Source organism: Lipingzhangella rawalii (assembly GCF_031628175.1).
In the GTDB taxonomy this organism is placed as follows: domain Bacteria; phylum Actinomycetota; class Actinomycetes; order Streptosporangiales; family Streptosporangiaceae; genus Lipingzhangella_A; species Lipingzhangella_A rawalii.
On record NZ_JAVLVT010000001.1, the window covers coordinates 1045939 to 1097415 of the forward strand.

A 51477-nucleotide genomic window follows, 5' to 3' on the forward strand; every position below is an offset into this window, starting at 1 on the left:
GCTCGTGGGCGGTACTGGACTCGAACCAGTGACCTCGTCGGTGTGAACGACGCGCTCTAGCCGTCTGAGCTAACCGCCCGTGGGGCTGCTGTGTGTCAGCGCCTGGGAAAACTCTAGCGCATCTGTGTGGGTGTCTGCGCCATCGTGGGCGTGTGTGCACGCAGCTGGGGTGTGATCGACATCTCATTGCGCTGGCTGGCGTGAATCGGCTGGGGTCGACGGTGGACGGGATGGGCTGTCACTGAGCCGATCCGACTTCTCTGGACGCGGATCCGAACTCGACGAAATGTCCGATCCGTGACCCAATGCACATACTGCGGGGAATTTCTTGGTTTCCGCAGGTCATTACAGTGCACGGAGGGTCGGAGACATCAGCGACGATGCGATACCGCGTGCCGACCAAATCCCCTGGAGAAAGTTTCGCGTTTGCGCGTCATAGGTGCGTGCCTGCGCTGTTGGAGCAGGTGAGACGTTCAATCAGCCCGCGCAGCGGAACCGGACAAGAGAAGGTTTGGCGATCATGAACAGTAGTGGTACCACTGCCACCGCCGAGTTTGGCCTGCGGCTCGTGGTTCCTGACCGTGCGTCGGTGCCCCTGGTGGCGCGACTGGACTACACCGCCGAGGATCCGTACGCCATCAAGGTGGCTTTCCACGTGGGTGAGGACGAGCCGGTCGAGTGGATTTTCGCGCGTGAGCTGCTCACCGTTGGCATCGTTCGTCCTGTTGGGGAGGGCGATATCCGGGTGTGGCCGTCCAAGGGCAGCGAGGAGCGCATCGTGAACATCGCCCTGTCGTCGCCGTTCGGCCAGGCCCAGTTCGATGCGCCGATGGCTCCGCTGGCGGAGTTCCTGCACCGGACCTATGAGATTGTGCCTGCCGGTGAGGAGAAGGACTTCGTGGATCTGGATGCGGAGATCGCGGAGCACCTCTGCTCCTGAGTTCGGAGGCGCTCCGCGGTGCGACTGCCTGCGGGTTCAGGGGTCGAGATCGCCGGCGGAACGCTCCGCGAAGACGGTCATGGCTTTGGCCGTAACGGGCCCGGGTGCGGCTGGCAGTGGCACCCCATCGATCGCCCGGATCGGCTGGACATCGCATCCGGTCGAGGTACGGAACGCCTCGGTGGCCCGGGGCAGCTCGCCCATGGGGATGTCGACCTCGTCGCCGCCACACCATTCGAGGACCAGTTCGCGGGTGATTCCGGCCAGTGGGCCGGCGCTGAGGGGTGGGGTGCGTAGCTCGTCGTCCAGGACGACGAAGATGTTGCTGCCGGTGCCCTCGCAAAGGTTGCCGGCCGTGTTGGCGAAGATCGCCTCGGCGCTGCCGCGCTGTTTGGCGTAGTCGAGGGCCAGTACGTTGTCGGCGTAGGACGTTGTCTTGAGGCCGGTGAGCGCACCGCGTTCGTTGCGGGTCCAGGGCACCACCCACATGTCTGCGCTGGGCGCGATCTGGGGAAAGTCGGCAAGCGCCACCAGGTAGGTGAGCGCGCCACCGGACCGGTCGGAGCCGAGTGGGCCGGTTCCGGCTGTCACGGTGATGCGTACCCGCGCCGGGTCCAGGCCCGGATGTTTGTCCAGTGCCCGGGTCACGCCGTCGCGTAGCAGGTCCAGGTTGGGGCTGTCCAAGCCCAGGCCCTGCGCGGAACGGGCGAGACGCCGCAGGTGGCGGGTGAGGGCAAAGGGGACGCCACCGATGGCCTTCACGGTTTCGAACACGCCGTCGCCCACGGTGATGCCGTGATCGAAGACGGACACACGGGCCTGGTGCGCCTCCACGAGGTGCCCTTGTGGATGGTCTGCGTCAGCTATCCATACGTGCATCGCGGTGGGCCCCTTCGTCTGCTGCCGCTCCCCGTCGGGATTGTGGGTCCGATCCTGTCAAATGTGGCCAACACCGGCCGCATCCTCGCCTGTCTCTCCTCGACACGCCCTTGTGACGGTACGGTAACGGCTCGAGGTACGACGATCACGACGCCACCTGTGGGGTTTTCTGGGAATTGGAACCGCCTATCCGATAGGTTACGGATTACTATCAACCGGGCAACTCTTCAGAGGCCACGTCAACGTCTGTGAGACGAGAACCACCATGACGCAACCTAGCGCCACCGCCGGTGAGCTCAGCTGGCTCCTGGACGACCTGCTCGCCCGTGCCGAGGGCACCCGCCACGCGATCGTGCTCTCGACCGACGGCCTGTTGATGGCATCGTCGTCGCAGCTGGAGCGTTCGGATGCCGAACATCTGGCCGCCATCTCCTCGAGTTTGCAGAGCCTCGCACGGGGCGCCTGCCGTCAGTTCGGCGCTCGGGAGGTCCGGCAGAGCGTGATCGAGATGGACGAAGCTCTGCTGTTCGTGGCGACAGCCGGCGAGGGAGCCTGCCTGGCCCTGGTCTCCTCCGCCGAGTGTGATGTGGGGCTGGTCGCCTATGAGATGAGTGGAGTCATCCGCCGGGTCGGACAGTACCTGTCCGCACCTCCGAGGCCGGACCTCAATGCGGTTTCCGCCAGCTTCCGCAAACAGTGAGAGCTGTCGCGCCGGTTTCCGGTTTGAGCTTGCGCTGAAATCCGTTAGAGTCGGGGACGAGGCACCGGACGGCATGGTCGGCACCGAGCCCGGCCTACATTCCGGTGGCGCACGCGGACGTGGCTCAGCTGGTAGAGCATCACCTTGCCAAGGTGAGGGTCGCGGGTTCGAATCCCGTCGTCCGCTCCACTGACCGCACAGGAGATCCGGTTGTTCGGAACTCGGTGCGGTCTGTTTCTGGCGGAGTGGCCGAGTGGCTGAGGCAAGGGCCTGCAAAGCCCTGTACACGGGTTCGATTCCCGTCTCCGCCTCCGTATGTGCGGGCCAGTCCCGGAGGTTAGGGCCGGGTCACGGTGACAGCCTCGCTGGGTCTGTGCCTGGCTGGAACATCCGGGTGCCGCACCCGAAATAGCCGGGTGGCCGGAGGAGTTCGCCCCCTCCGGCCACCGGGCTACTGGGGCGTCGTCTCGGTGTCCATATGCCCCATGCGTGTGGAGATTTCGGCGCCGGCCTTGGCGACGCGCTCCCCGAGTTCGTTCAGAATATCCTCGGTCATCCGATAGGAGGGGCCAGAGGCACTGACAGCGGCGATCACCTCGCCGCTGAGCCCGCGTACGGGTGCGGCCACGGCGTTGAGACCAACCTCGAGCTCCTCCACCGCCACGGAGTATCCGCGTTCGCGAATTTCCTCCATCTGGGCCCGAAGCATGTCGGGATTGGTCACGGTCTGGGGGGTAACTTCCTCCAGCGTGCCGCGCAGGATCCTGCGGGACTCGACCAGCGACATGTGCGCCAGCAGCACCTTGCCGCTGGATGTGGCGTGGAGGGCGCACTGCCGTCCGATCCAGTTCTGACTCACAACGGCCGAGGCTCCACGGACCTGGTCGATGTTGACCACACTGTCGCCGCTGGGAATACCAATGTTCACGGTCTCCCCCAGCTCTGCCGCGAGATCCTCACAGACCCTGCGACTCTGCTGGGTGAGGTCGAGACCGGCAGCCATCGCCCCAGCCAGCCGTATTATCCCGAATCCCAACTGGTACTTACCGCGCAGTCCCGGCTGTTCCACGAGTCCACGCCGTTCCAGCGCTCCCACGAGACGGAACGCTGTCGACTTGTGGACTCCGAGTTCACCCGCGATCTCGGTGACACCGGCCTCCCCGTACTGCGCCAGAATCTCCAGGACGAGGATGGCGCGGTCAACCGACTTCACTGGTGCCTCCTTGGAGGCGCTGCCACCACCCGACCCTCGCTCGACGTCCCCTTGGCGGTCGCCGTTGGTCGCGTACTGTGCGTGGTCGTTGTTGTTGGCCATGACTGCCACGATAGTGGCTCTGCCTGTGCGGTCCCTGGACAAGAACCCCCAAATGGGAACACGATCTCGTTAACCTTGGCTTCGTTGTGCACAAAATGTGACACTTATCACTTTTCTGCACACTGGTCATTCGTGACCTGCACATACTCAGCCATCGCATCCAGGATCCAGCGCGCCAGGTAGTCGGCATACGAGCAGCGCACCAGGATCCGGTATGTGGGCGTGGTATCGGTCTGGAGCAGACCCACGGTCGCCTTGGCCAGATGTGTCTGCGCATAGTGTCCGGGCCGGAACTCCCGTGGATGCAGGTCCAGGGCACAGCCGTGGGACAACACGTCACGTGCCCGTGGGCCGCGTAGCTCCAGGATCGTTCGCTGCGCCGAGACATCGACAACACTGGCGCAGATCTGGCCGTACTCCCCACCGAGCGCGCACCGCAGCCCGGAGACCAGGCCCCAGCCCGTGCTGGCGGGATCCTCGTCCACGACGAGGTACCAGCCGGGGCCGGCCCACAGCACCCAGGGATTACCGGCACCACTGGCGCGCTGTGGCGCCGGCAACGGGCAGCCCAGGAACTGGCTCGCGAGTCGATCGGCCACCTCTGCCTCGGCCGGAGACACCCGAAGTTCGGCTTGCGCACGATAGGGCGTCTCGCGCAGCCGTACAGTCTGTTCCGATCCCGTCGCGGCGATCTGGTCGGCCAGATGCCCCACCGGAGAGTGCCGCACCACGGGTGTACGTTGGGTTGCTGGGGCTGTGAGCAGGCTATCCGTCACGACGCGTCCCCTCTCGGTCGTAGAGCACCGGGTCCGTCACCTGGACGGGCACGGTCTGTCCCAGGTGGTAGGCATACAGCCGCTCACCGTGTCGGCCGCGTCCCCCGCTGAGCAGCGCCAGGGAGAACGGCGTGCCCAGGGCCGGACTGTCGTAGCTCGAGGTCACATGGCCCACCATCGGCACCGGAGGTTCGGGGGCGGGATGGGTGATCAGCTGGGCCCCCTCTGCGACCACCGTCGCACCGTCCGCAGGCACGAGGGCCACCAGCTGCTCACGGTCGTCCCGCGCCAGGTCCGCACGGGCCAGGGAGCGCTTGCCCACGAAGTCCTTACGCGTGGACACCGCCCACCCCAAGCCGGCGTCCTGCACCGAGACCTGGCCGTCGGTCTCGTGCCCCACCACGATGAAACCCTTCTCCGCACGCAGCACGTGCATGGTCTCGGTTCCGTAGGGGGTGATGTCGTAGGGTGCACCCGCCTCCAGCACGGCCTCCCATACCCCCAGGCCGTACCAGGAGGGCACGTTGATCTCGTAGGTCAGCTCCCCGCTGAAACTCACGCGCAGCACCAGTCCCGGAACCCCGGCTATCTCGGTGTTGCGCATCCCCATGAACTCGAAGCCCGTGGCTGTGACGTCGAGCCCCGGCGCCAGCCGTCCCAACACCTCCCGGGAGCGGGGACCCACCACACTGATGGTGGCCCAGTGTTCGGTGACCGGGGTGCACTGCACCCGCAGCTGCGGCCACTCCGTCTGCTGCCACTCCTCCAGCCACGCCAGGGTTGAATCGGCGTTGCCGCTGGTCGTGGTCACCAGGTACCGGTCCTCGGCCAGCCGTACGCACACCCCGTCGTCGCGCACCATGCCGTCTGCGCCACAGATCACCCCGTAGCGGCACTTGCCGATACGCAGTGTGGACATCATGTTGGCGTAGATTCGGTCCAGGAACTCCGGGGCGTCCGCCCCCTCCACCAGGATCTTGCCCAGGGTGGAGGCGTCGAGCATCCCCACCGACTCCCGTGTGGAACGGCACTCCCGCCGCACGGCCGCCGCCATGTCCTCCACCTGACCGTCAGCGGTCCAGCGCGGATAGTAGCGGGCCCGGCGCCACTGTCCGATGTCCTCGAACACCGCCCCCTGCTCCAGGTGCCACTGGTGCATGGGAGTACGGCGGATCGGATCGAAGAAGTCTCCCCGGTCCCGACCGGCGACCGTGGCCAACGGGATCGGGGCCAGAGGTGCACGTCGACGGGGGGTCCCCAGCTGTTCCGGGGTGGTGTCCAGAAGTTGGCCGACCACCGCACTGGCCAGTACCCCCCAGGCTCGGCCCTGTTCCGGGCCGGTTCCGATGGTGGTGTGGCGTTTGACGTGTTCGATGCTGCGCAGGTTGGCGTCGAGAGCCGCGCGAACGTCGGCCAGGGTGGCGTCCCGGTGGGGATCCACGAGAACCTCGGTCTCCACCGTGTGGGGGGTGGTCACCAGCCACAGCTCGCGCGGATGGTGGACCGGCTCCGCAGGTGTCGGGCGGGTGGGGATGGCCCGCTGTTCTGCTGCCGCGTGCCCCACTGCGGCACCCTCGGCCAGGGCGGCGTCCAGATCCCGCGTCCCGCGGGCGGCTCCCGCACAGCGCACCGTGGCCGGGGCCGCGGACTCCTCCGGCAGGAAGGCGGCATGGGCCGGGTCGTAGCGCGTCCCGCCATCGACCTGGGTCCACAGGGCCAGGCAAGGATCGAATCCACCGGAGACGGCGACGAGGTCGCAGGGCACCTCGGTCTCCTCGCCCCGGGCTCGTCCCGACCCGTCGATGGGTGCCACGCGTACCGCGGTCACGGCGCCGCTCGCCTCCGGATCGCGGGTCTCGGTCACCGCGTGTCCCTGGAGAATCTGGGCGCCCCCACGCCAGAGCTCGTCCAGCAGAGCCGCACCGGCGGGTCCGGGATCGGTGCGTGCATCGACCACCGCACTGATGTCCACGCCCGCCTCGGCGAGGTGTCGGGCGGCCACGAGGGCCTCGTTGTGGGCGCCCATGACCACGGCACGCTCGCCGGGGGGAGCCGAGTGGGCCCAGGCGTAGCCCACAGCCGCCCCGGCGAGCATCACGCCGGGACGGTCGTTTCCGGCGAAGGCCAGGGGACGTTCCATGGATCCGGTGGCGAGCACGACCTGGCGGGCGCGGATGTGCCACAGCCGGTGTCGCGCCATGTGCGTGGGTATCGTGGCGGGGGCCCGGTGGTCGGTACGGCGTTCCAGAGCGATGAGTTCGCCGTGGTGGTACTGGCCGGTGACGGTGGTTCGGGTGAGGACCTGCACGTCGCCGTGCTCCCGTAGTTCCTCGGCGGTGTGTCGAACCCAGTCCAGGGCACTGCGGCCGTGGATGCGTCGTGGAGCGTGCCGCAGGTGTCCACCAAGGTCGGGGGCATCGTCGACGATCATGACGCGGGCTCGGGTGTCGGCCGCCGCGCGGGCCGCGGCCAGTCCGGCGGGGCCGCCCCCCACGACCAGGACGTCACAGTGGGCCCAGGTGTGGTCGTGCCGCGGCTCACCGTCGTCACTTTCCGGAAGGCTCACCTCTCCCCGACCGTGTAGGGACCGCACCCGCAGTCCCGGATAGGTTTCGACAGTGGTTGCCGGGACCATGGGCTCACCGGGTCCGGACTCCACCTGCACGTGGGCGCAGGCACCGCCGGAGCCGATACCCCAGATGGCGTGGGGGCGGTTCAGGTAGGGGCTGAAGCCGAGACTGCGCACCCCGTCGGCGATGAGGGCCGAGGCGACGGTGTCGCCCTGGCCTGCGGGAACGGGGCGGCCGTCTACGGTGATCGTGTAGTTGCGGTCCCGGGTCATGGGTGCACCTCCGTGCGGACTGGCGAGGACGCGCCCGGGGTCTCGGGGGTGATCGCGTTGGTGACGGTGTGTCGCCGCACGGTGAACCAGGTTCGGCACCCGTGGGCATGAAACCAGCGTTCGGCGAACTCGCCCTCCGGATTGGCGCGCATGTACAGGTAGTCACCCCATGCCGCGTCGTCCAGCTGCCAGGGGTCGTCCGGATAGCTGAGGTGGGCCTGCCCGCCATAGCGGAACTCGGCCTCCTCCCGGGGGCCACACCACGGGCACGGAATCAGTAGCACCGGGCCTCCTTCCCAACTGTCGTGGCAGCTTGTGCAGCTGGCACCGGACCGGCGCGCCATGGTGGCGGCACCGTCCGGCCCGCTAGTGGGCCACTGCGGCCGCACCGTGTTCGTCAACGAGGGCTCCGGTGGTGAACCGGTCCAGGCCGTAGGCCGCGGCCAGTGGGTGGGGCCGGTCGTTGGCAACGGTGTCGGCCAGCACCCAGCCGGCACCGGGGGTCGCCTTGAAGCCGCCCGTTCCCCAGCCGCAGTTGAGATACAGCCCGGCATAGGGGGTCAGGCCGATGATGGGCGAGGCGTCCGGGCTGACGTCGACGATGCCACCCCAGCTCCGCAGTAGGTGGGCACGAGCGAAGATCGGGAACAACTCCACGGCCGCCGCGATCTGATGTTGCAGCACGTGGAAGGAGCCACGTTGGCCATAGCCGTTGTAGGCGTCGATCCCCGCACCCAGCACCAGCTCCCCCTTGTGAACCTGGCTGACGTAGACGTGCACGGTGTTGGACATGACAACGGTGTCGTGCACCTGTTCCAGGAGTTCGGAGACGAGGGCCTGAAGCGGGTGGCTCTGCAACGGCAGACGGATACCCAGCTGGTCGGTCAGCACCGAGGTATGGCCCGCCGCGGACAGAGCCACCCTCCCGGCCGAGATGGGGCCCCGCGTGGTCTCCACTCCAACCACCCGGTCACCACTGGTGCGAAAACCCGTCACCGCGCAGTCCTCGATCAGGTCCACGCCGAGCCGGTCGGCGGCCCGGGCGAAGCCCCAGGCCACGTAGTCGTGTTTCGCGATGCCCGCCCGGGGCTGATAGGTGGCTCCCAACACCGGATAACGCAGCTCGGGGCTGGTGTTGACCAGTGGAGCGACCTTGCTGATCTCTTCGGGGGTGAGCCACTCGGCATCGATGCCGTTGAGCTGGTTGGCGTTGACCCGGCGGATGCCTTCGCGCACGTTGTGTGTCGTATGGGCGAGATTGAGCACTCCGCGCTGGCTGAACAGCATCGGGTAGTCGAGCTCGTCCTCGAGGCCCTCCCACAGTTTCAGGGCGTGTTCATACAGGCCGGCGCTGGGGCCGCGCAGGTAGTTGGATCGGATGATCGTGGTGTTGCGGGCCATGTTGCCACCGGCCAGCCAGCCCTTGTCCAGCACGGCGACGTTGGTGATTCCGTGGTTGGCGGCGAGATAGTAGGCACAGGCCAGTCCGTGGCCGCCGGCGCCGACCACGATCACATCGTAGGAGTCCCGTGGCTCGGGGCGGCGCCACAGGATGTCTGGGGCCGTTTCTGGTGCGGTCATACCCGCAGCCTCTCCATTCCGGGGTCGAACAGGGGGTCCGGTGTCACGGTGGCTCGCACCCGGCGGTCGAAGTAGCCGATGTCGACGGGGGTTCCGGGCTCGGCCAGTTCGCTGGGCAGCCACGCGTAGGCGATGGAGGTGCCCAGGGTGTAGCCGTAGGCGGCGCTGGTCACGTAACCCACGGCCGTCTCCGGGATGGTGGTGCCGGTGGCCCTGTCGTGCGGTGCATACACCGGTTCCGAGCCCATGACGGTGTCGCCGGGGTGGGGATGGGTGAGGCAGACGAGGCGGTGCTGCGGGGGTTGGTCCGCACGCTGTTCGAGCGCTGACCGCCCCAGGAAGTCTCCCTTGTCCAGCTTCACGGCGAAGCCGACTCCGGCCGCGTAGGGGTCGTGCTCATCGGTCATGTCGGCGCCGAAGGCACGGTATCCCTTCTCCAGGCGCAGGCTGTTGAAGGCTCCACGTCCGGCGGCGATGATGCCGTAGTCCTGCCCGGCCTGCCAGAGCGTGTCCCACAGCCGCAGCCCGTGCTCGGCGGTGGTGTAGAGCTCCCAGCCCAGTTCCCCGACATAGGACACGCGCATGGCGAGCACGGGCACGTTGCCGACATGGAAGCGGGCGCAGCGGAAGTAGCGCAGCCCCGTGTTGGTGAGGTCGTAGTCGGCCAGGGGGGCCAGTACCTCGCGTGCGTGTGGCCCCCACAGGCCCACACAGGTGGTGCCGGGTGTGAGGTCGCGGATCTGGACCGTGCCGTCGTCCGGGGCGTGCCGGCGGAGCCAGTGCAGATCCATCGGGCTGTTGACGCCCAGCTGGAAGATGTCCTCGGTGACCCGCGCCACCGTGATGTCTCCGCGTAGGCGTCCGAAGGTGTCCAGCAGCAGGGTGTAGGTCACCGCGCCCGGGGCCCGGTCCACCTTGCCGGTGGTCATGTACTGGAGGAACTCGGCGGCACGGGGGCCGGCGACCTCCAGACGCATCAGTGAGGACATGTCGTACATGGCCACGCGTTCGCGGGTGATTTGCGCCTCGGCGGCAATGGTCGGTGACCAGAACTGGCTCGCCCAGTCCCCGAGTTCGGGGGCGGGGTACTGCTCGGTGAGTTCGGAGTTGGTCTCGTACCAGTGCGGCCGTTCCCAGCCGTTGGCCTCCAGGAAGAACGCGCCGAGTTCGCGTTCGCGCTGGTAGAAGGGGCTGGTGCGCAGCGGACGGGGGGAGTCCATGGGCCGCAGCGGATGCAGAGCGTCGTAGACCTCGACGAAGTTCTGGCAGCCGCGTTCGTGGATGAAATCGGGGGCGAGCTGGTGTGGCTGGAAGCGGGTGATGTCGCAGCCGTGCAGGTCGAAGGTGGATTCGCCGTCGGTGATGCGTTCGGCCACGGCGCGAGCAACCCCGGCGGAGTGGGTGATCCAGACTGCCTCGGCCACCCAGAAGCCGTCGACCTCGGCGGACGCTCCGATCAGCGGCATGTTGTCGGGTGTGAACGAGAACAGGCCATTGATGCCGTCCTCCACCTTGGTTTCGGCGAGGGCGGGCAGCAGGGCCCGGCTGTCGTCCCAGGCGGGAGCGAAGTCGTCGACGGTGAAGTCGTGCACCGAGGGCATGGTGGCCAGCCGCTCGGGGGCGTTGCCGGCTGCCTCGGTGGTGGGGCCGCCGATGTCGGCGGGGGCCACAGGCATCGGCCGGTGACCGTAGTAGCCCACCACGACCTGATCGAAGTGTTCCCGGTAGTAGAGGTCGCGTTCCTGGTAGCGCAGGATCGGGTTCCGGGCCAGGTTCTGGTGGGCAGCGGGATCTGCGCTCAGTGCGGGAACGGTGCCGGTCCAGGCGAGCTGGTGGGCCAGCGGCAGCAGCGGCAGTTGCATGCCCACCATGCGTGTGATCAGTGGCCCCCACATGCCCGCGCAGGAGACCACGAGGTCGGCTGGGAACCGGCCGGTGGAGGTGACGACGGCTTCGACGCGGCCGCCACGCACCTCGATGTCGACCACTTCCTGGTGTGGTAGGAATCGAGCGCCCCGCTCGATCGCGGCGCCGGCCTGGACCGCGGCGGCACCGACGGCGTTCGCGACCCCGTCGGTGGGAGTGTGTAGACCCCCGAGGATCTGGTCGGCCTCCACCAGCGGGTGCAGTTGGGCGCACTCGGCGGGGGAAAGTACACGGGCCGGCAGGCCCCAGGAGCGGGCCCAGCCGCACCGACGGTGCAGCTCATCAAGCCGTTCGGGGGTTGCGGCCAGTTCCAGCCCGCCGACCTGCGCGAAGCAGTCCCGCCCCTGATCGTCAGCGAGCTGAGTGTACTTGTCCACGGTGTAGCGGGCGAAGTCCGTCATCACCTTGGCGCCGCTGGTCTGGAACACCAGTCCGGGTGCGTGGGAGGTGGATCCCCCGGTGTGGTACAGGGGGCCTTGGTCGAGGACGGTCACGTCGGTGTGCCCACGCATGGTGAGCTCGTCGGCCAGGGCGCAGCCGACGATGCCCGCACCGATCACCACGATCCGCGGGGGCTGCGCGGGCGGCTCAGGCGTCGCCCTGGGGGTGGGGTGGGTGTGCGTGGTCATGCGCTGCGCTCCCAGTCTAACTCGCACCTGTTTCTATTAGCGCAACATGTGGCAATGTACGCAACAGCCTCTGATGTATTCCGCGTGGCGTCAAGGGGGAAACACCAGCGGAAACCCCCGAGTTCGACGGGCACGCCGGGAGAACGGACAGAACTCTCCTGTTTCGCAAAGCGCATCATGTTGCACATTTTGCGATTACGGGAGGCGGTCCTCTCGCGGGGTCCGTGGCACGAGCGGACCGCCTCCCGCGACACTCAGCTACCGGCCACGAGCTGGCGCAGGTCCTGCTTGGGTGTGTTCTTCTTCGGGTCGATGAACGGCTTCTCCACCACGGTCGCGTTCTGCGGACCGTGCTGAGTCTCCACCACGAACTCGGTGCCGAGCGCCGCGTCTTCGATAGAGACCAGGGCGAAGCCGATGTTCTGCTCCAGCCGTGGCGAGAAGCAGGCCGAGGTGACCTTGCCGATGACCTCCCCGTCCGGATCGTTTTTGCGACGCACCGGGTAGGCGTCGATCATCGATCCGTCGTTGAACGAGCCCAGGCTCGGACCATCGATGCGCACCCCGGCGAGCTTGCGACTCACCCCGTTGTCCCGAATCTGACGCAGGGCCTCCTTGCCGATGAAGTCGGCCTCCTGGTCGAGGTCGACCATCCAGCTCACCTCGTAGCCGTAGCCCACCTCGAAGGGGTTGGTGCTGTAGTCGATGTCGCAACCCCAGGACAGGATTCCGCCCTCGATCCGCCGGATGTGGCACGGACCGATGACCTGGATTCCATGCGGAGTTCCGGCCTCGATGACCTTGTCCCAGAGCTTCATCGCGTCACGACTGGCGTTACGCAGGTAGATCTCGAAACCGAGCTCGGAGGTGTAGCCGGTGCGGGAGACGACTACGTCCAGGCCATCCAGATCGTAGGACGCCAGGAAGTAGTAGGGGATGTCCAGAACGTCTTCGCCGAACAGGTCGACCATGACGTCCTTGGACTTCGGGCCCTGGACCTGCACCGGACCGACGTCGGCCTCACGGATGGTGACGTCCATTCCGCTGAAGTAGGCCAGCCCCCGAGCCCAAAGCAGCACGTCGGAGTCGGCCAGGGACAGCCAGAAGTGGTTCTCCCCCAACCGCAGCAGGACCGGGTCGTTGATGATCCCGCCCTCCTCGTTGGTGATGAACACGTACTTGCACTGGCCGACCTGGCACTTGGTGAGGTCCCGCGGCACGAGCATGTTGGTGAAGTCGAAGGCGTCCGGCCCGGTGATCTCCACCTGACGCTCCACCCCGACGTCCCACAGCGTGACCCCGTTCAGCAGGTGCCAGTACTCCGCCCACGGGTCCCCGTAGTGGCGCGGGTGGTACGTGTGGTTGTAGACGCTGTACTTCGCCACGCCGTGCCGGCGGGACGCGTAGAAGAAGGGCGACTTCCGGACCCGGCTGTACAGCAGGATCTCCGGGTTCTCGACAACTGCCATCCGGACCTCCACCTATCTCATTACGCAACGGGATTCGCTATGCGCAACAGAGCGTCCCGCGTTGCCGTCGCCGTGTCAAGGGGACACGAACCCCAGCCTAGTTTCGTACAACGCAACGAGTATCTATTGACGCAACAGATCGCCGGATCTAGGCTGACTGTCAGAACCAAATGTTTCTTTATATGCATCAAGTTGCTTAATAAACAACACCTGATACTGGACAGCCTAGACGCAGAGTGGCCCGACGTCCACTCCGTGACACGGGTTTCTCCGCCTGCGGAGCTGCCAGTGCCAGGACCCTCGGGGACACTCGGACGACCCGATCCAACAACCCACCCGGACAGCGCCAACCAGCCACGACATCCCCACGACCAGGAACGGGGCGCAGCCATGAGCACACTGCTGCCACTTGTGGAACACGCGGTCAAGAAGCCGATCTGGGACTGCCGGATGTGTGGTCAGTGCGTGCTGCACTCCACGGGGATGACCTGCCCGATGACCTGCCCGAAACAGCTGCGCAACGGCCCGTGCGGCGGGGTGCGTGAGGACGGGGGCTGCGAGGTCAACCCGGAGATGCGCTGTGTCTGGCTCAAGGCACAGGGACGGGCCGAATGGCTTCCCCGTGCGTGGCGCGAGGAGTTCGACGAGCTGCGTCCCCCGGTGGACAACCAGCTTTGGGGCACCTCGTCGTGGACCAACCTCGTCACGGGCCGGGACAAAGTCACGCCGGTGAGCTGGCAGGAGACCACTCCCGAGATTGGGGACGAGGCCGGGAAACCGGCGGACACGCAGCAGGTTCCCGGCGAGGACGTGCCGGTGGCCACCTGCCAGCACTCCCACCACCAGTCCGGGTCCTCGTCCGCGCTGCCGGCTGCGGCCCGTCCCGCAGATGAGGAGTCGCCGCGGGAGGTGCAGACCACCGTGGTCGGCGCGGAAGCGGAGGTTGTGGCGTGAGTCAGCTCGCGGAACTGCTGCGGAGTGGGCACCGGCCGGTGGTCACGGCCGAGCTTCCGGTGATCGACGGCGGTGGCATGGCCACGGTGCGAAGCCAGGTCGCACACTTCGCGCCCTATGTCGACGGGATCAACGCCACCGACAACACCGCCGCGCACGCGCACGCCTCCAATGTGGCCGTAGCCATCGCCATTCGGCAACTCGGCGTGGAACCCATCCTGCAAGTGGTGTGTCGGGACAAGAACCGACTGGCGCTCCAGGCCGACATCATGGGTGCGGCCATGCACGATGTCACAACAGTGTGTTGTCTGACCGGGGACGACGTCACGGCCGGGGATGAGCCGGAAAGCCGTCGGGTGTTCGACCTGGATGCCCCTCAGCTGGTGCGGACCGCGGCGGGGATGGCCGCGGGCCAGTACATGTCCGGGCGGGTGATCGACCCCGCACCGGACCTGTTCATCGGGGCCGTGGAAAACCCGGCCGTTCCCCCGTTCGAACAGCGGGTACGCCGCGCACAGACCAAGGCCGCCGCCGGGGCGCGCTTCCTCCAGCTCCAGATCTGCTATCACCCCGAACGGTTGGAGGCGTTCACCCAACTGGCCCAGCGGGTGGGCCTGACCCGCAAGACCGCACTGTTGCAGTCCGTGTGCCTGACCCGCGGCGCTCGCGGACTGCGGTTCATGAACCGGGAGGTTCCCGGAATCCACATTCCCGAAGAGACCCTGGAATGGGTGGACAACGCCGCCGATCCTGCCGAGGCGGCCTACCAGGTGACTCTGGGGCAGGCGCGACACGCCCTGAGCCTGCCCGGAATCAGTGGCCTGCACATCGCCGACTTCCGGATGGACGACTCTCTGGGCCGACTGTTCACCGACCTCGGCCTGGGTGGGCAAGAGATGCAGGATGTCGAGGAGCTCCCGGCCAACCCCATGTCCTCGCCGACAGCTGGATCCTGAGCTGCCACCGCCGCGGGGCTACGCCAGGGACCGAACCAGCCTCCACAGATAATGGCGGGCTCCCAGCCCGAGATCGTGGGCACCCTCGGTTTCTCGGCCAGCCCTCAGTTCAGGCTTGGTCGGGGCCGGGTTTTGGGTTGGCTTCCTGTGCCTGCTCCGCCTGGTGGACGAGGCGGTCCATAAGCTGGCGCACCACCGTCTCGTCGGGCATCGGCAACCCGGAAATGGCCGTGAGATAGAGGCCATCGCCGACGAGGCGGATGTTCTCGGCCAGAACCGGGTCGGGGATCGCTGCGTGCAGCATGCGGGCCCAGCGACTGAACACCTCGTGGACGTGGTGCATGAGGTCCGGGGAGGCCAGCTCCTGGCTGCGCAGTGACGCGATCAGCGACCAGTACAGGGCAACTTCGCGCGGCGAACTGGGAAGAGACCCCTCCAGGTAGGCGCGCACCAGGCCTTCCTCGGCCTGTTCCGCAGCGGCGAACTCGCGCTCGGCCTCTTCGGACAGCCGCTGCACCAACCCGGCGATCATCGCTTGCTTGGACGGGAAGTGGTACAGGAGTCCGCCCTTGGAGACATCGGCCGCGGCAGCCACCGACTCCAGGGTCACTGCCGAGCTGCCCTGGCTGATCAGGATGTCGGAGAGGGCGTCCAGAATGCGGTCGCGCGTTGTCGTAGAGCTCACGCTGCGAACTATACCGCGCAGACGGTACTATACCGTCCGGACGGTTTAAATTCCTTTCCTTCTAAACCGTCTGGACGGTAAATTCGCGCTGACTTGGCAGCGCCCAACCCAGGAGACGACATGAGTTCCGCGATGGCCACGCCCCCGAGCGCGTCCGAGGCCCCGCCGGCCCGGGCCGGCGGGCGGGCCTGGCTGAGTCTGGCCGTGCTGGTCCTGCCGGTGGTGCTGATCTCGGTCGACATGACCGTGCTCGGCTTCGCCGTGCCCCACCTGAGCGCGGACCTGTCCCCCACCGGCACCCAGCTGCTGTGGATCGTCGACATCTACTCCTTCATGCTGGCCGGGCTCCTGGTGACCATGGGCACCCTCGGGGACCGCATCGGCCGGCGCAGGCTCCTGCTCCTGGGGTCCTTCGGGTTCGGTCTCGCCTCACTGATGGCGGCATACGCCACCACTCCAGAGATGCTGATCGCTGCACGGGCACTGTTGGGCATGGCCGGCGCAACCCTGATGCCGGCCACCCTGTCGCTGCTCCGCAACATCTTCACCGATCGGCGGCAACGCGTCATCGCCATTGCCGCCTGGAGCTCGGGCTTCTCCGCCGGCGCGGCCCTGGGTCCGATCCTGGGTGGCTGGCTGTTGGAGCATTTCTGGTGGGGCTCGGTCTTTCTGATCAACCTCCCGGTGATGGCCGCGACCCTGGTCCTGGGGCGGCTGCTGCTCCCCGAGTCCCGCGACCCGAATCCGGGACGCTACGACCTGCCGAGTGTGGCCCTGTCCATGGCCACACTGCTCCCGGTGGTCTACGGGGTGAAGAAGCTGGCCGAGGGCGGTCCGGTACTGCTGGCGCTGGCCGCAATATTCCTGGGACTGACCGTCGGACTGCTCTTCGTGCGCCGACAGCTGCGCCTGGACAACCCAATGATCGACGTCCGGCTGTTCGCCCTGCGGCGCTTCAGTACGGCCGTGGTTACGAACCTGATCCTGACCTTCGCCCTGGTCGCCGCCCTGTTCGCGCTGACGCAGTACCTCCAGCTGGTACTCGGCCTCAATCCCATGCGAGCCGGGCTCGTGCTGCTTCCCGGGATGGTCCTCACCGTGGCGGCAAGCTTCGTGGCCGCACCACTGGCCCGCCGGGTGCCGATGGGAACGCTGCTGGCCTCCGGTCTGGGAATGGCTACGCTCGGGTTCGCGGTCATGACCCAGCTCTCCCCCGACGGGGGCGCCCCCCTGGTGATGGCGGGCTTCGCCGTCCTGGGGATCGGTGTCGGCTTCACCGACACCGTGACCAACGACGCGATCCTGAGCGAGGCGCCGCCGCACCGGGCGGGGGCGGCGTCTGCCATCTCCGAGACCGCCTACGAACTCGGCGCAGCCCTGGGCATCGCGGTCCTGGGCAGTGTTCTCACGGCGGTCTACCGGATCCAGCTCGACACGGTCCCGGACGTGCCCGACACGGCGATGGCCGAGGCCCGCGAGACTCTCGGTGGGGCGAGTCTGGCCGCGGAGAACCTGCCCGACGAGCTGGCCCACCAACTGCTGTCGGCATCCCACGCCGCATTCACCAGCGGGCTGCACGTGACCAGTTTGCTCGGCGTCGTCATCGTCGCCGGCGCGGCAGTCCAGGCCGGGGTCCTGCTTCGGCGCAGGCGGGACCGTGCCAATCGTGCCAGTGGCCGTGGCACCGCCGACCGGGCGGTGCCACACACGCCCCTCACGTAGGTGGCCGGCAACTCCCCCCGGCCATGTGCCCGGGGGGAGTCCCCGTCCGCACCGGGGTGACCGAACCGGGGCAGAGCAGGGCATGCCCTCGTATCCCGATCGGTGCCGACAGCGGGCCTGCCTCAGCGGGGCTGTGCACCCGTGCCACCCTCACCGGTTCCGTGCTGAGCACGGTAGGTGTGCCGGGTACGTTCCGTGTGCTCGTGCATGAGCCGCGCCGCCTCGACGGCGTCCCGCTCGGCGATCGCCTCGATGATGGCCGCGTGTTCGTCCCAGGCCCGCCGGCCCCGCTGGGCGGCCACCGATGTGTGATACCAGCGCACCCGGCGCGCCACCCGCTCGGCGAGCTCGGCGAGCACCGCGTTCCCGGACAGTTCGGTGATCCGCCGGTGCAGGTCGGCGTTGGCGGTCACGACGGCCTCGATGTCGCCCTGTTCCACCGCACGGTAGCCGCACCCGAGCAGCTCCCGTAGGTGCGTCAAGCCCTCCTGGGTGTGGTGCTCGGCGGCCAGCCGCGCAGACTCGGTCTCCAGCAGCCCCCGCACGTGGAACAGCTGCTCGGCCTCATCGGCGGTGGGCTGGTGCACGAACGCACCGAACCCGGGGCGCAGATCGACCCAGCCTTCGGTGTTCAGGCGCTGGAGTGCTTCCCGGACCGGCTGGCGGGACACGCCCAGCAGCTGCGCCAGCTCACTCTCGACCAGGTGGCGTCCGGGCTCCAGCTCCCGGCGCACGATCAGCTCCAGCAGGGCCTCGTAGGCGCTTTCCCGCAGCGGCGTCGGACGGGGGATGCGCACAGGCCCCGGGCCCGTCGATGGTGGTACTGAGGACATGGCGGCGGGCTCCGGCTGGGACGGCGAACGGCGTCGCTGGCAGTGTACTGAGCCGTGTAGGGCGTCCGGCACACGCACGGCGGACCGCGGCGGCTCCGGGGAGGGCGGGAAGACGTCCGGGTGCGGCTAGCGCGGCAGCCACAGTAGATCGACCGTGCTGTGCGACGACCGCGGCGGCACCACGGCGAGCGCGTCCGCGCTGGCCGTGCCCCACAGGCTGGCCGGCCGGTCGTGGCCCACCGGTGCGGCAACGGGGGCCTGCCCGGCCTCGTCGGCGCGCAACCGCACGGCGACCAGACGCGTGTCCCGGTCATGCGCACGAATCTCGGTGGATCGGACACAACTCAGCGCCGGGCTGCGGGTGGGGTCGACACGGTTGGCGCAGGCGGCGACGGCCGGGACGAGCAGGGTCAGTGCCGCTCCCAGCGCGGCGTAGGGATTCCCGGGCAGGCCGACCACCACGCTGGGTGGGCTGAGTGGCGAGGTCAGCCAGGCGAGCAGCTGGGGGTGCCCGGGCCGGCAGGCGACCCCGTCCACGACAATGTCGGCGCCCAGTTTCTGTAGTGCGGACCGTAGATGGTCCGCGGGGCCCGCGGAGGAGGCCCCGCCCACCACGATCACCGGGGCCGCGGTCTCGGCCTGGGCCCGGGCCAGGGCACGGCCCAGCTCGGCGTCATCGTCACCGAGATGCTGCTGCCAAGTCACCGTGCCGCCGGCCCAACCCACCAGCCCCGGCACCACCGGACCGATCGCGTCGCGGACCTCGCCCGGCCCCGGCTGCCCGGAGGTGCGGACCTCGTCCCCGGTGACCAGCAGGCACACCGGCGGACGCCGGACCTCAAGCCCGTCGTAGCCGAGACTGGCGGCGAGCCCGCTGACACTCGGCGTGACCTGGGTTCCTGCCGGTAGCACGATCTGGCCAACGGTGATGTCCTCCCCACGGCGCCGGACGTGGCGCCCCGGAGCGATGTTCCCGGACAGGTCGTCACCGGCATGTTCGGCCTGTTCGTAGGGCAGCACACTCTCGGTTCCGTGCGGGACGGGCGCCCCGGTCGCGATCTCCAGGGCCTGCCCGGGAGCGAGCGCAGTCACCGTGGGGGCGGCCCCGGCGAGGGTACGCCCCAGCACGGTCCACGGCCCCGCTCCGCATACGGCATAGCCATCCATGGCCGCGGTGTCGACTGTGGGAACGTCGCTGGTGGCGACGAGATCGGTGGCCAGGGCGGCCCCGTGCGCCTGTGCGAGGGCAACCGTGTGCGCCAGCTTCTGGTCTCCGTGCTCCTGTGCCACGGTCGCGCCAAGCTCACGTGCCGTACTTCGTGCGGCTGCCCAGGCCAGACTGTGGCTGTCCGACGCCGACATCATCATCGCCTGTGCCCCTCCCCGAGGCTGCCGTGGTGTCCCCTACCAGGTACGCACCTACTTTCTATCGCGTCGGCTGCGCTGGGGCCGATGGGCGCGGCCGCCTAGAGTGAAAACCCGACCTCGATGGGAAAGGATGGGCACTGGATGGGACGAGTCACGGCGCGGGAACGTGTGCTGCGGATTCGGGAGGGTCACGTGGACACCCGCGCGGACACGCTCATCGTGGAGGAACCGCTGGAGATCCGGCTGTCGGGCTCCCCGTTGAGCGTGACGATGCGCACCCCCGGCGACGACTTCGATCTGACCATGGGGTTCCTGCTGACCGAAGGAGTGGTGAGCTCGGCGACGGACGTGGACACGATGCGCTACTGCGCAGGCGCCACCGAGGACGGCTACAACACCTACAACGTGGTTGATGTGGCCCTGGCCGAGGGGGTTACGGTGCCGCAGACCTCCCTGACGCGTAACTTCTACACCACAAGCTCGTGCGGCGTGTGCGGCAAGGCCAGCCTGGACGCGGTTCGCACCGTGTCCCACTGGTCGGTGCACACGGATGCGGCCCGATTCACTCCCGCGATGCTCGGCGACCTTCCGAGCCGGCTGCGCGCCGCCCAGCGCCTGTTCCAACGCACCGGGGCGCTGCACGCGGCGGGCCTGTTCACCACGGACGGGAACCTGCTCGCGGCGCGCGAGGACGTGGGCCGGCACAACGCCGTGGACAAGCTCCTGGGCTGGGCATTGCGGGAGGAACGGGTACCCCTCCGGCAGACGGTGCTGCTGGTGTCGGGGCGGGCCTCCTTCGAACTCACCCAGAAAGCCCTCATGGCCGGGATTCCCGCCCTGGCCGCGGTCTCGGCGCCATCCTCTCTGGCCGTGGACCTGGCCAGCGATGCCGGGATGACCCTGGTGGGATTCCTGCGTGGGGCCTCCATGAACGTCTACAGCGGGGCACAGCGTATCGAGGTGCCCCAGGATGTGGCGTCCTCCGCCCCCCGTGGCGATGCCGGCCCGCACCCAGACGAAGCCACCGAGGTGGAACCCACACCACCAGGGTGCTGCGCATCAACCGAGCATGATGCCCAGGCCTCGGACGCATCGACGACAGTGCAGACGCACGAGGCACGTACGCCGCAGACCGGACCTCGAACCCAGGTACCGCACAGTGGGACATAGCTGGTCGTACCAACGCCCGCGTTGCTCCCAGTTTTGCGGTGCGCCGAGATTCCGCTAAAGTTCTAACTGCACGCGGTCACCGGCCGAAAGCCGGAGACCACGAGGCGCGGACGTGGCTCAGCTGGTAGAGCATCACCTTGCCAAGGTGAGGGTCGCGGGTTCGAATCCCGTCGTCCGCTCGGAGACTGGGGGTCGCCTCCCGAGGGCGGCATCAGCATTCCGAATCCGGTGGAGTGGCCGAGAGGCGAGGCAACGGCCTGCAAAGCCGTCTACACGGGTTCAAATCCCGTCTCCACCTCGAACACCGAGGGCGGTTAGCTCAGCTGGTTAGAGCGCTACCTTGACACGGTAGAGGTCACTGGTTCGAATCCAGTATCGCCCACCACGGAAGACCTGGTGAGAAGCCTGGCGGCGGAGATCCGTAGCCAGGCTTCGACTCGTGTGACCGTGATTTGACCGCGGATTGGACGTCATAAGGCGGCCGTGACCGTTCGATCGTGGCCATCGGCGCCCCCTCACGGTCGCAAGTGATGCGGTCGGTTGAACTCGCCGCCACACCCAACATGTACGCATCGAGGGACAAGAGCGTCATCCCCACATAGACCAGCGAGACGGATTCCACCATGGTGTACCGGTCCGCACGAGATGGCGCAGTCACGTAGCCGGGGACTCACCGTAGAGTTCCAGCCATGACGCAACAGGTGACCGTGTCAGTGGAGCGGCGCGCGGCGCGGGCGATCCTGATCGATGATGAGGGGCGCTTGGTGCTGATCAAACGGACCAAGCCGCAGCAGTCGCCTTATTGGACGACCCCCGGCGGCGGCGTCGACGAGGGCGACGTGTCGATTGAGGCGGCCCTGCACCGCGAACTCGCCGAAGAACTGGGGGCGACAGCGGTTGGGACCTCGCAGGTGTTTCTGTTCAGCTCACCCTCGAACTCCGGGGTGAAGGTGCAGCACTTCTTCATTGCCCGGTTGGCGACCTTGGACGAATCCGCCCGCACCGGAGCCGAGTTCAGCGATCCCTCCCGGGGTGGCTACGAACTGGATCGGGTTGAGCTGCGAGGCGAGGAGCTGGCTTCGATCGACCTGAAGCCGACCGCGTTGAAGGAGTTCATTCTGGCCAACCGGGAAGCGCTGCTGGCCGAAGCGACTGCCTCCTGATTGGCTACTCGCCCCACCTGAGGCAGACAGGCGTTCTCCGCCCAGGTAGCACATGCAGGCGGCCGTGATCGGTGCCGAGCGTATCGCGCAGTGCGGCAGTCTCCCCGAGCCACTCGAGCATGCCCGCCGACGGGCTGAACCCGAGCAGGAGCGCCACCCCGAGGAGCGCCGCGACGGCGACGACGTTGGTCAGCAGGCTGGCGATGACGTGTCCGGTGAGTACCGCGCTGCGAGACACGTCCATGACCTTGAACCGGTTGATGATGCCGTTGGTCATGTCGGAGTTCACCGTGGTCGCCGTGGAGCCCAAGCCGTAGCAGATCGCCAGCATGAGCAGGCCCGGGGTGGCGTAGTCGATGTAGTCGACCCCGACGCTGAAGGCGTCACCGAGCATGTACACGAACATCAACATCAGCACGATCGGCATCAGGACCGCGTTGAACACCGAGGTCGGGTTGCGGGCGACGTGTTTGAAATTGCGGCGCAGCATCACCAGTGAATGGGATGTGGTGCTCATTGTGCGGCCTCCGTGGGGTGTCCCGTCAGGGCGAGGAAAACGTCATCGAGGTCGGGGGTGTGGACGGTGACTTCGTCGGCGCTGAGTGCGTGCTCGTCGAGCCGGTCCAGCAGCCGCCGCAGCGACTGCGTCCCGCCGTCCCCCACCACCCGCAGGGTCAACGGCTCGTCGTCACGGGTGGAGTCGGCAAACAGACGCGCGGCCGCGTCCAGTTCGGCCTCGGTTGCGAACCGAAGCCGAACGTGCGTCCCGGGGATCCGGCGTTTGAGCTCCTCGGGCGTGCCCTGGGCGACGAGGCGGCCCTGGTCGAGCACCGCGACCCGGTCGGCGAGCTGATCGGCCTCCTCGAGGTATTGGGTGGTGAGGAAGACGGTCACACCGTCGGCCACCAGCCCCCGGATGATCGACCACATCGTGCGGCGGCTGCGCGGGTCCAGTCCCGTCGTCGGCTCGTCCAGGAAAATGATCCCCGGATTGTCGACGAGCGTCATCGCCAGATCCAGTTTCCGGCGCATCCCCCGGAGTAGGTCGATACCGGCCGCCGCGCCGACTCCACCAGGTCGAACCGTTCCAGCAGCTCCGCCACAACCCTTGCGCCGTCCCTGGCGGGCACCCGGCTCAGGTCCACCATCAGCTGCACGTTCTCCTGCCCGGTCAGTAGCTCGTCGACCGCAGCGAACTGTCCGGTGACCCCGACCGCCGCGCGCACCGCCTTGGCGTCGGTCGCCACGTCATGGCCGGCGACCCGTGCTGTCCCGCCGTCGGCCTTCAACAACGTGGTCAGCACGTTCACCGTCGTTGTCTTGCCCGCCCCGTTCGGACCGAGCAGGGAAAACACCGTTCCCGCAGCAACATCCAGATCGATGCCGTCGAGGACAGTCCGGTCCCCAAACGTCTTACGCAGTCCGGAAAGCGTTATCGCTGAGCTTGTCATGCGACCACCGTGGGCACCGGGCCTGACAACCGCCTGCGATGGCGCTGACACACCGCCCTGACCGCACCGGCTCCCGCGTCAGCACGGTGGCGGTGCGGCGTCAGCACCGCCACCGACCGTGGTGACCATCACCAGTCCATCGACGGAGCAGGGAGCAGTGTTGAGTTCGCAAACGGTTGAGGCGTCGAACGACCCCGCACCAGTGGTGCAACTGGCGGCGGCCCGCAGGGTGTATGGCACGGGCGGCAACGAGGTCGCGGCGTTGGACGAGGTGAACACCGGTTTCGGCCGGAACCATCACTAACTGGCCGGAAACTTCCCCTTTTTGGAATCGGGAAATTCGTGGGACACCCCGTGAGGAGATCTTGGCGTCAGGAGTACTCCGCAGTTGCACGACGGGTTCCCGCCAACCCCCAAAACCCCTAGCATGTAAGCCATGATGGCCAATGGTGAGCGAGTTCTCAGTCGGCGTGAACTCAACCGGGCACTGTTGGACAGACAGCTCCTGAACCGGCGCGCGGAGTTCTCGGTCGAGGAGGCTCTGGAACACCTGGTCGGTCTCCAGTCCCAGCAGCCGAATCCCCCCTACTTCGGCCTGTGGTCCCGTCTGGAATCCTTCGATCCGGATGATCTCGTCCAGCCATTGCTCCAGCGAAACGTCGTGCGGGCAACCCTCATGCGATGCACCGTGCACGTGGTAACGGCCGGGGACTGTCTGTTCCTACGACGGTCGATCGCACGCGTGATCGACCGTCAGTTGCGCGGCAACCCCACGCGCGCCGCGGAGCTGAAGAAACTCCCCGACCTCGACGATCTGACTCAAACAGCCCATGAGTTTCTCCGCGAACCCCGCGACTCCAAAGAACTCGGTGCGCATCTCGCCGCACGATGGCCCCAATGCAAACCCAGGGCTGATTCAAAGTCGGTTATCGTCGCAGTTGTTGCTGGTCAGGCGATCCCGATGAGGTCGAGTGGGCGGGTGAAGCACTCGTAGGAGACCCACCGGATCGCGTCGGGAACGGTCGGACGCTTGAGCGCGGTGAGTAGGAGCGCGGCCAGGCGACGCAGCGGAGCGAGATTGGCCGGCCCGTGGCCGCTGCGGACTGTGCAGGCGTCCTCGGCGAAGGTGGTATCGCGGACATGGTGCAGTGCCTCGATCGCCCAATGGCCGCGCATGAGCGCGCCCAAACGGGCGGGTCCGGCCTGCTCGCCCCCAAGGCTGGTGACTGCATAAGCCAAGGTCCATGACACCTTTCCGGTGCGCAGGTCGGTGACATGGCGGCGGATGCGCACCGCTTGAGTCGCGTATGGGAAGCCGAGGCCTTCCACGGTCAGGGCCTTGACGGTGCGGGTCTCGGCCCGGCCGTGTGCGCGGTGGCGATCGGTGTCACCGGTGGGGGCCTGCGCCCACGGCAACCGCTTGACCCGGTCCAACAGCGAGGGACGGTTGGCCTTGACGGTCAGGATGTTGTCGGCGCCGCGCTGCTCGGTGAGATAGCGGGCGGTGGCCCTCTGGGTGTGCAGTGCGTCGGCGGTGATCACGGTCCCGGCGATGTCGAGCGGACCCAGCAGTTCCTCCACGGCCGCGATCTCGCTGGTCGTGCCGGCCACGGGGACCTGGGCGGCGATGCGGCCGCCGGGGTCCAAAGCGGCCAGGACGTGGGCGGCGGCCTCATGGGCGGTGGCCGATCCGCGCAGGGTCTTGCCGTCGATGGCCAGGGAACCGGTCGATTCGGGGCGGGCCAGGGCGGCCAGGCTCCCCGGTGCCACGGCCACAAGGACGCGGCGGATGGTGGAGGTGCTGGGCGCAGTGCGCGCGCCCAGTTCGGTATCGGTGATGCGGCAGTGCAGGCGGGCCAGGGTGTGCTGGGGCGCGTTGGCGGCCCACTGGCCGATCGCGCGCAGCGAGCGGGATCCGCACAGCAGCGCGCACAGGGCGGTGGCTAGTACGCAGCCGATCTCGTGGCGGGTGCCGCGCGCGTCTCGGGGATCGTGCACGGCGGCGAGGCGTACGGCGAGGTCGCCGATGGCGGGCTGGGGCGTGGCAGAGTGGTGGGGCAACGGAGTTCCTGGGGAGCCGGAGAGTTGTGTCCCCGCGCTTCTACAGGAGCTCCGTTGTTGTATGTCGGCCGATCACCGCGATCGTCATGCTTGTGTGACCTGCGCGAAGCCGTCACACCACCGACTTTGAATCAGCCCTGCGCCTCGGCCGGCACAGTTCTGGCGACGGCTGGAGCGGGCCAAGCCATCGCCTGGGCACGAAATTCACCTCCGCCACAGAACCGGACGACCAGAACCCCGGATCCGACTCGTAACACGCGACCCGAAAATCACTTCCGCCTTGCTGACCTGAGAACATACATGACCAAATCCGAATGCTATCCGATATCTGGCCACTACTTACCTAACCTTGGATTCATCCGCAGAAACGGTTGACACCTGCCCACAATGGAATAGAGTGGCCCTTGACGCGAACCCATCAGCATCTCCCGAATTCTAAATGCGAGTAACATTTGAGACTCAGACAAATGAGGGCCACCCAAATGGATAGGAATCGCGGCCAATCTTCCTGAAGCGCCAGCATGAACGAACGACAATCATTAATGCATACACCCGAATCACGACCGTGCTCCACATCCTGAGCTACTGAGCGAAAGACCCACGGCTGTGCTCCATGCAAAATCGCCGGATATATCAAGCACCAGTCATTTTCTCGAACTTCCAGATTTCCTAGAAACAAGCAAGGTCGTCCTGAAAATCGAAGGGATGAACCTTGCTGGTTCTATAAAGAATAAAGCAGCGCTGGCCATGGTCGAGAACGCCGAGCTGCGGGGCACGCTCAAGCCCGGCGGTCACATAATCGAATCATCGTCCGGGAGCCTCGGTGTGGCCCTGGCCATGATAGCGGCCGCGAAGAACTACAGATTCACCTGCGTGGTAGACCCAAACATATCTCGGGTTTCCTTGGCAGCCATACGGGCTTTTGGAGCCGAGGTGGTCCATGTCGAGCAGCCTGATGCGAACGGAGGGTACCTCCAGGGCCGACTCACGGCGGTTCGGCGCCGAACGGAGGCTAATCCGAGCATCGTGTGGCTGAACCAGTACGAAAACCCTGCCAACCCCGAGGCGCACCGAGACGGGACCGCCGTCGAGATTCTCGAGCAGTTTCCCCAGGTCGATTACCTGTTTATCGGGGTGGGGACGTCCGGCACCCTCATGGGCTGCGTCGACCATTTTCGCAAACACTCTCCACATACCCGGATCATCGCGGTGGACTCTGTCGGGTCGGTGACGTTCGGGGGATCGTCGCAACCGCGTCAGATTCCCGGACTCGGTTCCAGTCAGAAACCCCCACTGTTTCGGCGCGGCTGCGCTGAGCGAGAGATCGAGATCTCGGAGCATGATGCGATCCGCTCTTGTCGAACGCTTGCCCGCAGCTACGGATACCTCGCCGGGGGTTCCACTGGGTCGATTGTCGCGGGAATTCTGGAGATGAGATCCGAGATCGATGCCGGATCACTGGTTATGGCGCTATCCCCGGACACCGGGTATCGCTACCTCGACACCGTCTACGACGACGATTGGGTTCGAACATACTTTGACGAGGAGGCGCTTGCCCCTCTAGCCCCGACCACATCGATGGCCTCCGCATCCTGACCGCGCCCTACCCCAGCTCAGGCGAGGAAAACGATGGTTTTCTCCGTAGTCGGCGGTGCAACCGCCCGTAGGATCATCGAGGACGCCCGGCCCGACATCGTCAGTATCGTCCGGGACACCTATCTGGAACACCACTGTGGACGTTCGGCGAACCCCGGAAGCAGCTTCCTGCGATTTCCGGAAAAGCCAGATGCACGAATTATATCCCTCCCTTCCTTCCTCGCGGAACGCGGCGTAGCGGGAATAAAATGGGTTAGCAGTTTTCCCGAGAACATCTCAGAAAACCTTCCCCGGGCTTCCGCAGTTCTCGTGCTGAACGACGGCACCACCGGCTATCCGTTCGCTTGCCTGGAGGCAGCGCACATCAGCGCCGCCCGAACCGCGGCGTCCGCCGCCCTCGCGGCCGAGCAGATCCTGGGCCGCCGATCGGCCGAACGGGTGCTGTTCGTGGGGGCTGGGGTGCTCGCCAGGACGTTCGCCGACTTCCTGGCCGACCTGAAATGGACGCTCGGTGCTGCGGAGGTGTACGACCTCGAGCCGCGCTATTCCCAGGCCCTGTCCCATCACCTCGGCCAACTGGAGATCCCCGCGTGTCCGGTGACTGAGGTGGCGCCGGCCCTTGCCCGCGCCGACCTCGTATTCCTCGCCACCACTGCCTCCTGCCCCTGGCTGACGGATCCCTCCCTACTGCGGCCCGGACAGTGCGTCCTGAACGTGTCCCTGCGTGATCTGGCACCGGACCTACTCCTGTCTGCCGGCAACGTTGTTGACGATGTCGAGCACTGTCTGACCGCCAACACCTCACCGCACCTGGCAGAACAGGACGTCGGTCATCGGGACTTCATCGACGGGACCATCGCAGGGCTCCTCCTCGGCACACTCGCCCCGAGGCTGGATCGCCCGTGGATCGTCTCCCCGTTCGGTCTCGGCGTCCTCGATCTCGCAGTGGGGCATCACGTCTACCAGATCGCCGTCCGGGACAACCAGGTCACTCCGGTGCCGGACTTTCTCGGCCAGACCGAACGGTGGGAGGGCTGATGTCGGTGTACGCCTCCATCGAGAACGCACCGCGCACGCTCGAACGTGTCGTGACGGGACACATGCGGCGCTTTCCCTGGTATGCGGATCTGCTGCGCCGCAGCGGGGGCCAGCCCGGAGAACTAGGCACCCTGCCACTCATCGATCAGCCGATCCTGGAACGCCACTATTACACGGGTCCGGAGCTGCCCGGAGCCTCCATCTTTCACACCTCCGGAACCGCGCGTGGGGTCCGCAAACGTATCCAGTACAGCGACTGGGACGATGACGCCTACACCGCGCAGCGGCGCCGACTGTTCGCGGACTTCCTGCACACCCGGAGGACGCCTGGAACGCGCGTCGTCTGTGACCTGGGCACCGGACACGCCGCGGCCCTGTCCTACAGGGTTTTTGCGGACCTGGGCATGGACACCCGTGACGTTGACTTCACCGCACCGCTATCCGAGCATGTGGCCGCCATCAACAGCTGGCAGCCGGACGTGCTCTTCACCATGCCGATGATCCTCGACCAGATGCTGCACGCCGGCCCGGCCCTCACCGCACGTCCCCGCACGATCATCGTTGTCGGCGACCTCGCTCCTCCGGCCTGGCGCGCCAATGTTGCGGCACGGTTCGGTATCGCCACCGAAGATGTTCTCGACATCGTTGGCAGCATCGAGGTCGGCGCGATCGCCTACCTCGATACCCGCATACATCGTTACGTCTTCCACGACCACATCGTCGCCGAGGTCGCGGAACCTGATTCGGATGGAAACGTCAATATGCGGAACTGTCACCCCCATGGAGATGGGGTTCTCGTCCTGACCTCAATGGCCCGTGAGTACTTTCCCGCTATTCGCTACGTCACCGGTGATCTCGTCGCCGACCTACGAAAAGCCGAGGTGGAGGGGCGTTCCGTAACCAGCTGCGCGCGGTTCCTGGGCCGAACGACGGGAGACGTCAAGCACGGGGAGCGGATCAGTAGCCACGATTTGAGTCAGGCCGTGGCCAGCGTATTCCCCGGCCACCCCTTCGAGGTGAGCGAAGGCGGCACGCTGTGTGTGCACGTCGTCGCCGACCACGTTGCCGAGGAGCAACGGCGCGCGCTGAACCAGGCCGTGCGGGAGGCGGCTCCCGACGTCGCCGCCATGATGGAGGCGGGGATCGTGGGTGAGATCGACGTGGTTGCAACCACGCTGGACGCCCTGCGCTCCGGTCCTGCCAAACGCCGGTTCAACCTGCCGGGAGCCTGAGGTGTGTGGGATCGCGGGACAGTGGCTCGGCGGCCGCACAGCCGAGGGGGAGGGCTTCGTGCGTGCGGCGTGCGCAGCGATGCAGCACCGCGGACCGGACGAGACTGCGGTACACACCACGGACCGGGTGACACTCGGGGTGACGCGCCTGCGCGTCATCGGGCTGGTCGGCGGGCAGCAACCCGCCTGGGACACGGGCGGCACGGTGACGTGCGTGGTCAACGGGGAGATCTACAACCATCACGAACTCCGCGCTCTGCTGGCCACACGTGGCCGGGTGGTCAGGGGAACCAGTGACGTTCATGTAATCCCCGACCTCTACGCCGAATTCGGAGACGCTTTTGTCCACTACCTCCGCGGCATGTTCGCGATCGCGTTGTACGACACCAGGCGCGCGCGGCTACTGCTCGTGACCGACCGACTCGGGAAGAAACCGCTGTACTACGCGGAAACCCCCGGAGGCGGAACGGCCTTCGCCTCCGAGCTATCCGCGCTTATGACGTGCCGCGAGGTGTCACGGGACATCGACCCGGTGGCGATCGACCAGTACCTCAGCTATCGGATCGTACCGGCCCCCCACACAGTCTTTCGTGGCGCCCGCAGGCTTCCACCAGCGAGCCTGATGACTCTCGACCGCGACGGCACCAAAGTCCAGACCTACTGGTGCCAGCCGTTTGACGGATCGCTACGCGCAACGCCACCCGCGGACATCGTCGAACGGCTGGATACCCTGTTGGCACGGGCGGTCGCCGAGCGACTGGAATCCGAGGTGCCACTCGGGGCGATGCTCAGTGGGGGGCTGGACTCCGCGCTGGTCGTGAGCCTGGCCAGTGGTCACCTGGGCCACGGACTCCACACCTTTTCCATCGGATTCTCGTCCTCGGCATTTGACGAGCGGTCCCAGGCCGAACGAGTCGCCGCACACTTCGGGACCCAGCACCACTCGCGCCTCGTGGATCCCGCGGAGGCGAGCGACGTGGCGGACCAGATCCTGATACGGATGGGCCAGCCCTACGCCTTCCCCTCAGCCATCGCTGCCTGGACGATGTACGAGCTGGCAAGTCGGTACGTGACCGTGGTCCTGACCGGGGACGGCTCCGACGAGATGTTCTGCGGTTACGCGCGGTACCAGCGCCTCCTGGCCTCCGCGCACCAGGACGACCTTGCGCAGCGCTACGCGGCGGTCCTCGCGGACGGTGTGCCGGGTGCCACCAAGGATGCCCTGTACCATCCGCGGTTCCGCACACGCCTACCGGACGAGCCGGGGCACCATCTCACCGAACGGTTCGCCCGCACCCTGGACTCTGCCTCCGAGCTGGAACGGGCTATGCAGGTCGACGCCACGTTCTGGTTGTCGGACGCCCAGCTGGTGAAGATCGACCGGATGGCCATGGCGCACTCGGTGGAACCGCGCAGCCCGATGCTGGATCACCGTCTGGTGGAGTACGCCCGGCGCGTCCCCGCCGAGCTGAACCTGCACGACGGCGTGGAGAAACGACTCCTCAAGCGCCTCGCCTCCCGCTATCTGCCCGTCGACGTGGTCCAACGCCGCAAGCAGGAGCTCGCCGTTCCGTTGGAGGAATGGCTGACCGCGTCGCTACGTCCCGTCGTGATCAGGACCCTGCTGTCCGAGGCGTCCCTGGAGCGAGGCTATTTCGCACCAGATGCACTGCGCAGGCTCGTCACCGAATACCGCCCCGAGCATAGCTACGCCCTGTGGACCCTCTACATGCTCGAGCGCTGGCACCAGCTCAACCTCGACCAGCATCCGGAAAACCTCCCCGGGGAGTGCATCGCGTCCGCTCCCCTGACTCAGGCAGCCGAAAGGGGCCAGTGGAGTTGACCAACAGATACGACGTCGGACCGGTTTCCGGTCTTGACCAGCAACCACACCTGAGTATGGTCCGACCGCGAGAGTCGTCGGCAACGATTGTCGGATTCTTTGGTGGCGACATCGAAGGCACGTTAGCGAAGTTCGGTGCGCTGCTGTTTCGGGATTTCCCGATCCGCACCGACGAGGATTTCGCCGGGCTGGTGACATCACTCGCCCGACGACCGCTTGACTACCGAGAACGATCGACCAAACGTACCCGCACGGCCAGCAACGTCTACACCAGCACCGAGTATCCAGCAACCAAGGGCATCGCCGCGCACAGCGAGAACTCGTTCCAGCTTACGGTTCCGGGAAAGATCCTGTTCTTCGCCAAACGCCCCTCGGACTCCGGAGGTGAGACGCCGTTGGCGGCGAACACGAGGATCGTCCACCGGCTGGATGCCGACGTCCTACGTGAGCTCCGCCAACGGGAGATCCGCTACGTGCGCAACTTCGACGGGGGATTCGACCTCTCGTGGCAGGAGGCATTCCAGACCGAAACACGTGCGGAGGTTGAATCCTATTGCCGGATCAACGCCATCGACTACGAGTGGACCGATCCGGATCACCTACGCACCTGGCAGACCCGCCCGGCGACGCGACACTATCCCCGAACCGGGCAGGAGGTCTGGTTCAACCAGCTCCACTTGTTCCACTCCTCCAACCTCGACCCCGCCATGCGGACCGCGATGGTGGACAGCCTGGGCGTGGACGGACTGCCACGCAACGCCGTGTTCGGCGACGGTACAGCGATCAGCGACGAGCTGGTCGACCATGTTCGCAAGGCCATCGCCGCCTCCGAAGTCGCGTTCCCGTGGAGTGCAGGCGACGTCCTAGTCGCCGACAACCTACTGATCAGCCATGGGCGACGCCCCTACTCGGGCACCCGAGAGGTCAGGGTTGCCCTGATCGACCCCGTCGACCTTCGAGAGGACGCCTGACATGTCCAGCGAGGAACAGCGGCTCCCTCGCCGCGCCCCGCTCGACGCACGGCTGCGCGCACTCGCCGCCCAAGCGCCGGACCACCCCGCAGTTGTCGCTGAGAAAACCCAGATCAACCGCGGCCAGCTGGACGAACACGTCGACGAGCTGGCGGAGCGGATTCGTACGGTGACCGATCCCGGAACCCGGGTAGCGGTACTCCTGCCCCGCGGGGTGCACACGGTGGTAGCACCGTATGCGGTGTGGCGAGCGGGATGCGTGTACGTCCCGCTCGATCGGGCCTGGCCGGACGAGCGGATCACCCGCGTCCTGGACACATCCGGAGTCTCCGCAGTCATCCTGGACGATGGAGCCGGCCCGGTCGTGACCCCCCGGGACGCTCCCCCTGCCTCGGCGGAAGGATCGGCCCCCGACATCGCCTACATCATCCACACATCCGGGAGCACAGGCGCCCCCAAGGGGGTCCAGATCAGCCACGACGCGTTGACGAACCTGGTCGACAATCACCAGCGGCTCATCTACGCCCCTGACGGTGTGACTGACGGGCCGGCCGCGATGGTGGCCTCCACCGCCTTCGACAGCTCTATCGAACGGCTCGCGCTGGCCGCCCACGGCCACACCGTGCACGTGCTCAGCGACGCGGTGCGGCTCTCTCCACAGCGTCTGGTCGACTATCTGGAACGGCATGCGGTTCGAAGTGCCGACTTCGTGCCCTCCCAGCTGCGCGTCCTAGTCGAGGAGGCGGCACTGTTCCGCAACGCGAAAGCTCTGCGTGTCCTGATCGTGGGCGGCGAACGGTTCGAGCCCGACCTGTGGGAAACGGTGGCAAGCGCAAACGTGAGCGCGTTCAACGTGTATGGACCGTCGGAGAACACGGTCAATACCAGCATCGCCCGGGTTCGCCCCGGGCAGCGTCCCAACATCGGACATCCCCTGCCAGGGGTACGCACCATCGTTGTGGACGAGGACTCACGCCAATGCCGTGCCGGCGAGGTGGGCGAGCTACTCATCGGCGGTGTGCAGCTCTCCCCTGGCTACCTCGGGGATCCCGACCGCACTGGGCAGTCCTTCGGCGAGTTCGAGGGCCAGCGCTGCTACTGGAGCGGAGACTTGGTACGCCTTGACCCGGACACCGGCGCATTGGAATTCGTTGGCCGCCGCGACGACCAGGTCAAGATCAACGGCTACCGGATCGAACCCGCGGAGGTCGCCCATCACCTGCGCCACATCGCCGAGGTGCGCGAGGCCGCGGTCACTCCGGTTGACACCGCGCACGGAACCAAGCTGCTTGCCTCGATCGCCCCGGCGGATCCCGCAATCCTCCCCGAACCCGAGGCACTGCGTGGGCAGTTGTCGGAAGCCCTCCCTGCCCCCATGGTTCCGGCATACTGGATGGTGCTCTCCGAGCTTCCGCTGACCACGAATCTCAAACGGGATCACGATGCCCTGCGCGCACGGTGGTGGGCACAGACGAGCATCTCCGATCCCACGGCGAAGCCCGATGGGGACACCCTGGTCGATGACGGTGCGGCGGCCACGGTACAGCGGATATTCGCCGAGGTGCTCGGACTGGACGAGGTCGAGCCCACGGCGCACTTCTTCGCCGTGGGCGGTGACTCGGTGGCAGTGATGCGGCTGATCACCCGGCTGCGCGCCGAGACCGGGGTCGAACTGGATCTGGCCGACGTCGTCAAGGCTCCGACCGTGGAACGCCTCACGGAGCTGGTCCGCACACGCATCACTGCCGGGGCGTCCTGACCATGGGCGCATCTGTGGTTTTCTGCCTGCCGCACGCCGGCGGTGGGCAGCACCAGTACCTGTCCTGGTCCCGTGCGATGGCGGATGTCCTCACGTGGGTGCCCATCGAGTATCCCGGACGCTTCACCCGCGACGACGAGCCCCCCTGGGAGACGTTCCCCGAGGCCGTAACCGACGTGGTCAGCTACGTCGAAGACCGGGGTCGGGGGCACCGCGTCGGGCTCTTCGGGCACAGTCTCGGTGGCGCCCTCGCGTTCGAGGCGGCCCGGCGACTCTCCGAACGCGGGCAAGTGCCCCTCGACAGTGTCATGGTGTCCGGCTGTGAACCACCCAGTGCCGCCGGTACCATCCATCAGCGTTACTTCGAGCTGGACGACGAGCAACTCCTCGCACACCTTCAGCACTTGGGCGGGCCGGCAGCCCGCGAACCGCTGGCCTCCCGGATGCTCACGGAGACCCTTCCGCTCATCCGGTCGGACTACCGGCTCCACCACTCCTATACGCCCGACCCCGACTGCCGGATCGGCGTTCCCCTTACCGTCTGTATCGGCCGGGACGACCCTCTGCACACAGACCGCATCCAGGCGTGGCACAGCCACTCCTCGGTATCCGTGCGGTTCCATCGATTCGACGGCGGCCACTTTTACTGGCAGGCCGACGCGGGCCCGTTGACGAAGCTGATCCGCGAGGTCTTCGCTCCGGACTCCAAAACAGCCACCCGTGACGAGACGAAAGGATCGGCATGCCGAGACTAGAGCGCAAGGACCAGGTCGCCATCGTGGATGCGTATTCGGGAGGCCGGTACCTGATCCCTGCCATGCAGGCGCTCGGCTATCCGGTCGTCCACATCCAGTCGGATACGACTCCACCCCGGTACTTTCTCCAGGACAACGACAGCGCCGCGCGCAACGCGAATCGGCACATCGTCCACTACGAGCAGGACAGCGCGGGCCTCGCCCAGCAGCTGCGCTGTGAATCGGTTCGGCTGGTGCTGGCCGGTAGTGAGGGCGGGGTCCTCCTTGCCGACCAGCTGGCAGAGCGGCTCGACCTTCCGTTCCGGAATGACATCCACACGTCGGTCGCACGCCGCGACAAGTTCGAGATGCAGGAACGCCTGCGGGCGGCAGGGCTCGCCAACATCGCCCAGGCCCGTGTGCACACCCCCGAGGAGTTGGACGCATGGCTGGACCGGCACGAGAGCTACCCGGTGGTACTCAAGCCGCTCGCGAGTGCCGGAACGGACGGGGTCCACATCTGCTCCTCGCGCGCGGAGGCCCACGAGGCGCTGGAACGCATCCTGGGACAGGCCAACATTTTCGGCGCGCCCAACGACGCGGCACTGTGCCAGGAATACCTGACCGGGACAGAGTATGTCCTCAACGGAATCGCCTGCCAGGGCAAACACGTGTTCACCGAAGGCTGGCGCTCCGACAAGATCAACAACAACGGGTTTCGTGTATACGATACGCAGTACCTGTTCTACGTCGGCGACCCCGGATTCACCGAGCTGAGTGACTATGTCGCCGCGGCCTGCACGGCCCTTGGTATCGTCAACGGACCGTTCCACGCCGAAGTCATGCACACCGACCGGGGGCCGGTCCTCATCGAGGTCGGCGCTCGGATCGCCGGCGGCGCAGATCCTTACGTGGTGGAGTCCTGCCTGGGCCACTCCCAGGTGAGCTACCTGGTGCACTCGTCACTGCATCCCGAATTGTTTAGGGAACGGCGCGGTGCCCACAACGTGGAGATGCGCCGCCGGCATGCCGCATACGTTTTTCTCATCGCCCGGGAACCAGGTCGGGTGCGACGGCTGGAGCTGGAGGAGTTCCTGAAGGTAGACGGTGTCGTCCACGTCGACTACCACTACGAGGTAGGTGATCTTCAGGAGATGACCCGCGACCTGGTCACCTCGGCGGGCGTGGTCATGGTGACCGCCCACGACCGTAGCCAACTCGACGCCGCGGTCCGGAGGATCCGGGAGATCGAAGCGGCGATGTACGAGCGAAGCGTTGACACGGTGACCACCGCGTGAGTAAGGCGACGCTGTACTTTCTCGGGGTGGCGTGTGTGGGAGGCTACATCCTGCTCGCCTCCTCCCAGAGCGTGGCCCTGAACACCTGGCTGGCCACCACCAACGTGTTCCTGGTCGTCGGGCTCAGCTTCTCCATCGTCACGGTCTGTTTCGTTGTGATCAGCCTCGCGCTGACCGGGTTCGGCCCCTACCGGGCCGTGTTCCGACGCCCTGGCCTGGTGGTCGGGCTGAACGTGACCAGCGTGTTCAACTGGCTGTTCTACTTCCTGGCGGTGAAGTACCTGGAACCTGCGGTCGCGGTGACCCTAACCCAGGGAATCGGGCCGCTGAGCATGACCGCCTACTGTTTGGTACGGGGGTTCCCGGTCAGTCGGGTGACCCGCTCCTGCCACGGCGTGATCCTTGTCGTGGCCTCCGTGATGTGCGTGTACGTCGTCAGCGAGCAGGTCACCCACGGGCCCTACGGGCGCCCCGAACTGGCCATGGCCGTGGCCATCGGCATCGTGTGCAGCATCAGCATCACGGCCACGGTGCTGCTGTCCAAAGCCTTCGCCGAGGAGAACGTTCCGTCCAGCTTCGTCCTCTCGGTCCGGTTCCCGCTCCTGGTCGCTACGTGTATGGCGGTACTGCCCACCCAGAGCGACGTCACCCTCGACACCCGAAGCATCCTGATCGTGCTCGCCGTGGCCCTCCTGGGGATCGCGACCGCCACCTACCTCCTGCAACGTGGTATCGAGATGGCTCCCAGTCTCGCCGTGTCAACCTGTCTGGCACTGTCCCCGATCGTCGTCTTCGTCATCGACGTTCTGCGCCCGGGGTTCACCCCCGACCCCGCGGTGTTCGGAATCATCGCACTGATCGTCGTAGTGTCGCTCGTGTCAATCATCTACGACGGGCTGCGCCTCAGGGCTGACCGCACGGGACCCGTCGATCCGACGGAGGAAGACCGCACCGACATCTCCCGCACACCCACCCCAGGACGTGACTGAGCCTCGACGCCACACATATACATGGACGGTGGCCAAAGAGCGTCCTGGCTCTGGAAGCGGTGCGGTGTATGCACCCAACGCCACGGTTCCCAATGGGGCAGGTGGCGCCCAGCGGGCTTACGCTGCTGCTTCCCGCTGGCTGACGTGACGCTAACCACAGCGACGTTGCGTCGACGTTGCACCAGGAGCATTCCGAACCGCTCAGCAACGTTGTCGCGCGACGAGAGCCGCGCGTTGCGGAGCGTCGGGCGGCAGCAGCCGCAGCGCCGTGATCACCGCTTCCTCATCTCCGCGCGCCTCCTCCAGCTGGAGGTAGCGCCAGAGTTCCGCGGCGCTGCCGTCCTGCACAATCGTTTCGCGCAGCAGGACGGACAGTTCATGCCGGATCGCCATGATTCCGGGAGCCTCGGAGGAGGGTAGGAGCATTCCCCCGTAGAGATCCAGGGCCGTGGACCGGTCGCCGCGGGTCAGCGCGTCGGCCACCAGCACGGCATCCAAGTCGAGCTGCCCGGAGAGCCGGTAGGGGCGGGACCGGAGGTCCACCTCGCCCGCGGCGGGGCGCGACCGCAGCAGTTTGCGCAGCCGAACCAGCTCGGCACGCAGCGCGACCTCGTGTCCCGGCTCCCCGTAGAGGTCGTTGGCCAGCTGGGCCGCCGACAGGCCGGCACCTCGGGCGCCACGGTGCCGGGCTGCGTCCCACGCCAGCAGTGCAAGCAGTTCGGCGTGGCGCAGGGCGAGCGGCTCGTCGGCGGCGCCCGCGCTCAGCTGCGGTGCCAGGGAGCCCAGGGTGGTCAACCGGGGGCGGTTGCGGGCCGCGGGCCACATTCGCAGCTCCGCCTCCGCCGCCGAGACGGCCGCGTTCACCAGGGGCAGGGCGTGGGTGGCGACGGCTTCTGCTCCGCCGGTGAGATCGACGACTCCCAGTTGGGCGCCGGTGTGGGGGCAGCGGATGGGGGTCGCCGAACACGAGAACTGGTGCGCCGCAGCGGCGAAATGTTCCTCTTGGCGGACCTGGACGCTGCGTCCGGTCGCCAGAGCCGTGCCCGGGGCTGAGGTCCCGATGGCCTGCTCGGACCAGTTGGCACCAGCCTGGAAGACGCTGTTCTCCGCGGTGCGCAGCATGGCGGGTGCACCATCCACCCACAACAGTCGGCCGTGGGCGTCGCCGATGGCGACGATGAGGCCAGCATCAGCGGCTGGACGCAGCAACAGCTGGTCCAGGACCGGGCGTACGACGGCCAGGGGGTGCGTTCGACGGTAGTCGGCGAGGTCGTCTTCCGGAAACTCGATCGGGGCCAGTGCCCGGGCAGGATCCGCCACATAGGACGAGGAGCGTTGCCAGGAGTCCCTGAGTAAGGGAGGCAGGGCACTCCAGGTTTGGGGCTCGTCGGGCCGAGCGGGCGGCGCCATGCACCCTCCCTTCATCGGCAGGCCGGGTGTGGTGGAACGCATCGTAGGTGTTCCACTCGCCGCAGTCACTAGGGCCGGACCGTGCAACCTCGGTGCAACCCCCGCTCCCCTACGCTCCTCGTGACAGTGACCTGCGTCACCAGGAAAGTGGATTCGAGGAGCTATTCATGGCCGTCTACGCGCAGCCCGGCACCCCGGGCAGCCCCGTCTCGTTCAAGTCCCGCTACGACAACTGGATCGGAGGGACGTGGGCCGCTCCAGCCCAGGGGCGCTACTTCGAGAATCCCTCGCCCGTGAATGGCACGACCTTCACCGAAGTGGCCCAGTCGACCGCCGAGGACATCGACCGCGCCCTCGACGCCGCACATCAGGCCGCCCCGGCCTGGGCAGCCACCTCCGTGGCGGAGCGTGCGGTCCTGCTGAACAAGATCGCGGACCGTATCGAGGACAACCTCGACATGCTGGCCGTGGCCGAGACCTGGGAAAACGGCAAGCCGATTCGGGAGGCGCTGGCTGCGGACCTGCCCCTGGCCGTCGACCATTTCCGCTACTTCGCCGGCGTCATCCGCGCCCAGGAAGGCGGGGTCAGCGAGATCGACGGGGACACGGTCGCCTACCACTTTCATGAGCCGCTGGGCGTGGTCGGTCAGATCATCCCGTGGAATTTCCCGCTTCTGATGGCCACCTGGAAACTGGCCCCGGCCCTGGCTGCCGGTAACGCCGTGGTGCTCAAGCCCGCCGAGCAAACCCCAACGTCGGTGCTGGTCCTGATGGAGCTGCTGGCCGACCTCATCCCGGACGGGGTGGTCAATGTGGTCAATGGCTTCGGGGCCGAGGCCGGGGCACCATTGGCGTCCAGCCGCCGGATCAAGAAGATCGCGTTCACCGGGGAAACCACCACGGGGCGCCTGATCATGCAGCACGCCTCGCAGAACCTCATCCCCGTCACTCTGGAGCTGGGCGGCAAGAGCCCCAACATCTTCTTCTCCGATGTCGCCGCCGCGAAGGACTCCTTCTTCGACAAGGCGCTGGAAGGCTTCACCATGTTCGCCCTGAACCAGGGTGAGGTCTGCACCTGTCCTTCCCGGGCTCTCATCGAACGTCCGATCCTCGGTGACTTCCTGGACGCCGCCGTCGAACGGGCCAAAAAGGTCAAGCAGGGCAACCCGCTGGACACCGACACCATGCTCGGCGCGCAGGCCAGCAACGACCAACTGGAGAAGATCCTCAGCTATATCGACATCGGCAAGCAGGAGGGTGCGGAGGTGCTGCTGGGCGGCAATCGCGTCGACCTGGGCGGCGACCTCTCCGGCGGCTACTACGTCGAACCCACCATCTTCCGCGGCAGCAACTCGATGCGGATCTTCCAGGAGGAGATCTTCGGCCCAGTCGTTTCCGTCACCGACTTCGACGGCTACGACAACGCCATGGATATCGCCAACGACACCCTCTACGGACTGGGCGCGGGCGTCTGGTCCCGCAACGTCAACACCGCCTATCGGGCGGGCCACGATATCCAGGCGGGCCGCGTTTGGACGAACTGCTATCACCAGTATCCGGCCCATGCCGCGTTCGGCGGGTATAAGCAGTCCGGTATCGGCCGCGAGAACCACGCCATGATGCTGGGCCACTACCAGCAGACCAAGAACCTTCTGGTCAGCTACTCGGAGAGTGGCTTGGGACTGTTCTGAGGTGAACATGGCAACGCAGCGAGTCAGCGTCACCGCGGATGCAGCCGCGCTGCTGCGGCAGCTGCGGAGGGACCACGGTCAGCCCCTGATGTTCCACCAGTCCGGTGGCTGCTGTGACGGATCCGCTCCTATGTGCTTCACGCAGGGGACCTTCCGGACGGGGCCAGCCGATGTGCTGCTCGGCGAGATCGACGCCGGGACGGGTGAGTCCATCCCGGTGTGGATCTCCAGGGCCCAGTTCGAGTACTGGTCACACACCCACATCACGATCGACGTGACCGTGGGTCGAGGCGCCGGGTTCTCGATCGAGGGGCCAACCGGATACCGCTTCGTGATCCGTTCGCGGCTGTTCACCGACGAGGAGACGGCAGGGCTCGTCCCCGTCACCACCGGCTGAATGCGCGGCGCGACGGGGGAATCGGGGCCGGCCCCATGTCGGGCTACCGGTGGCGCGATCGCCGCGTCGCGGCAGCCTGCGGTACCCACCTACCCGAAGCCCTGCCCCGGGGGCGCGGGGGCCGGGGCAGGGCGCCGGGTGGCAGGACTCCACGGGCGTGGATGCGGGCGGTGGTGACGTCGAGCACCGCCTCGGGTTCGCCCTGGGATAGGTACAGTGAACTGGCTGGCAGGTCTGTGCCTGGCCGGTCGGAGGCTCGCTGGCAGGGCTGGCGGCGGCCGGTGGGAGAAGCGGAGTAGGTCTGTTCGTGCTCGACTGGTGGCAGGTCGTGGTCAACGACGGGCAGGGGAATCCCGGCGCGCTGTCGCGGACTCACCCGTCCCGCAGCGCCTCGGCGGCGGCCTCGGTGCGGTTACGGACCCCGAGCTTGGCCAGGATGCTGGCCACGTGCTGCTCAACGGTGCGGCGGCTGAGGTAGAGCCGGTCGGCGATCTCCGGGTTCGACCGGCCCTCGCCCACGAGCTCCAGGACCTCGGTCTCCCGCCTGGTCAACAGTGTGCGCCCCTTCGGGCCGGGCCGACTGACCGGCACCCCGGCCTCACGCAGCAGCGCCGCCGCACCGTCGGCGTCGTGTGCGGCACCGAGAGCGTCGAAGGCGGCCAGCGCGGTGCGCGCCTCGTCGGCGAAAACCTCCGGCGAGATCTCCCGGAGAGTCTCGGCCAGCAGTAGGCGGGTGCGTGCCGCGTGCAGCGGCATTTCCAGCCGGGTGAACGTGGTCAGGGCCATCTCCAGATGTGCGCGTGCCTCGTCGTGCTCGCCGATTGCCTGTAGCGCCTGTCCCCGCAGGCGCGCCCCGCGGGCCTGCGCGACGTCGCACGTGTAGGCGGCGGCGAGCTTACCCAGCCGGCGCCCGAGGTCCGCGGCGCCGTCCGGGTGCCCCTGGGCCAGCTCGGCGCGGCCCAACAGCTCCAGCAACGCGGCGGCTTCCAGCCGATCCGCGCCCAGCCCGGCCAAGGCACGGCGCAGCCCCGCCTCGGCGGTGGCTGCCCGTCCCCGCTGAAGATGAAGTTCGGCAATCACCCCGGTGGCCGGTGGCTGGTCTTCGAGGCCGGTGACCAGGCGCTCGGCCTCCTCCAGCCGTCCCTGGGCCAGCCGCAGCCGTGCCAGTGCCGCCGCGGACTGGTTGTGCAGCGCGGGGATCGCGGCTCGGGCGGCCGCCTGGGCGGCATACAGCTCCTCCTCGGCCTGCACCCAGTCCCCTAGCTCCACCAAGAGTTCGCCGTACAGCGTGCGGCACGACGCGTAGAGGTACGGTGGACCGACGCGCGCGGCGTAGCGGTCGGCGGCACGGACCCAGTCCACCGCTCGTGGGAACTGCCCGCAGGCACTGCACGAGATAATCGTCGTGCAGCTGTTCCACACCACTGTGTCGCGGTGCGTGCCCTCTCCACCCAGTGACCCGGCCATCGCCTCGTCCAGGCAGCTCACCCCGTCTTCCACCCGGCCTTGGGCGACCAGGCTGGCCCCGAGCTCGGCCAGGGCACACAATCGCAGGTCGTCGTCGCCGACTTGCCGGCCATGCTGGAACACCTCGCGTGCCACCGCCTCACTGGCGACGGGATCCGCGGTGGTGAAGGCTGCTTCGTGGAGCACGACCCACGGGCGCCAGGCCGCCAAGTCGTACTCGTCGACCAGTCGGCGCGCCCGCGCGAGCCAGCCCGTGGCCGCCGTCGGGTTGCCGTGGTTGGCCGCATGCAGCCGGCACAGCCACAGTGCCACCGGCACGCACCGGGCGATCTGACCGGCGTGGTGGTAGGCAGCGTACGCCCGTTCGCGCAGCTCGATCCCGTCGTAGGCCTCGCCCAGCCACAGCAGCGCCTCCCCCAGCCCGTCCAGCGCCTCTGGACTTTCCTCGGCCTCCAGAGCGGCGGTGAACGCGTCCCGGGCCTCCGCCCAGTCGGCCATGGCCAGCGCACGCTCGCCTGCCGTGAGCAACGAGACCGTGTCGCCCTCCATGGACCCAGCGTAGAGGCTACGTAGGCAGATGAGTGAGCTCACGGATGCTCTGCGGCCGAATGTGGATCACGGTGGGGGCAGTGGGTGGCCCGACCGGGCGCCGACCGTCGCGTGAACCAACTTGTGACCAGGAGTGATACGCCATGACACAGGCTGAGACCTTCGACCCGCGGGCGTATAAGCAGGCCCTTCAGCAGGAGTGGCAGGACGCCGCACCGGGCTGGCGACGGTGGGTCGCCACGATGGAGACCGACGAAGGCGGGCAGGGCATGAGCCGGAAACTGGTCGAGCTCGCCGACGTGGGCCCCGGCCACGCGGTGTTGGATGTCGGCGCGGGCTACGCCGAGCCGGGGGTAACCGTGGTGAACACGATCGCCCCGGGCGGCCGGCTCACCCTCCAGGACCTCTCCGCGCCGATGCTCGCCTTCGCGCGCGAGCGGGTTGCCGAGGCCGCCGCCGGTGGGGTCGAGGTGGACATTCTGGAAGGCGACATCGAAACGCTGGCGCTGCCCGAGGCGTACTACAACGCCGTGGTGAGCCGGTCGGCTCTCATGTACGCCGTCGATGTTGTCGGCGTGCTGGGGCGCCTGCGGGCGACACTGCGACCGGCGGGGCGGCTGGCGGCCAGTGTGTGGGGCCCGCCGGAGCAGGTCGGTTTCGCTGCCTCGCTTTCGGTGATGCTGGACGAGTTGCAGCTGCCGCCGCCACCGAAGGACCGCCCCGGACCGTTCGCGCTGGGTGACCCGGAGCGGCTGGCCGCGCTGGTGGCGCACGCCGGGTTCACCGAAGTGAACATCGGAAGCCGCACGCTCGTGTGGGAGTTCGCCTCACGCCAGGCGTGCACGCAGTTCCTGCGCGACGTGGCACCACCGGTGACCGCACTGGTTGCCGACCGGCCCGAGGACGTGCGGCAACGCGTTTGGCAGCGGGTGACCAGTGAGGCGTGGGAACCGTTCGCGGAGCCCGACGGGCGCGTCCGCCTGCCGAACCGGGCGCTGTGGGTAGCAGCCACGAACCCGGCGTGACTCACCGTCCCGCGAGTAGCAGAAGGAGCCGACAATGCGTATTGACGAGTTGGATCTGGCCAGCGTTGACCACGTGCTGACCACCACCCGGGCGGCGCGGCGTCGACTGGACCTGGACCGCCCGGTCCCGCTCACGGTGATCCGAGAGTGCCTGGAGATTGCGCTGCAAGCCCCCAACGGGTTCAACTTCCAGCTCTGGCGGTGGCTGGTGGTCACCGAGCCCGACACCCGTGCCGCAATCGCCGAGATCTACCGGCGCATGGCGCTGCCGGCCGTGGGCGCGCTGGCGAGCCAGGTTCCGGCCGACGACGTCGGCACCAGGAAAGTCGCGGACTCCAGCCGCTACCTGGGAGAGCACCTGGATCAGGTGCCGGTGTTGGTGATTCCGTGCCACGTCGGCGGCCTGGCCGAGAACCGTGCGCTGTTCGCCGAGCTGGGCTACGACTCCGACCTGGACAATATGGCCGCGTCGGCGACCTACGGGGAGATCTGGCCGGCGGCCTGGAGCCTCATGCTGGCGCTGCGCGCCCGCGGGCTCGGCTCGTCGCTGACGATGATCCATCTCGGTGCCGAACCGGAGGTCGCCCGGCTGCTCGCCATCCCTGACGGCGTGTCGCAGGCCGGGCTGATCCCGGTCGCCTACTTCCGTGGTGAGGATTTCGCACCCGGGCCGCGCAGACCACTGGCCGAGGTCGCCTTCCAGGACCGTTGGAACACGCCACTGTAGGGGCCTTCCGGCGAGAGCGGCCCCACTACTGTTCTGCGGTGCTCTTCGGGTGACGATATGGGGGGGATGGTGGTGGGGATCTGGTCGGTGGTCGTGGCCCGTACCAACGGTGTGGGGTTGTCGTTGTCTGTCCCTGCCGGCACTGCCGGTTCCAGCTGTGTGACCGGGGTGTCGGTGCCCCGACGGGTCGTGCGGGGCTGACCTCGTCGCTCTTTAGCGGAAGGCACCGCAAGCCCGCCACCGATGGAGCGATCACTCCCCATGTCCACCGTCTGAGGCCACACCCCGAGCTTCTCGGCAGCCTGCCCCTCCGAGTCCCTGAGCACACCGCAGACCGATCCGCGCCCGCTGGGCCACGACCTACGCCGAGACGTGCCCCGCGCGGGACTTCAGCCTGCGCCGATCCCCATCACGAACGACCGAGGACCGCGTCCACCGCCCCCGTTCCGCCATTCAGACAGAACTTCAACTCGTCAACGAACGGACAACGCAGAACACTCGATCACCCGCCACGAAATCCAGTCACGCGGTGGCAGTGTTGTCCATTGTCCGCTGTCCGGAACACCCACACTGGTGCCCGCGGGGGTCGAGAATCACCTGGAACCGTCATGGTCGGGAGGCGGCATGTGCGGGGCGTGCCGAGACACGTGGGCCCGCTCGGCCGGGAAACGCTCCCGCGCCTGAGCCGTCAGTCCGGCTTGCGGGCCACCCCGGCCACGGTCAACCGCCTGTCGGTGGGCACACGGTCCGGGTCGACCGGCTGGTCCGGACGCCACAGCACGGGGAATACAAGCCCCGGATCGACCAGCTCGAAGTCACCCAGCAGGTGGGTGATCTCCTCCGGCGTGCGGGCCCAGCCCACCCCCATGTTCTCCCGGTTAATGCGCGCCAGCTCCTGCTGGTCGGGAATACCGGTGTCGACCATCGAGGTGAAGAACAGGTAGCTCCCCGGCGCCACAGCCTCCCGATACTCGGCCATCACCTCCTCGGCGATATCCGGGGACAGATAGTGCATCATGCCCACGAGCATCACCGCTATCGGGCGGCGAAAGTCCAGCAGCGCGTCCACTTCGGGATCGGCGAGGACCTGTTTCGGGTAGCGCACGTCTGCGGTGACCACCGTGGTGTTGCCGTTCTCCGCCAGCAGCGCGCGGCCATGGGTCAGCACCACCGGATCGCTGTCCACGTAGGCCACCCGCGCGTCGGCGTTGTACTCCTGGGCGACCTGATGCGTGTTCTGCGCGGCGGGCAATCCGCTGCCCAGATCCAGGAACTGGTCCACCCCGGCGTCGCGGGCCAGGAAACGCACCCCGCGGATCAAGGTGCGGCGCTGCTCCTGTGCAGCCTCCTTCAGACCCGGAATCTGTGCAGCGGCGTGCTCGGCGAGCTCCCGGTCGACGGCCACGTTGTCCTTGCCGCCCAGCAACGCGTCATAGGCACGGGGCATGCTGGGCTTGGAGAAGTCCACCCCGGGCGGGGGCCAGTGCGCCCCATCATCAATGTCACTCATGATCTCATGCATCCCCGTATGCCTGATTTGACCGAATATGACACACACTACCCATATCGCCCTCCTGGCCACACTCGTAAAGCCCAGAGTCACGTCCCGAACATTTGCGCACGCACGAAGCCAGGGAACAACGGCCCTTCCTCAGCGCTCGGACTTTCACAGCAGCAGGTCAGGCGACAGATAATGCTGGTTACGACGAGCGAATGCGCTGCCGTGTATTCCTCGCAGCGATCCGGTGCACCCGCAACCGCGCCTGGAGCCAGGGCATAGCCCATGGGGCATTCCCAGTGCGGGGGAACAGCCAGTGCACAGCCCATCTCGTGCCCTGCTACCGTCACCACCCCACTCCATGACCGGGCTGCGCTCGCGGCGAAGCCCCACACCTCGCCCTGGCCAGGCAGCGACTTTCCGAACACCACCAGCACCGGCCTACCGTCTCTGGGCCTGCCAACACGACTGGCGGGGATACGCATACCCGCTCGCCCATGGCCGTTCCTGAACGGATACGCAGTGGGGCTCCCAGCATTCGTCCTCGCCGAGCTGTTCTCCTATCCCCCACCCGGGGGGTAGCGTTCTCGTCGTCGAACGCCGGGAATCCACAACACCCGGCCGGACCAGAGGGAGGCAGGTGCAGCACCATCACGGTTGTTCCCCACTCCGAGAATCTCCTGGCGATCAGTGACCTGCATATTTCCCACCCCGCGAACCGGGAGGTGCTGGCGCAGCTGCGCCCCTGGACTCCGCAGGACTGGCTGATCGTGGCCGGTGACGTGGCAGAGCACGCTGCGGACGTCACTCGGGCCCTCGAAACGCTTCGTGAGCGCTTCGCCACCGTCATCTGGGTCCCCGGAAACCACGAACTGTGGACCCATCGCGCGGACCCGCTGCAACTCCGCGGTGAGGAGCGGTATCTGTACCTGGTGGAAGCCTGCCGCGCCCTCGGCGTCATCACGCCGGAAGACCCCTACCCGGTCTGGACGGGGCCAGACGGCCCGGTCTGTGTCGCTCCCCTGTTTCTCCTGTACGACTACACCTTTCTCGCGCCGGGAACCTCAACGCCCGAGGAGTCGTTGGCACAGGCGTACGCGACGGGAATCGTGTGCACCGACGAGGCGATGCTGCACCCCGACCCCTATCCCACACGTGCGGCGTGGTGTGCCGCGCGGCTGGACGGCACCGAAGCGCGACTCGAACAGGCGGCGGCACAGCTGCCCACGGTGCTGGTGAACCACTGGCCGCTGGTTCGCGCCCCGACCCAGGTACTCCGCTACCCGGAGTTCGCCCAGTGGTGCGGTACCGAACACACCGCCGACTGGCATGTACGTTTTCGGGCCCGGGCCGCCGTCTATGGCCACCTGCACATCCCCCGCACCACCGTGCACGACGAGGTCCCGTTTCACGAAGTCTCGGTCGGCTACCCACGTGAGTGGCAGCCACGGGGTGGCCCCAGCGGACTGCGCCGGATCCTTCCAGAGGCGTCCGGCGGTGACTAGCCGCACAGTGCCGCCCCACCGGGGCTGCGATTCCGGCTACGGAGCTCGCGGGTGGCAGCGCCGCCCGGCTGCGACAGCTATGCCCGCCGGTGGGAGCGCATCACCGGATGATCGCCGCAATTCCCTACCTTCTGGCCGAGAACACCGGAATGGCTCGCAACCAGGACCACAGCCTCGGCGATCGTCAAGGCCACAGCTTCAACCGCGCAGCGCTTATGGGAAACGCCCCTGGCTCTGGTACCGGTGCCGAGCGATATGGCCCGTCGCAGGGCGTGCCGCCACAGATCCCGGCGATCGAACTGCACGAACCCCGCTCACCCTTCCCGCATCGCTGGAATCGGGCCATGTGGCAGGCGTTGCCGGACAACCCGCGACCGCACGCGCCCCGATCTCGGCCACCTCGCCGTGGCGACAGTAGTCTTGGCAGGTGTTTTCACCACACGGTCCGTCGCTTTGGGAACTGGCCACCCAGGCGCTGTCCTCGGTCGAACGTGGCTATGACCTGCTCGCGCCAAAGTTCGACCACACCCCGTTTCGCACCCCGGATCCCGTTATCGACGCCACCACCGCGGCGCTGCGCCCGCTGGGCCCGTTCGAGCGGGGCCTGGACATGTGCTGTGGCACCGGAGCGGGAATGCGCTCCCTCCACTCGCTGTGCATGGGACCGGTTGTGGGCGTTGACGTCAGTGCCGGCATGCTCGCCCAGGCACGTGAAGCCGCCGCGGACTCCAGGTGGGTGCGGGCCGACGTTCGGGTCCTACCCTTCCGCCCGGGCTTCGACCTGATCGTGACTTTCGGCTCCCTCGGGCATTTCCTGCCGGAGGAACGACCCACACTGATGGCCGAGGTGTGTCGGGCTCTGCGCCCCGGCGGCCTGTTCGCGTTCCCACTCGGTGCGCCCCCGCCTGCCACCTCACTCGCGAATTGGGCCCTGACCGGGTTCGACCTGGCGATGCGGGTGCGCAACGCGGTGTGGCACCCACCGTTCGTCATGTACTACCGCACCTGGCCACTGCACGCTGTGCGGACCGACCTGCACCACGCCGGATTCACCAGCACGACCATCCCCATGGAAACTCTGGGACGCCGCACGGACGGAACTCCCCGGGCCCGGCTGGTCCTGGCCCATAAGCCCCACCCGTCCGAGTGACTGCACACCGGGGGCGGACAAGCATCCACACGAAGTGTGCCCCGGTGGCCCCGGGCCGACTGGGGTATCGCGTTGCCACGGCGTTGAGCGCGAGGATGCGCTGGCGGGTGCGGCTGAGGTGCCCGCCGGCGGGTGGTTTCGGCGGTGGGTCCCGCGTGCTCCGGGCTGGCGGTGGTGGTCGCAGCCCCCGTTTTCGTTCGGAGGCCGGGTGCGGGTTCGGACATGGGAACTATCCGTTGCGGGGATGGTGGTGCCGGTGGTCCTGCGACGGAGCGCCCCCAAGGCGCAACACCGCCGGCGGCCAACACGGCCCGCACGGGTGACCGCACACCAATCTCCCCCGGAAGCCGCCACGAGGCCCCTCCGGAGGGAGCCCCCGATCCGTGTGGCGACCGGTCCTGGTGGACGAGCAGGAGAACGAGGGAGGGCGGATCATCACCCCGAGTCGGGACGGGCCGGCCTGGATCCACGCGTTGGGGACCCGTACCTGGTCCGATATGCTCCGACCGCCTGCGCCAGCCTGCGGCACGCCCCTCGGGGCATTCGGGGACACAGCTTCCCTCACGACGAAAACGCCACCGCAGCACACAGGGACTCCATAGCCGCCGTGAAGGCGTGGTCAGACGGGGTGCCGTAACCGATGACGAGGCCATCTCGGCGCGGCATCGCGCTGTCGGGATGGCGGTAGCCGCTGAGACCGTCCAGTGCCAGGCCCTGGCGCTTGGCGGCACGGAGGGCTACCTTCTCCGTGTCCGGGGGAAGCTCGACAACGGCGTGCAGGCCCGCGGCGATTCCGCTGACGTGCACGTGTGGAGCGTGCTTGGCGAGTACCGTCACCAGCTGCTCTCGCCGCCGCCGGTACTTCGTGCGCATCCGGCGTAGGTGGCGGTCGTATGCGCCGCGGGAAACAAAGTCAGCCAGGATGAGCTGCTCCAGATGTTCCGGCTGATCGACGAGGAGAGAACACGCCACAGTGTCTCCCGTATGGCCCGGCTGCTGGGCGTGTCGCGGCAGGGCTACGACAAGCACGCCAACCGGACCGGAGGTGGCCTCTCAGCCCGCGAGCGGGCCGATGCCGCGTTGGCCGAGCGGATCAGCCACCACCACACCCGCTCGCGCGGCACCTACGGCGCCCCGCGCATCCAGGTCGACCTGCGCCAGATGGACGGCATCCGTGCCGGGCGCAACCGCATCACCCGCCTGATGCGCGCCGCGGGACTGGTCGGGGCGCACCGGCGCCACTCGGCCAACGCCCAGCTCAGCCCCGCCGACTATGAACGTCGTCACACCGCAGCACTGGCCTCAGCGCCGCATTCACCCTCGCTGACCAGCGAAGCCGCCTGAGAACCCAAGCTCACCACCTGTCAACTGAACCGAAGCAACTTCAGTGCGCCGGTTGAGCACGATGTTGTGGGCGGCCAGCTCTGCGGTGATCCGGGCCGCGGGCCACGTGTACTCGCGCCGCCAGGTCTCGATCATGGCCACGACCTCGCCCGAGGCGGCCCGGGGGCTGCGGTGCGGGACCGAGGAACGCTCGTACAGGCCGGTTGCGCCATAGCGGCGATACCGGTTCACCCATGTGGAGGCACACGCCCGCGAGATGCCCATCTCGGCGGCCACGTGGGCGATCGGGCGGCTCATGCAACGCTCGATCAGGCGGCGACGGCCCTCGACAGACAGCGGCGCATTACGGTGAGACACGAGAGCAGGTCCTTTCAGACGGCTCGATGAGTCGCTCGCACTTCTCATCATCGCCACCAAGGGCCTGCTCTCCTCATCTCACCCAGCCCCCAGCGTCAACAACCCCCCACCCCGCAACACCTGGCGGTGATGTGCTGATCCGCGGAATGCGGTGTAGTTGCAGGGCTTTGTCCGGGTCGGTGTGGGCGCGGCGTGCGGAGGCGAGGTTGGCCCACCCCGCGGCCTGAAGGGCCTGGCGGGCGATGTCGGCCAGACACCCCAGCACCACCGGCAGCGCCCCGGTGCGGGCTCGACGCGCATCTTCATTCCAGGTCACGTCTCGGATGTGGTGGACGGCCTCGATGGACCAATGCCGGCGCAGGCAGTCTGCGAGCTCAGCGGGCCGCGCCGTGTGAGCGGGCAGGTCGGTCAGGGCCAGAACCGTCTTTGTCGCGGTGCGGGCCGTGCCGATGCGGCGGATGCGGCGTTCGATGAGCAGTACCTGGGCGGCGTGGGGAAAAGCGATGCCCAGACCGTCGGCGGCCAGGACCTTGATGCGGCGGCGCTCGAAGCGGTCGCGGTTGCGCTGCCACCCTTCGTCGTGAGCCCAGCCCACCTGCGTCCAGGGCAGGTCGGCCAGGCGCGCGTGTAGTGCCGCCCGGTTGGCCTTGACGTAGAAGAGGTAGTGGGCCCCGCGCCGGTGCAGGTAGGAGGCGTGGGCCTGCACGGTGTGCAGCGCGTCGGCGGTGATCAGGCACCCGGTGAGGTCGTCGTCGGCCAGGCGGTCCAGGGCCCGGTGAAGGCGGCGGTCTCGGTGTGCTTGGCGCCGATCGCCTGGGCGGTGGTGACCACCGCGTTGCTGTGGCGTGCCAGGTGGAACACCCCGGCACGGGTGCCGTCGCCGCGGCGCGAGCCGCGCATGGCCTTGCCGTCGGCGGCCAGGCATGCTTGGCGCGTCCGGGTCACGCCAGTGCTGCACCGGCGGCGGTGCTCGCGTTCGGGCACGTCATCGGGGGTGTGCCCCTTGTTGGCGTCGGGAGCGGGTCCGGTTTGGGCGGCGATGGCCTCGGCGTGGGCGGCCCCGGCCGCCGCGATGGTGTGGGCATCGAGTCGGTTGAGAACCTCGGCGACCGTGCGCTCGGTGGGCACCGGCACCCGGCCGGTAACGGGATCGAAGCCCAGGCCCAGCCGCATCAGCAGGGCGTCATCGGCGCGGTGGGCCCATTCCACCGCGGCGGTCGCGGTGTCGTGGCCGGAGCCGCTCATCGCGCAGACCACCATGGCCAGGATCGCGGGCAGCGGGTAACGGATGCCCTGCGGACGGCGGGGGTCGGGGACCGTGGAGAGGTGGTCCAGCAGGCCGGTGAGGGGTTCTTCTGCGGTCTCGGTCGCAGCGTGGGCCCGTGTGCGCGAAGATGTGGAGGCGGGCATGGCGCTTTCATGGATCGTGTTGTCGTAGCAACTCCATGATCCAACGGCGCCGTGCCCGTTTCCTCAT

Annotated in this window: 43 protein-coding genes, 6 tRNA genes and 3 pseudogenes; 30 read left to right on the forward strand and 22 right to left on the reverse strand. The window is 67.5% G+C overall.

All coding sequences use genetic code 11. The features are described from left to right. Window positions 1-5 precede the first annotated feature (5 nt). Window positions 6-79 (reverse strand) — tRNA-Val (locus tag RIF23_RS04635). 441 nt (window positions 80-520) lie between these two features. Between RIF23_RS04635 and RIF23_RS04640 the strand changes: the two genes are divergently transcribed. Then, a complete protein-coding gene (locus tag RIF23_RS04640; protein WP_310911048.1) occupies window positions 521-940 on the forward strand; it encodes an SsgA family sporulation/cell division regulator in 420 nt (139 codons plus the stop codon). Between the two features lie 36 nt (window positions 941-976). On the opposite strand, the gene RIF23_RS04645 is transcribed toward RIF23_RS04640, so the two are convergent. Next, complete coding sequence (locus RIF23_RS04645; protein ID WP_310911049.1) at window positions 977-1819, reverse strand: aminotransferase class IV; 843 nt, start codon at window positions 1817-1819, stop codon at window positions 977-979. A 265-nt stretch (window positions 1820-2084) separates the two neighbouring features. Here RIF23_RS04645 and RIF23_RS04650 point away from each other — a divergent pair, with 265 nt between their 5' ends. From RIF23_RS04650 to RIF23_RS04660, 3 genes are all read left to right on the forward strand, one after another. Next, complete coding sequence (locus RIF23_RS04650) at window positions 2085-2519, forward strand: roadblock/LC7 domain-containing protein (RefSeq protein ID WP_310911050.1); 435 nt, start codon at window positions 2085-2087, stop codon at window positions 2517-2519. Between the two features lie 113 nt (window positions 2520-2632). Beyond that, window positions 2633-2708 (forward strand) — tRNA-Gly (locus tag RIF23_RS04655). 50 nt (window positions 2709-2758) lie between these two features. Next, a tRNA-Cys gene (locus tag RIF23_RS04660) sits at window positions 2759-2830 on the forward strand. A gap of 140 nt (window positions 2831-2970) precedes the next feature. Here the strand turns inward: RIF23_RS04660 and RIF23_RS04665 are convergent. The 7 genes from RIF23_RS04665 to RIF23_RS04695 all read right to left on the reverse strand — a co-directional run bounded on the left by RIF23_RS04665 (window position 2971) and on the right by RIF23_RS04695 (window position 13057). Beyond that, window positions 2971-3732: an IclR family transcriptional regulator gene (locus RIF23_RS04665; protein ID WP_310911263.1), complete on the reverse strand. Its 762-nt coding sequence runs from the start codon at window positions 3730-3732 to the stop codon at window positions 2971-2973. A 209-nt stretch (window positions 3733-3941) separates the two neighbouring features. Further along, window positions 3942-4610 carry a sarcosine oxidase subunit gamma gene (locus RIF23_RS04670; RefSeq protein ID WP_310911051.1) on the reverse strand — a complete coding sequence of 223 codons (669 nt, stop codon included), beginning with the start codon at window positions 4608-4610 and terminating at the stop codon, window positions 3942-3944. Continuing rightward, a complete protein-coding gene (locus RIF23_RS04675) occupies window positions 4600-7452 on the reverse strand; it encodes an FAD-dependent oxidoreductase (RefSeq protein ID WP_310911052.1) in 2853 nt (950 codons plus the stop codon). Before RIF23_RS04675 ends, RIF23_RS04670 begins: the two co-directional genes overlap by 11 nt. Continuing rightward, a complete protein-coding gene (locus RIF23_RS04680) occupies window positions 7449-7736 on the reverse strand; it encodes a sarcosine oxidase subunit delta (RefSeq protein ID WP_310911053.1) in 288 nt (95 codons plus the stop codon). Before RIF23_RS04680 ends, RIF23_RS04675 begins: the two co-directional genes overlap by 4 nt. 82 nt (window positions 7737-7818) lie before the next feature. Then, window positions 7819-9033, reverse strand: coding sequence for a sarcosine oxidase subunit beta family protein (locus RIF23_RS04685; RefSeq protein ID WP_310911054.1), 1215 nt, complete (start codon window positions 9031-9033; stop codon window positions 7819-7821). Beyond that, a complete protein-coding gene (locus RIF23_RS04690) occupies window positions 9030-11588 on the reverse strand; it encodes a GcvT family protein (RefSeq protein ID WP_310911055.1) in 2559 nt (852 codons plus the stop codon). Before RIF23_RS04690 ends, RIF23_RS04685 begins: the two co-directional genes overlap by 4 nt. Window positions 11589-11842: 254 nt before the next feature. After that, on the reverse strand, window positions 11843-13057 hold the full coding sequence (locus tag RIF23_RS04695) for a glycine cleavage T C-terminal barrel domain-containing protein (RefSeq protein ID WP_310911056.1): 1215 nt from the start codon (window positions 13055-13057) through the stop codon (window positions 11843-11845). 390 nt (window positions 13058-13447) lie between these two features. On the opposite strand from RIF23_RS04695, the gene RIF23_RS04700 reads away from it, so the two are divergent. Then, window positions 13448-14011, forward strand: coding sequence for a methylenetetrahydrofolate reductase C-terminal domain-containing protein (locus RIF23_RS04700; protein WP_310911057.1), 564 nt, complete (start codon window positions 13448-13450; stop codon window positions 14009-14011). Next, complete coding sequence (locus tag RIF23_RS04705; protein WP_310911058.1) at window positions 14008-14967, forward strand: methylenetetrahydrofolate reductase; 960 nt, start codon at window positions 14008-14010, stop codon at window positions 14965-14967. The genes RIF23_RS04700 and RIF23_RS04705 overlap by 4 nt, the downstream gene beginning before the upstream one ends. A 109-nt stretch (window positions 14968-15076) precedes the next feature. On the opposite strand, the gene RIF23_RS04710 is transcribed toward RIF23_RS04705, so the two are convergent. Next, window positions 15077-15652: a TetR/AcrR family transcriptional regulator gene (locus tag RIF23_RS04710; protein WP_310911059.1), complete on the reverse strand. Its 576-nt coding sequence runs from the start codon at window positions 15650-15652 to the stop codon at window positions 15077-15079. A 120-nt stretch (window positions 15653-15772) separates the two neighbouring features. Between RIF23_RS04710 and RIF23_RS04715 the strand changes: the two genes are divergently transcribed. Beyond that, window positions 15773-17374, forward strand: coding sequence for an MFS transporter (locus tag RIF23_RS04715; protein ID WP_310911060.1), 1602 nt, complete (start codon window positions 15773-15775; stop codon window positions 17372-17374). A gap of 122 nt (window positions 17375-17496) precedes the next feature. Here RIF23_RS04715 and RIF23_RS04720 read toward each other — a convergent pair whose 3' ends face one another. Together RIF23_RS04720 and RIF23_RS04725 are read right to left on the reverse strand one after the other, a co-directional pair. Continuing rightward, window positions 17497-18207: a GntR family transcriptional regulator gene (locus RIF23_RS04720; protein WP_310911061.1), complete on the reverse strand. Its 711-nt coding sequence runs from the start codon at window positions 18205-18207 to the stop codon at window positions 17497-17499. A 126-nt stretch (window positions 18208-18333) separates the two neighbouring features. Further along, complete coding sequence (locus RIF23_RS04725) at window positions 18334-19575, reverse strand: molybdopterin molybdotransferase MoeA (protein WP_310911062.1); 1242 nt, start codon at window positions 19573-19575, stop codon at window positions 18334-18336. A 141-nt stretch (window positions 19576-19716) separates the two neighbouring features. Between RIF23_RS04725 and fdhD the strand changes: the two are divergent. The 5 genes and pseudogenes from fdhD to RIF23_RS04750 form a co-directional block, all read left to right on the forward strand. Further along, window positions 19717-20568, forward strand: a pseudogene (gene fdhD, locus RIF23_RS04730) (formate dehydrogenase accessory sulfurtransferase FdhD); the annotation flags it as partial. A gap of 283 nt (window positions 20569-20851) precedes the next feature. Further along, window positions 20852-20924: transfer RNA gene (locus RIF23_RS04735), tRNA-Gly, on the forward strand. 48 nt (window positions 20925-20972) lie between these two features. Beyond that, window positions 20973-21043, forward strand: a tRNA-Cys gene (locus tag RIF23_RS04740). Between the two features lie 10 nt (window positions 21044-21053). After that, a tRNA-Val gene (locus tag RIF23_RS04745) sits at window positions 21054-21130 on the forward strand. Window positions 21131-21434: 304 nt separating this feature from the next. Continuing rightward, on the forward strand, window positions 21435-21908 hold the full coding sequence (locus RIF23_RS04750; RefSeq protein ID WP_310911063.1) for an NUDIX hydrolase: 474 nt from the start codon (window positions 21435-21437) through the stop codon (window positions 21906-21908). A gap of 4 nt (window positions 21909-21912) precedes the next feature. Here RIF23_RS04750 and RIF23_RS04755 read toward each other — a convergent pair whose 3' ends face one another. Beyond that, window positions 21913-22425 carry an ABC transporter permease gene (locus RIF23_RS04755; RefSeq protein ID WP_310911064.1) on the reverse strand — a complete coding sequence of 171 codons (513 nt, stop codon included), beginning with the start codon at window positions 22423-22425 and terminating at the stop codon, window positions 21913-21915. Continuing rightward, window positions 22422-23359, reverse strand: a pseudogene (locus RIF23_RS04760) (ATP-binding cassette domain-containing protein). Before RIF23_RS04760 ends, RIF23_RS04755 begins: the two are co-directional and overlap by 4 nt. Window positions 23360-23519: 160 nt before the next feature. Between RIF23_RS04760 and RIF23_RS04765 the strand changes: the two are divergent. After that, complete coding sequence (locus RIF23_RS04765) at window positions 23520-23663, forward strand: hypothetical protein (RefSeq protein ID WP_310911065.1); 144 nt, start codon at window positions 23520-23522, stop codon at window positions 23661-23663. 132 nt (window positions 23664-23795) lie between these two features. After that, window positions 23796-24353, forward strand: coding sequence for a DNA glycosylase AlkZ-like family protein (locus RIF23_RS04770; RefSeq protein WP_310911066.1), 558 nt, complete (start codon window positions 23796-23798; stop codon window positions 24351-24353). Here the strand turns inward: RIF23_RS04770 and RIF23_RS04775 are convergent. Continuing rightward, a complete protein-coding gene (locus tag RIF23_RS04775) occupies window positions 24308-25420 on the reverse strand; it encodes an ISAs1 family transposase (RefSeq protein ID WP_310911067.1) in 1113 nt (370 codons plus the stop codon). The two genes, RIF23_RS04770 and RIF23_RS04775, sit on opposite strands and share 46 nt — an antisense overlap. 606 nt (window positions 25421-26026) lie before the next feature. On the opposite strand from RIF23_RS04775, the gene sbnA reads away from it, so the two are divergent. From sbnA to RIF23_RS04820, 9 genes are read left to right on the forward strand one after another with little or no spacing between them, the layout of a single operon-like run. Continuing rightward, a complete protein-coding gene (sbnA, locus tag RIF23_RS04780) occupies window positions 26027-27016 on the forward strand; it encodes a 2,3-diaminopropionate biosynthesis protein SbnA (RefSeq protein WP_310911068.1) in 990 nt (329 codons plus the stop codon). A gap of 33 nt (window positions 27017-27049) precedes the next feature. Further along, on the forward strand, window positions 27050-28054 hold the full coding sequence (gene sbnB / locus RIF23_RS04785) for a 2,3-diaminopropionate biosynthesis protein SbnB (RefSeq protein WP_310911069.1): 1005 nt from the start codon (window positions 27050-27052) through the stop codon (window positions 28052-28054). After that, window positions 28054-29286 carry a phenylacetate--CoA ligase family protein gene (locus RIF23_RS04790; protein WP_310911070.1) on the forward strand — a complete coding sequence of 411 codons (1233 nt, stop codon included), beginning with the start codon at window positions 28054-28056 and terminating at the stop codon, window positions 29284-29286. Before sbnB ends, RIF23_RS04790 begins: the two co-directional genes overlap by 1 nt. Before the next feature lies 1 nt (window position 29287). Beyond that, window positions 29288-31129 (forward strand): asparagine synthase (glutamine-hydrolyzing), encoded by a 1842-nt coding sequence (asnB, locus tag RIF23_RS04795; protein WP_310911071.1) that lies wholly within the window; start codon window positions 29288-29290, stop codon window positions 31127-31129. Then, window positions 31126-32100, forward strand: a complete 975-nt coding sequence (locus tag RIF23_RS04800) for a TauD/TfdA family dioxygenase (RefSeq protein WP_310911072.1) — start codon at window positions 31126-31128, stop codon at window positions 32098-32100. The genes asnB and RIF23_RS04800 overlap by 4 nt, the downstream gene beginning before the upstream one ends. A gap of 1 nt (window position 32101) precedes the next feature. Continuing rightward, window positions 32102-33859 (forward strand): non-ribosomal peptide synthetase, encoded by a 1758-nt coding sequence (locus RIF23_RS04805; RefSeq protein WP_310911073.1) that lies wholly within the window; start codon window positions 32102-32104, stop codon window positions 33857-33859. A gap of 2 nt (window positions 33860-33861) precedes the next feature. Further along, window positions 33862-34614, forward strand: coding sequence for a thioesterase II family protein (locus RIF23_RS04810; protein WP_310911074.1), 753 nt, complete (start codon window positions 33862-33864; stop codon window positions 34612-34614). Beyond that, window positions 34602-35891 (forward strand): ATP-grasp domain-containing protein, encoded by a 1290-nt coding sequence (locus tag RIF23_RS04815; RefSeq protein ID WP_310911075.1) that lies wholly within the window; start codon window positions 34602-34604, stop codon window positions 35889-35891. Before RIF23_RS04810 ends, RIF23_RS04815 begins: the two co-directional genes overlap by 13 nt. Continuing rightward, window positions 35888-36880, forward strand: a complete 993-nt coding sequence (locus RIF23_RS04820; protein ID WP_310911076.1) for a DMT family transporter — start codon at window positions 35888-35890, stop codon at window positions 36878-36880. Before RIF23_RS04815 ends, RIF23_RS04820 begins: the two co-directional genes overlap by 4 nt. 201 nt (window positions 36881-37081) lie before the next feature. On the opposite strand, the gene RIF23_RS04825 is transcribed toward RIF23_RS04820, so the two are convergent. Further along, window positions 37082-38290 (reverse strand): sigma-54-dependent transcriptional regulator family protein, encoded by a 1209-nt coding sequence (locus RIF23_RS04825; protein ID WP_310911077.1) that lies wholly within the window; start codon window positions 38288-38290, stop codon window positions 37082-37084. Between the two features lie 167 nt (window positions 38291-38457). Between RIF23_RS04825 and exaC the strand changes: the two genes are divergently transcribed. Both exaC and RIF23_RS04835 read left to right on the forward strand, forming a co-directional pair. Beyond that, window positions 38458-39981, forward strand: a complete 1524-nt coding sequence (gene exaC, locus RIF23_RS04830) for an acetaldehyde dehydrogenase ExaC (RefSeq protein WP_310911078.1) — start codon at window positions 38458-38460, stop codon at window positions 39979-39981. 7 nt (window positions 39982-39988) lie between these two features. Next, on the forward strand, window positions 39989-40378 hold the full coding sequence (locus tag RIF23_RS04835; RefSeq protein WP_310911079.1) for a DUF779 domain-containing protein: 390 nt from the start codon (window positions 39989-39991) through the stop codon (window positions 40376-40378). Between the two features lie 372 nt (window positions 40379-40750). On the opposite strand, the gene RIF23_RS04840 is transcribed toward RIF23_RS04835, so the two are convergent. Next, on the reverse strand, window positions 40751-42436 hold the full coding sequence (locus RIF23_RS04840; protein ID WP_310911080.1) for a response regulator transcription factor: 1686 nt from the start codon (window positions 42434-42436) through the stop codon (window positions 40751-40753). 101 nt (window positions 42437-42537) lie between these two features. Here RIF23_RS04840 and RIF23_RS04845 point away from each other — a divergent pair, with 101 nt between their 5' ends. Together RIF23_RS04845 and RIF23_RS04850 are read left to right on the forward strand one after the other, a co-directional pair. Next, on the forward strand, window positions 42538-43419 hold the full coding sequence (locus RIF23_RS04845; protein ID WP_310911081.1) for a class I SAM-dependent methyltransferase: 882 nt from the start codon (window positions 42538-42540) through the stop codon (window positions 43417-43419). Window positions 43420-43453: 34 nt separating this feature from the next. Further along, the gene (locus RIF23_RS04850) at window positions 43454-44146 is read left to right on the forward strand and encodes a nitroreductase family protein (protein WP_310911082.1); all 693 of its coding nucleotides are present in this window, start codon (window positions 43454-43456) and stop codon (window positions 44144-44146) included. 688 nt (window positions 44147-44834) lie between these two features. Here RIF23_RS04850 and RIF23_RS04855 read toward each other — a convergent pair. After that, on the reverse strand, window positions 44835-45656 hold the full coding sequence (locus tag RIF23_RS04855) for an SAM-dependent methyltransferase (RefSeq protein WP_310911083.1): 822 nt from the start codon (window positions 45654-45656) through the stop codon (window positions 44835-44837). 638 nt (window positions 45657-46294) lie between these two features. Here RIF23_RS04855 and RIF23_RS04860 point away from each other — a divergent pair. Then, complete coding sequence (locus tag RIF23_RS04860) at window positions 46295-47149, forward strand: metallophosphoesterase family protein (protein ID WP_310911264.1); 855 nt, start codon at window positions 46295-46297, stop codon at window positions 47147-47149. 427 nt (window positions 47150-47576) lie between these two features. Continuing rightward, window positions 47577-48299, forward strand: coding sequence for a class I SAM-dependent methyltransferase (locus tag RIF23_RS04865; RefSeq protein ID WP_310911084.1), 723 nt, complete (start codon window positions 47577-47579; stop codon window positions 48297-48299). A 561-nt stretch (window positions 48300-48860) separates the two neighbouring features. On the opposite strand, the gene RIF23_RS04870 is transcribed toward RIF23_RS04865, so the two are convergent. Then, window positions 48861-49271 carry an aminotransferase-like domain-containing protein gene (locus RIF23_RS04870; protein WP_310911085.1) on the reverse strand — a complete coding sequence of 137 codons (411 nt, stop codon included), beginning with the start codon at window positions 49269-49271 and terminating at the stop codon, window positions 48861-48863. Between RIF23_RS04870 and RIF23_RS04875 the strand changes: the two genes are divergently transcribed. Beyond that, complete coding sequence (locus RIF23_RS04875) at window positions 49236-49643, forward strand: IS3 family transposase (RefSeq protein WP_310911086.1); 408 nt, start codon at window positions 49236-49238, stop codon at window positions 49641-49643. The genes RIF23_RS04870 and RIF23_RS04875 overlap by 36 nt on opposite strands. A gap of 42 nt (window positions 49644-49685) precedes the next feature. On the opposite strand, the pseudogene RIF23_RS04880 reads toward RIF23_RS04875, so the two are convergent. The 3 genes and pseudogenes from RIF23_RS04880 to RIF23_RS04890 form a co-directional block, all read right to left on the reverse strand. Continuing rightward, window positions 49686-50000 (reverse strand): annotated as a pseudogene (locus tag RIF23_RS04880) (leucine zipper domain-containing protein); the annotation flags it as partial. Between the two features lie 73 nt (window positions 50001-50073). After that, window positions 50074-50769, reverse strand: coding sequence for an ISAs1 family transposase (locus RIF23_RS04885; protein ID WP_310911265.1), 696 nt, complete (start codon window positions 50767-50769; stop codon window positions 50074-50076). Continuing rightward, window positions 50730-51410, reverse strand: a complete 681-nt coding sequence (locus RIF23_RS04890) for a transposase family protein (RefSeq protein ID WP_310911087.1) — start codon at window positions 51408-51410, stop codon at window positions 50730-50732. The genes RIF23_RS04885 and RIF23_RS04890 overlap by 40 nt, the downstream gene beginning before the upstream one ends. Window positions 51411-51477: the final 67 nt, after the last annotated feature.

Excerpts from the sequence above, each read along its gene's own strand:
- RIF23_RS04715 (WP_310911060.1), top strand. The coding sequence starts at position 15,773 with ATGAGTTCCGCGATGGCCACGCCCCCGAGCGCGTCCGAGGCCCCGCCG.
- RIF23_RS04875 (WP_310911086.1), top strand. The coding sequence starts at position 49,236 with ATGTTCCGGCTGATCGACGAGGAGAGAACACGCCACAGTGTCTCCCGT.
- RIF23_RS04755 (WP_310911064.1), bottom strand. The coding sequence starts at position 22,425 with ATGAGCACCACATCCCATTCACTGGTGATGCTGCGCCGCAATTTCAAA.
- RIF23_RS04650 (WP_310911050.1), top strand. The coding sequence starts at position 2,085 with ATGACGCAACCTAGCGCCACCGCCGGTGAGCTCAGCTGGCTCCTGGAC.
- RIF23_RS04675 (WP_310911052.1), bottom strand. The coding sequence starts at position 7,452 with ATGACCCGGGACCGCAACTACACGATCACCGTAGACGGCCGCCCCGTT.
- RIF23_RS04690 (WP_310911055.1), bottom strand. The coding sequence starts at position 11,588 with ATGACCACGCACACCCACCCCACCCCCAGGGCGACGCCTGAGCCGCCC.
- RIF23_RS04815 (WP_310911075.1), top strand. The coding sequence starts at position 34,602 with ATGCCGAGACTAGAGCGCAAGGACCAGGTCGCCATCGTGGATGCGTAT.
- RIF23_RS04695 (WP_310911056.1), bottom strand. The coding sequence starts at position 13,057 with ATGGCAGTTGTCGAGAACCCGGAGATCCTGCTGTACAGCCGGGTCCGG.
- RIF23_RS04770 (WP_310911066.1), top strand. The coding sequence starts at position 23,796 with ATGATGGCCAATGGTGAGCGAGTTCTCAGTCGGCGTGAACTCAACCGG.
- RIF23_RS04835 (WP_310911079.1), top strand. The coding sequence starts at position 39,989 with ATGGCAACGCAGCGAGTCAGCGTCACCGCGGATGCAGCCGCGCTGCTG.
- RIF23_RS04645 (WP_310911049.1), bottom strand. The coding sequence starts at position 1,819 with ATGCACGTATGGATAGCTGACGCAGACCATCCACAAGGGCACCTCGTG.
- RIF23_RS04725 (WP_310911062.1), bottom strand. The coding sequence starts at position 19,575 with ATGATGATGTCGGCGTCGGACAGCCACAGTCTGGCCTGGGCAGCCGCA.
- exaC (WP_310911078.1), top strand. The coding sequence starts at position 38,458 with ATGGCCGTCTACGCGCAGCCCGGCACCCCGGGCAGCCCCGTCTCGTTC.
- RIF23_RS04720 (WP_310911061.1), bottom strand. The coding sequence starts at position 18,207 with ATGTCCTCAGTACCACCATCGACGGGCCCGGGGCCTGTGCGCATCCCC.
- RIF23_RS04890 (WP_310911087.1), bottom strand. The coding sequence starts at position 51,410 with ATGCCCGCCTCCACATCTTCGCGCACACGGGCCCACGCTGCGACCGAG.
- RIF23_RS04790 (WP_310911070.1), top strand. The coding sequence starts at position 28,054 with ATGTCGGTGTACGCCTCCATCGAGAACGCACCGCGCACGCTCGAACGT.
- RIF23_RS04845 (WP_310911081.1), top strand. The coding sequence starts at position 42,538 with ATGACACAGGCTGAGACCTTCGACCCGCGGGCGTATAAGCAGGCCCTT.
- sbnB (WP_310911069.1), top strand. The coding sequence starts at position 27,050 with ATGGTTTTCTCCGTAGTCGGCGGTGCAACCGCCCGTAGGATCATCGAG.
- RIF23_RS04825 (WP_310911077.1), bottom strand. The coding sequence starts at position 38,290 with ATGGCGCCGCCCGCTCGGCCCGACGAGCCCCAAACCTGGAGTGCCCTG.
- RIF23_RS04685 (WP_310911054.1), bottom strand. The coding sequence starts at position 9,033 with ATGACCGCACCAGAAACGGCCCCAGACATCCTGTGGCGCCGCCCCGAG.
- RIF23_RS04640 (WP_310911048.1), top strand. The coding sequence starts at position 521 with ATGAACAGTAGTGGTACCACTGCCACCGCCGAGTTTGGCCTGCGGCTC.
- RIF23_RS04750 (WP_310911063.1), top strand. The coding sequence starts at position 21,435 with ATGACGCAACAGGTGACCGTGTCAGTGGAGCGGCGCGCGGCGCGGGCG.
- RIF23_RS04855 (WP_310911083.1), bottom strand. The coding sequence starts at position 45,656 with ATGAGTGACATTGATGATGGGGCGCACTGGCCCCCGCCCGGGGTGGAC.
- RIF23_RS04805 (WP_310911073.1), top strand. The coding sequence starts at position 32,102 with ATGTCCAGCGAGGAACAGCGGCTCCCTCGCCGCGCCCCGCTCGACGCA.
- RIF23_RS04700 (WP_310911057.1), top strand. The coding sequence starts at position 13,448 with ATGAGCACACTGCTGCCACTTGTGGAACACGCGGTCAAGAAGCCGATC.
- RIF23_RS04850 (WP_310911082.1), top strand. The coding sequence starts at position 43,454 with ATGCGTATTGACGAGTTGGATCTGGCCAGCGTTGACCACGTGCTGACC.
- RIF23_RS04810 (WP_310911074.1), top strand. The coding sequence starts at position 33,862 with ATGGGCGCATCTGTGGTTTTCTGCCTGCCGCACGCCGGCGGTGGGCAG.